General features: G+C 71.9%; 52 protein-coding genes (1 of these 52 cut by a window edge). 21 read left to right on the top strand and 31 right to left on the bottom strand.

All coding sequences use genetic code 11. The annotated features are described in order from the left end of the window. Positions 1-1,038 carry the 5' portion of an adenosylhomocysteinase gene (locus ABT158_RS00260; RefSeq protein ID WP_352349255.1) on the bottom strand. It extends 198 nt beyond the left edge of the window, so 1,038 of the gene's 1,236 nt are visible here — the first part of the coding sequence; its start codon is at positions 1,036-1,038; the stop codon falls past the left edge of the window. 65 nt (positions 1,039-1,103) lie between these two features. Then, entirely contained in the window at positions 1,104-2,537 is a 1,434-nt protein-coding gene (gene ahcY / locus ABT158_RS00255; protein ID WP_502911470.1) for an adenosylhomocysteinase, read from the bottom strand. 96 nt (positions 2,538-2,633) lie between these two features. Here ahcY and ABT158_RS00250 point away from each other — a divergent pair, with 96 nt between their 5' ends. Further along, positions 2,634-2,969, top strand: a complete 336-nt coding sequence (locus ABT158_RS00250; RefSeq protein WP_352349251.1) for a MerR family DNA-binding transcriptional regulator — start codon at positions 2,634-2,636, stop codon at positions 2,967-2,969. Between the two features lie 62 nt (positions 2,970-3,031). Here ABT158_RS00250 and ABT158_RS00245 read toward each other — a convergent pair whose 3' ends face one another. From ABT158_RS00245 to ABT158_RS00225, 5 genes are read right to left on the bottom strand one after another with little or no spacing between them, the layout of a single operon-like run. After that, positions 3,032-3,958: a cation diffusion facilitator family transporter gene (locus tag ABT158_RS00245; protein ID WP_352349249.1), complete on the bottom strand. Its 927-nt coding sequence runs from the start codon at positions 3,956-3,958 to the stop codon at positions 3,032-3,034. A gap of 50 nt (positions 3,959-4,008) precedes the next feature. Next, the gene (locus tag ABT158_RS00240) at positions 4,009-5,115 is read right to left on the bottom strand and encodes an SIS domain-containing protein (protein WP_352349247.1); all 1,107 of its coding nucleotides are present in this window, start codon (positions 5,113-5,115) and stop codon (positions 4,009-4,011) included. Continuing rightward, positions 5,112-5,279, bottom strand: coding sequence for a Trm112 family protein (locus tag ABT158_RS00235; RefSeq protein ID WP_352349245.1), 168 nt, complete (start codon positions 5,277-5,279; stop codon positions 5,112-5,114). Before ABT158_RS00235 ends, ABT158_RS00240 begins: the two co-directional genes overlap by 4 nt. Beyond that, the gene (locus ABT158_RS00230) at positions 5,276-6,625 is read right to left on the bottom strand and encodes a phosphomannomutase/phosphoglucomutase (RefSeq protein ID WP_352349243.1); all 1,350 of its coding nucleotides are present in this window, start codon (positions 6,623-6,625) and stop codon (positions 5,276-5,278) included. Before ABT158_RS00230 ends, ABT158_RS00235 begins: the two co-directional genes overlap by 4 nt. Before the next feature lie 42 nt (positions 6,626-6,667). After that, positions 6,668-7,036 (bottom strand): DUF3499 domain-containing protein, encoded by a 369-nt coding sequence (locus ABT158_RS00225; RefSeq protein ID WP_352349241.1) that lies wholly within the window; start codon positions 7,034-7,036, stop codon positions 6,668-6,670. Between the two features lie 393 nt (positions 7,037-7,429). On the opposite strand from ABT158_RS00225, the gene ABT158_RS00220 reads away from it, so the two are divergent. Beyond that, entirely contained in the window at positions 7,430-7,789 is a 360-nt protein-coding gene (locus tag ABT158_RS00220; RefSeq protein WP_221762053.1) for a metallopeptidase family protein, read from the top strand. Positions 7,790-7,808: 19 nt separating this feature from the next. On the opposite strand, the gene ABT158_RS00215 is transcribed toward ABT158_RS00220, so the two are convergent. The 4 genes from ABT158_RS00215 to ABT158_RS00200 form a co-directional block, all read right to left on the bottom strand. Continuing rightward, positions 7,809-9,116, bottom strand: coding sequence for a DUF5719 family protein (locus tag ABT158_RS00215; RefSeq protein ID WP_352349239.1), 1,308 nt, complete (start codon positions 9,114-9,116; stop codon positions 7,809-7,811). Continuing rightward, entirely contained in the window at positions 9,113-11,920 is a 2,808-nt protein-coding gene (locus ABT158_RS00210) for a glycosyltransferase family 2 protein (protein WP_352349237.1), read from the bottom strand. Before ABT158_RS00210 ends, ABT158_RS00215 begins: the two co-directional genes overlap by 4 nt. A gap of 104 nt (positions 11,921-12,024) precedes the next feature. After that, a complete protein-coding gene (locus ABT158_RS00205) occupies positions 12,025-12,285 on the bottom strand; it encodes a WhiB family transcriptional regulator (RefSeq protein ID WP_020546325.1) in 261 nt (86 codons plus the stop codon). A 321-nt stretch (positions 12,286-12,606) separates the two neighbouring features. Next, positions 12,607-15,150: a hypothetical protein gene (locus ABT158_RS00200; RefSeq protein ID WP_352349234.1), complete on the bottom strand. Its 2,544-nt coding sequence runs from the start codon at positions 15,148-15,150 to the stop codon at positions 12,607-12,609. Positions 15,151-15,332: 182 nt separating this feature from the next. Here ABT158_RS00200 and cofD point away from each other — a divergent pair, with 182 nt between their 5' ends. The 4 genes from cofD to ABT158_RS00180 all read left to right on the top strand — a co-directional run bounded on the left by cofD (position 15,333) and on the right by ABT158_RS00180 (position 18,819). Further along, on the top strand, positions 15,333-16,271 hold the full coding sequence (gene cofD / locus ABT158_RS00195) for a 2-phospho-L-lactate transferase (protein ID WP_352349232.1): 939 nt from the start codon (positions 15,333-15,335) through the stop codon (positions 16,269-16,271). Further along, positions 16,268-17,539: a coenzyme F420-0:L-glutamate ligase gene (locus ABT158_RS00190; RefSeq protein WP_352349230.1), complete on the top strand. Its 1,272-nt coding sequence runs from the start codon at positions 16,268-16,270 to the stop codon at positions 17,537-17,539. Before cofD ends, ABT158_RS00190 begins: the two co-directional genes overlap by 4 nt. A 100-nt stretch (positions 17,540-17,639) precedes the next feature. After that, positions 17,640-18,377, top strand: coding sequence for a lytic polysaccharide monooxygenase (locus tag ABT158_RS00185; RefSeq protein WP_352349228.1), 738 nt, complete (start codon positions 17,640-17,642; stop codon positions 18,375-18,377). A gap of 16 nt (positions 18,378-18,393) precedes the next feature. Beyond that, positions 18,394-18,819 (top strand): DoxX family protein, encoded by a 426-nt coding sequence (locus ABT158_RS00180; protein WP_352349226.1) that lies wholly within the window; start codon positions 18,394-18,396, stop codon positions 18,817-18,819. Between the two features lie 32 nt (positions 18,820-18,851). On the opposite strand, the gene ABT158_RS00175 is transcribed toward ABT158_RS00180, so the two are convergent. The 7 genes from ABT158_RS00175 to ABT158_RS00145 form a co-directional block, all read right to left on the bottom strand. Next, positions 18,852-20,564 carry a substrate-binding and VWA domain-containing protein gene (locus tag ABT158_RS00175; RefSeq protein WP_352349224.1) on the bottom strand — a complete coding sequence of 571 codons (1,713 nt, stop codon included), beginning with the start codon at positions 20,562-20,564 and terminating at the stop codon, positions 18,852-18,854. A gap of 116 nt (positions 20,565-20,680) precedes the next feature. Then, positions 20,681-23,233 (bottom strand): bifunctional FO biosynthesis protein CofGH, encoded by a 2,553-nt coding sequence (locus tag ABT158_RS00170; RefSeq protein ID WP_352349222.1) that lies wholly within the window; start codon positions 23,231-23,233, stop codon positions 20,681-20,683. 51 nt (positions 23,234-23,284) lie between these two features. Continuing rightward, positions 23,285-24,178 (bottom strand): DNA-3-methyladenine glycosylase family protein, encoded by an 894-nt coding sequence (locus ABT158_RS00165; protein ID WP_352350463.1) that lies wholly within the window; start codon positions 24,176-24,178, stop codon positions 23,285-23,287. A 99-nt stretch (positions 24,179-24,277) separates the two neighbouring features. Continuing rightward, the gene (gene manB, locus ABT158_RS00160) at positions 24,278-25,357 is read right to left on the bottom strand and encodes a mannose-1-phosphate guanylyltransferase (protein ID WP_502911458.1); all 1,080 of its coding nucleotides are present in this window, start codon (positions 25,355-25,357) and stop codon (positions 24,278-24,280) included. Positions 25,358-25,389: 32 nt separating this feature from the next. Further along, on the bottom strand, positions 25,390-26,508 hold the full coding sequence (locus ABT158_RS00155) for a glycosyltransferase family 4 protein (protein WP_352349218.1): 1,119 nt from the start codon (positions 26,506-26,508) through the stop codon (positions 25,390-25,392). A 97-nt stretch (positions 26,509-26,605) separates the two neighbouring features. After that, positions 26,606-27,514 (bottom strand): lysylphosphatidylglycerol synthase domain-containing protein, encoded by a 909-nt coding sequence (locus ABT158_RS00150; RefSeq protein WP_352349216.1) that lies wholly within the window; start codon positions 27,512-27,514, stop codon positions 26,606-26,608. Beyond that, a complete protein-coding gene (locus tag ABT158_RS00145) occupies positions 27,511-28,338 on the bottom strand; it encodes a class I SAM-dependent methyltransferase (RefSeq protein ID WP_352349215.1) in 828 nt (275 codons plus the stop codon). Before ABT158_RS00145 ends, ABT158_RS00150 begins: the two co-directional genes overlap by 4 nt. Before the next feature lie 90 nt (positions 28,339-28,428). On the opposite strand from ABT158_RS00145, the gene ABT158_RS00140 reads away from it, so the two are divergent. Further along, positions 28,429-29,388, top strand: coding sequence for a lysylphosphatidylglycerol synthase transmembrane domain-containing protein (locus ABT158_RS00140; protein WP_352349213.1), 960 nt, complete (start codon positions 28,429-28,431; stop codon positions 29,386-29,388). On the opposite strand, the gene ABT158_RS00135 is transcribed toward ABT158_RS00140, so the two are convergent. The 4 genes from ABT158_RS00135 to ABT158_RS00120 are packed head-to-tail and all read right to left on the bottom strand — an operon-like array spanning position 29,289 to position 34,227. Next, a complete protein-coding gene (locus tag ABT158_RS00135; RefSeq protein WP_352349211.1) occupies positions 29,289-30,353 on the bottom strand; it encodes a glycosyltransferase family 4 protein in 1,065 nt (354 codons plus the stop codon). The two genes, ABT158_RS00140 and ABT158_RS00135, sit on opposite strands and share 100 nt — an antisense overlap. A gap of 3 nt (positions 30,354-30,356) precedes the next feature. After that, positions 30,357-31,286, bottom strand: coding sequence for a glycosyltransferase family 2 protein (locus ABT158_RS00130; protein WP_352349209.1), 930 nt, complete (start codon positions 31,284-31,286; stop codon positions 30,357-30,359). Between the two features lie 58 nt (positions 31,287-31,344). Next, on the bottom strand, positions 31,345-32,169 hold the full coding sequence (locus ABT158_RS00125) for a hypothetical protein (protein ID WP_352349207.1): 825 nt from the start codon (positions 32,167-32,169) through the stop codon (positions 31,345-31,347). 33 nt (positions 32,170-32,202) lie between these two features. After that, the gene (locus ABT158_RS00120; protein ID WP_352349205.1) at positions 32,203-34,227 is read right to left on the bottom strand and encodes a glycosyltransferase family 39 protein; all 2,025 of its coding nucleotides are present in this window, start codon (positions 34,225-34,227) and stop codon (positions 32,203-32,205) included. A gap of 2 nt (positions 34,228-34,229) precedes the next feature. Here ABT158_RS00120 and ABT158_RS00115 point away from each other — a divergent pair, with 2 nt between their 5' ends. The 5 genes from ABT158_RS00115 (at position 34,230) to ABT158_RS00095 (ending at position 40,710) form a co-directional block, all read left to right on the top strand. Further along, entirely contained in the window at positions 34,230-35,798 is a 1,569-nt protein-coding gene (locus ABT158_RS00115; protein WP_352349203.1) for a hypothetical protein, read from the top strand. A gap of 143 nt (positions 35,799-35,941) precedes the next feature. Then, the gene (locus ABT158_RS00110; RefSeq protein ID WP_352349201.1) at positions 35,942-37,573 is read left to right on the top strand and encodes an LCP family protein; all 1,632 of its coding nucleotides are present in this window, start codon (positions 35,942-35,944) and stop codon (positions 37,571-37,573) included. 172 nt (positions 37,574-37,745) lie between these two features. Then, a complete protein-coding gene (locus tag ABT158_RS00105; RefSeq protein WP_352349199.1) occupies positions 37,746-38,945 on the top strand; it encodes an acyltransferase family protein in 1,200 nt (399 codons plus the stop codon). 56 nt (positions 38,946-39,001) lie between these two features. Continuing rightward, a complete protein-coding gene (locus ABT158_RS00100; RefSeq protein WP_352349197.1) occupies positions 39,002-39,964 on the top strand; it encodes a glycosyltransferase in 963 nt (320 codons plus the stop codon). A gap of 38 nt (positions 39,965-40,002) precedes the next feature. Then, positions 40,003-40,710 carry an acetoacetate decarboxylase family protein gene (locus ABT158_RS00095; protein ID WP_352349195.1) on the top strand — a complete coding sequence of 236 codons (708 nt, stop codon included), beginning with the start codon at positions 40,003-40,005 and terminating at the stop codon, positions 40,708-40,710. Here the strand turns inward: ABT158_RS00095 and ABT158_RS00090 are convergent. The 6 genes from ABT158_RS00090 to ABT158_RS00065 all read right to left on the bottom strand — a co-directional run bounded on the left by ABT158_RS00090 (position 40,707) and on the right by ABT158_RS00065 (position 46,499). After that, positions 40,707-41,591: a glycosyltransferase family 2 protein gene (locus ABT158_RS00090; RefSeq protein WP_352321577.1), complete on the bottom strand. Its 885-nt coding sequence runs from the start codon at positions 41,589-41,591 to the stop codon at positions 40,707-40,709. The two genes, ABT158_RS00095 and ABT158_RS00090, sit on opposite strands and share 4 nt — an antisense overlap. 186 nt (positions 41,592-41,777) lie before the next feature. Continuing rightward, positions 41,778-42,545 carry a CDP-alcohol phosphatidyltransferase family protein gene (locus tag ABT158_RS00085; protein ID WP_352349193.1) on the bottom strand — a complete coding sequence of 256 codons (768 nt, stop codon included), beginning with the start codon at positions 42,543-42,545 and terminating at the stop codon, positions 41,778-41,780. Next, positions 42,523-43,563 carry an iron-containing alcohol dehydrogenase family protein gene (locus tag ABT158_RS00080; RefSeq protein ID WP_352350461.1) on the bottom strand — a complete coding sequence of 347 codons (1,041 nt, stop codon included), beginning with the start codon at positions 43,561-43,563 and terminating at the stop codon, positions 42,523-42,525. The genes ABT158_RS00085 and ABT158_RS00080 overlap by 23 nt, the downstream gene beginning before the upstream one ends. Before the next feature lie 29 nt (positions 43,564-43,592). Beyond that, positions 43,593-44,327 (bottom strand): phosphocholine cytidylyltransferase family protein, encoded by a 735-nt coding sequence (locus tag ABT158_RS00075; protein ID WP_352349191.1) that lies wholly within the window; start codon positions 44,325-44,327, stop codon positions 43,593-43,595. A 77-nt stretch (positions 44,328-44,404) separates the two neighbouring features. Further along, positions 44,405-45,028: a DUF5941 domain-containing protein gene (locus ABT158_RS00070; protein WP_352349189.1), complete on the bottom strand. Its 624-nt coding sequence runs from the start codon at positions 45,026-45,028 to the stop codon at positions 44,405-44,407. A 55-nt stretch (positions 45,029-45,083) separates the two neighbouring features. Continuing rightward, positions 45,084-46,499, bottom strand: coding sequence for a CDP-alcohol phosphatidyltransferase family protein (locus tag ABT158_RS00065; protein WP_352349187.1), 1,416 nt, complete (start codon positions 46,497-46,499; stop codon positions 45,084-45,086). A 91-nt stretch (positions 46,500-46,590) separates the two neighbouring features. On the opposite strand from ABT158_RS00065, the gene ABT158_RS00060 reads away from it, so the two are divergent. Then, the gene (locus ABT158_RS00060; protein ID WP_352349185.1) at positions 46,591-47,325 is read left to right on the top strand and encodes an IspD/TarI family cytidylyltransferase; all 735 of its coding nucleotides are present in this window, start codon (positions 46,591-46,593) and stop codon (positions 47,323-47,325) included. A 69-nt stretch (positions 47,326-47,394) separates the two neighbouring features. Next, positions 47,395-49,128, top strand: coding sequence for a CDP-glycerol glycerophosphotransferase family protein (locus ABT158_RS00055; RefSeq protein WP_352349183.1), 1,734 nt, complete (start codon positions 47,395-47,397; stop codon positions 49,126-49,128). Here ABT158_RS00055 and ABT158_RS00050 read toward each other — a convergent pair whose 3' ends face one another. Further along, positions 49,129-50,145 (bottom strand): glycosyltransferase family 2 protein, encoded by a 1,017-nt coding sequence (locus ABT158_RS00050; protein ID WP_352349181.1) that lies wholly within the window; start codon positions 50,143-50,145, stop codon positions 49,129-49,131. Between the two features lie 82 nt (positions 50,146-50,227). Here ABT158_RS00050 and ABT158_RS00045 point away from each other — a divergent pair, with 82 nt between their 5' ends. The 4 genes from ABT158_RS00045 to ABT158_RS00030 all read left to right on the top strand — a co-directional run bounded on the left by ABT158_RS00045 (position 50,228) and on the right by ABT158_RS00030 (position 54,047). Beyond that, the gene (locus ABT158_RS00045) at positions 50,228-51,670 is read left to right on the top strand and encodes an LCP family protein (RefSeq protein ID WP_352349179.1); all 1,443 of its coding nucleotides are present in this window, start codon (positions 50,228-50,230) and stop codon (positions 51,668-51,670) included. Between the two features lie 34 nt (positions 51,671-51,704). After that, positions 51,705-52,052 carry an STAS domain-containing protein gene (locus ABT158_RS00040; protein WP_352349177.1) on the top strand — a complete coding sequence of 116 codons (348 nt, stop codon included), beginning with the start codon at positions 51,705-51,707 and terminating at the stop codon, positions 52,050-52,052. A 254-nt stretch (positions 52,053-52,306) separates the two neighbouring features. After that, entirely contained in the window at positions 52,307-53,146 is an 840-nt protein-coding gene (locus ABT158_RS00035) for an LLM class flavin-dependent oxidoreductase (protein ID WP_352349175.1), read from the top strand. Between the two features lie 208 nt (positions 53,147-53,354). Beyond that, entirely contained in the window at positions 53,355-54,047 is a 693-nt protein-coding gene (locus ABT158_RS00030; protein ID WP_352349173.1) for a DUF4097 family beta strand repeat-containing protein, read from the top strand. 64 nt (positions 54,048-54,111) lie between these two features. On the opposite strand, the gene ABT158_RS00025 is transcribed toward ABT158_RS00030, so the two are convergent. After that, complete coding sequence (locus tag ABT158_RS00025; RefSeq protein WP_352349171.1) at positions 54,112-54,759, bottom strand: hypothetical protein; 648 nt, start codon at positions 54,757-54,759, stop codon at positions 54,112-54,114. Positions 54,760-55,247: 488 nt separating this feature from the next. On the opposite strand from ABT158_RS00025, the gene ABT158_RS00020 reads away from it, so the two are divergent. The 3 genes from ABT158_RS00020 to ABT158_RS00010 all read left to right on the top strand — a co-directional run bounded on the left by ABT158_RS00020 (position 55,248) and on the right by ABT158_RS00010 (position 56,797). After that, on the top strand, positions 55,248-55,484 hold the full coding sequence (locus ABT158_RS00020) for a hypothetical protein (RefSeq protein WP_352349169.1): 237 nt from the start codon (positions 55,248-55,250) through the stop codon (positions 55,482-55,484). Positions 55,485-55,774: 290 nt separating this feature from the next. Then, positions 55,775-56,233, top strand: a complete 459-nt coding sequence (locus ABT158_RS00015; RefSeq protein ID WP_352349167.1) for a hypothetical protein — start codon at positions 55,775-55,777, stop codon at positions 56,231-56,233. 72 nt (positions 56,234-56,305) lie between these two features. After that, entirely contained in the window at positions 56,306-56,797 is a 492-nt protein-coding gene (locus ABT158_RS00010; RefSeq protein WP_352349166.1) for a GNAT family N-acetyltransferase, read from the top strand. Between the two features lie 87 nt (positions 56,798-56,884). Here ABT158_RS00010 and ABT158_RS00005 read toward each other — a convergent pair whose 3' ends face one another. Beyond that, positions 56,885-57,088 carry a hypothetical protein gene (locus ABT158_RS00005; RefSeq protein WP_352349165.1) on the bottom strand — a complete coding sequence of 68 codons (204 nt, stop codon included), beginning with the start codon at positions 57,086-57,088 and terminating at the stop codon, positions 56,885-56,887. Between the last annotated feature and the right edge of the window lie 264 nt (positions 57,089-57,352).

Genomic DNA, 57,352 nt, shown 5'->3' with positions numbered 1-57,352 from the left:
GTCCATGACGGCCGCCGGATGGCCCTCGGCGGCGGTCAGGTTGACCAGACGGCCCTCGGCCAGCAGCAGCAGGCGATTGCCGTCGGGCATGACGTACTCGTCGGTGTTCGGGCGCACCCCCCGGTGCACCTCGCGGGCCATCTCGTCGAGGGCCCGCACGTCGATCTCGACGTCGAAGTGGCCGGCGTTGGCCAGGATCGCGCCGTCCTTCATCACGGACAGGTGCTCGGCCCTGATGACGTCCCGGTTGCCCGTCACGGTGACGAACAGGTCGCCGATCATCGCCGCCTGGGCCATGGGACGCACCTCGTAGCCCTGCAGGGTGGCGTCGAGGGCCTTGACGGCGTCGATCTCGGTGACGACGACCCGCGCGCCGAGCCCCTTGGCCCGCTCGGCCACGCCGCGCCCGCAGAACCCGAACCCGGCCACCACGACCGTACGACCCGCGAGCATGGTGTTGGTGGCGCGCATGATCCCGTCGAGGGTGGACTGCCCGGTGCCGTACCGGTTGTCGAACATGCGCTTCGTACGGGTGTCGTTGACGGCCACGACCGGGAAGCGCAACGCCTGCTCGGCCGCCATCTGCCGGAGCCGGATGATGCCGGTCGTGGTCTCCTCGCACCCGCCGCTCACGCCTTCGAGCAGGTCGGTGCGCTCGGTGTGCAGGATGTTCACCAGGTCGCAGCCGTCGTCGAGCACGAGGTCGGGGCCGAGGTCGAGGGCCTGGTGGATGTGCAGGTAGTAGGTGGCGCGATCGACCCCGGCCCGCGCGTGCACGGCGATCCCGTACGCGCGCAGGGCCTCGGCCACGTCGTCCTGGGTGGACAGCGGGTTGGAGGCGGCCAGCGCGATCTCGGCGCCGCCCGCCTTCAACGCGCCCATGAGCACGGCCGTCTCGGCGGTGACGTGCAGGCAGGCCGCGATCTTGAGCCCGTCGAGCGGGCGTTCGAGCGCGAACCGCTCGCCGATGGCGGTCAGCACCGGCATCGAGCGCGCGGCCCAGGAGATCTGCCGCTCGCCGCTTTCCCAGAGATCCATGCCCAGCCCCTCGCGAAAAAGGGCGGCTCCGGGAGGGACCCCCCCTCCCGGAGCCGCCCAGACGATCAGTAGCGGTAGTGGTCGGACTTGTACGGGCCCTCGACGTGCACGCCGATGTAGGCCGCCTGCTCCTTGGTCAGCTCGGTGAGCTTGACGCCGAGCGCGTCGAGGTGGAGGCGGGCGACCTTCTCGTCGAGGTGCTTGGGCAGCGTGTAGACGCCGATCGGGTACTCGGCCGTCTTGGTGAACAGCTCGATCTGCGCGATCACCTGGTTGGTGAAGGAGTTGGACATGACGAAGCTGGGGTGGCCGGTGGCGCAGCCCAGGTTCATCAGGCGGCCCTCGGCCAGCACGATGATGGAGTGGCCGTCGGCGAAGACCCACTCGTCGACCTGCGGCTTGATGTTGTTCTTCACGATACCGGGCAGCTTGGCCAGGCCGGCCATGTCGATCTCGTTGTCGAAGTGGCCGATGTTGGAGACGATCGCCTGGTGCTTCATCTGCGCCATGTGCTCAGCGGTGATGATGTTGAAGTTGCCGGTGGTGGTCACGAAGATGTCGGCGATGCCGACGACGTCCTCCAGCGTGGTGACCTGGAAGCCGTCCATGGCCGCCTGGAGGGCGCAGATCGGGTCGATCTCGGTGACGATGACCCGGGCGCCCTGGCCGCGCAGCGCGTCGGCGCAGCCCTTGCCGACGTCGCCGTAGCCGCAGACCACGGCCACCTTGCCGCCGATGAGCACGTCGGTGGCGCGGTTGAGGCCGTCGATGACGGAGTGGCGGCAGCCGTACTTGTTGTCGAACTTGGACTTGGTGACCGAGTCGTTGACGTTGATCGCCGGGAAGAGCAGCTGGCCGTTCTTGTGCATCTCGTAGAGACGGTGCACGCCGGTGGTGGTCTCCTCGGTCACGCCCTTGATGCTCTCGGCGATGCGCGTCCAGCGCTTGTCCTCGCCGACCGTGCGGGTGAGCAGGTCGATGATGACGTGCCACTCCTCCGGGTCGTCGGCGCCGGCGGGCGGCACGGCCCCGGCCTTCTCGTACTCGGCGCCCTTGTGCACGAGGAGCGTGGCGTCGCCGCCGTCGTCGAGGATCATGTTGGGGGCGTCACCGCCGGGCCAGGTGAGGGCCTGCTCGGTGCACCACCAGTACTCCTCCAGCGTCTCGCCCTTCCAGGCGAACACGGGGACGCCCTTCGGGTCTTCGACGGTGCCCTCGGGGCCGACGACGACCGCGGCGGCGGCGTGGTCCTGGGTGGAGAAGATGTTGCAGCTGACCCAGCGGACCTCGGCGCCGAGCGCGACCAGCGTCTCGATGAGCACGGCCGTCTGGATCGTCATGTGCAGCGAGCCCATGATCTTCGCGCCGCGGAGGGGCTGGGAGGCCGCGTATTCCTTACGCATCGCCATGAGGCCGGGCATCTCGTGCTCGGCGAGCCGGATTTCCTTACGGCCGAAGTCGGCAAGTGAAAGGTCGGCGACCTTGAAGTCCATCGGGATTCCCCTCGCGTCACGATTGCTGTCGCGGACGAGTTTAGGCGGCGCTCGGGCGGCCTCGCATCTCCGAGACAGCGAAACTGACGTAAGAATGTAAGGATGCGCATCACGGAAGCGGCCAAGCGGCTCGGCATGTCCCCACGAATGCTCCGATACCGGGAGGCGCTGGGCCTGCTGCCGCCGGTCCGTGAGCGGGGGGCGCACCGCAGATTCGGGCCCGAGGAGCTGGCCGCCGTGGCGCAGGGGGTGGAGCTGGAGAAACGGTTCGACGTCTCGCCCGCCGAGCTGGCCTTCGCGTTGCGCGTGCTGAGCGAGCCGCAGGTGGCCGCGGCCGTGCGCGACCTGGGCGTGCGCATCGGCCGCATCCAGGTGCCGCGCCGGGCCCTGGACTTCGAGAAGGAGAAGGCCCTGAGGCTCCTGCGCCCCCGGGGCTGAGCGTCACACGCCCCGCGGGGCGTCAGCCGGCCGCCGTGCGCGGCCGGCTTCCGGGACGACCGTCAGCTCGTCGTCGTGCGCAGCCGGTCGAGGTCGGGCTCCAGGTAGATCACCCGCGCGATCGGCACGGCGTCGCGGATGCGCCGCTCGGCCTCGTCGATGCCGCGGGCCACCTCGCCGGCCGTGTCGTCGTGCTCGACCGCGATCTTGGCGGCCACCAGCAGCTCCTCGGGGCCGAGGTGCAGCGTGCGCATGTGGATGATCCTGGCCACCTCGGGCGAACCCTCCAGCGCGGCCCGGATCTGCTCCTCGACCTCGGGCGAGGCGCCCTCGCCGAGCAGCAGCGACTTGGTCTCGACGGCCAGCACGACCGCGATGATCGCCAGCAGCACGCCGATCATGAGGGTGCCGATGCCGTCCCAGACGCCGTCGCCGGTGACGACGGCCATCGTCACGCCGAACAGCGCGAAGATCAGACCGAGCAGCGCGCCCAGGTCCTCCAGCAGGATGACGGGCAGCTCGGGCGACTTCGACCGGCGGATGAAGGCGAACCACGACTGCTTGCCGCGCAGCGGGTTGGACTCCTTGATCGCCGTACGGAAGGAGAAGCCCTCGGCGATGATCGCGAAGATCAGCACCGCGAACGCCCAGATGGGCTTGTCGACTTCGGCCGGTTCGGAGATCTTGTGCCAGCCCTCGTAGAGGGAGAAGACCGCGCCGATCGTGAACAGCACGACGGCGACCACGAACGCGTAGAAGTAACGCTCGCGCCCGTAACCGAAGGGGTGGGTCTTGTCGCTGGCCCGCTGGGCCCGTTTCCCGCCGATCAGCAGCAGGAGCTGGTTGCCCGAGTCGGCGACCGAGTGGATGCCCTCGGCCAGCATCGAGGACGACCCGGTGAAGAACGCCGCCACGAACTTCGACACCGCGATCGCCAGGTTGGCGCTCAGCGCCGCAATGATTGCCTTCGTGCCACCACTCGCGCTCACCGGACGTCTCCGCTCATAAAGATGACCTAAAAAGACCCTGACATGGGATCCTATTGGGAAATCCTGGCCCGAAGCTCAGTGATCGTGGCCACAGGCGTCGGATCGACGGCGTAACCGAGGGCCAGGTAGGTGGCGGCGTAGTCGGCCAGGCCGACGAGCGCGGCCAGCCGTTCGAGCGGATGCACGCCCTCCGCGGTCAGCTCGGTGACCGGCACGTCACGGTCGTGCGCGAGCCGCAGCGACGCCTCGCGCTGCCGCGTGACCTGCGGATGTTCCTCGACGTCGCGCAGCATGACGAGCCTGAGCGTCGGCCCGGCCTCGTCGGCGAAGATGTCCCGCTCGGCCAGCGGCCCCTCCAGGGCCGCCACCTGGTTGTGGCCGGCCTCCGGCAGCTGGCCGAAGACCGCGGGGTACTTGCCGGTCTCGTTGAGCTGGCAGGCCAGCCGGTACGCCGCCGCGCAGGCCACCGGCGAGGAACCCCAGATCATCGGAATGCTCTCGGCCAGGTCCATGGCGAGGGACTTGCCCGGGTTGACGAAGGACTCGCTGGAGGGACGGCTGCGGTTGGCGATGTCCTCCAGGATCGCGGCCACCCGCTCGAACACCTCGGGCCCGGCCGTGACCAGGCCGAGCGCGGACGCGGCCACGATCACCGGAACCGTCAGCAGCCACAGCCCTGACCTCGGCTGCCCCTCGACCCGCACCGGGACGTGGATCGCCGACGCCTGCACGGCCACGGCCTCCAGCGGCGAGCCCGGCGGGCACACGGCCAGCAGCCCGCAGCCCCGCCGGACGGCCTGGACGGCGACGGAGACCGTCTCGTCGTCGTCGCCGGTGGCGGAGACGGCGATGACCAGGTCGGTCGCGCCGACCCAGCCCGGCAGCTGGTAGGACCGCAACGTCACGATCGGCACCGGCACGCCGTTGCCGCACACCGCCGCGAGGATGTCTCCGGTCAGGCCCGCCGTGCCCATGCCCGCGACCACGACGGCCCGCGGGCGGCCCTGGGCGGACAGCCGGTCGACACCGGCCTCGACCGCGGCACGGTGGCCCGTGCGCACCTGGGCGGCCGAGGCCGCGACCGCGAGCAGCATGCCACCCGGATCGGCCGCGGTGAGGTGTTGCTGGTCATCGAGCCGCCCGGGCTCCCAGGTCACGGCTTCCTTGCCTCATCGACCAGCAGGACGGGGATGTCGTCGCGCACGGGGTAGATCAGACCGCAATCCGTGCAGACCAGCTCCTCGGTCTCGGCCTCGGCGCGCAGGTGCGCCTTGCAGGCCGGGCAGGCCAGGATCTCCAGCAGCCAGTCGTCGATCTTCACAGTGACACCCTTCCCACGATGGCGAGGACCTCGTCCTTGATCGCCTTCATCTTGCTCTCGTCGGCCGCCTCGGCGTTCAGCCTGAGGAGCGGCTCGGTGTTGGACGCGCGCAGGTTGAACCACCAGTCGGGGCCGGTGATCGTCAGGCCGTCGAGCTCGTCGACCTCGCCGCGGCCCGCGAAGGCCGCGCGGACGAGCGCCAGCGCCTCATCCTGGTCGGCGACCGCGCTGTTGAGCTCGCCGGATGCGTGGTAGCGCGAGTAGGCCGCCACCACCTGGGACAACGGGCGCTCCTGCTCGCCGAGCGCGGCCAGCACGTGCATCGCGGCGAGCAGGCCCGAGTCGGCGAACCAGAAGTCGCGGAAGTAGTAGTGGGCGGAGTGCTCGCCGCCGAAGATCGCGCCGGTGCGGGCCATCTCCGCCTTGATGAAGGAGTGGCCGACGCGCGTGCGCACGGGCGTGCCGCCGTGCTCGCGGACGATCTCCGGCACGCCGAGCGAGGTGATCACGTTGTGGATGATCGTGCCGCCGGGGTCTTTGGCCAGCTCGCGGGTGGCGACCAGGGCGGTGACGGCCGACGGCGAGACGGACGCGCCCCGCTCGTCGACCACCCAGCAGCGGTCGGCGTCGCCGTCGAAGGCGAGGCCCAGGTCGGCGCCGCTCTCGACGACGGCCCGCTGCACGTCGAGGAGGTTCTGCGGCTCCAGCGGGTTGGCCTCGTGGTTGGGGAAGCTGCCGTCGAGCTCGAAGTAGAGCGGGACGAGCTCCAGCGGCAGGCCCTCGAACACGGCCGGGACGGTGTGGCCGGCCATGCCGTTGCCGGCGTCGGCGACGACCTTGAGCGGCCGGATCGCCGACAGGTCGACCAGCCCGCGCAGGTGGGCGGCGTAGCCGGACAGCAGGTCCTTCTCGATCAGCGACCCGGTCGGGGTGGCGGGGGCGCCCAGCAGCTCGGCCGCGCGGTCGCGGATCTCGGCCAGCCCGGTCTCGCCGCCGATCGGCACCGCGCCGCCGCGGCACATCTTCATCCCGTTGTAGCGGGCCGGGTTGTGGCTGGCGGTGAACATCACGCCGGGCAGGCCCAGGCTGCCGCTGGCGTAGTAGAGCAGGTCGGTGGAGCCGAGCCCGGCGAAGACGACGTCGGCGCCGCGCGATCGGGCGCCCCTGACGAACGCCTCGGCCAGCGGCACGGAGGACTCTCGCATGTCATGGGCGACCACGACGGACGCGGCTCCGGTCACCTCGACGAACGCCGCACCCACGGCCTCGGCGATCGGCTCGTCGAGCTCGTCGGGAACCACCCCGCGAACGTCGTACGCTTTGAAGATCTTGGCGAGGTCGCCCACTCTCCAGCTCCGCCCCTAGGTCGTTTGTCGTGTGAAACGAGCCTACCGGTCGCGGTGCTGCTGGGCCGACCGAAGAACGCGCAGGTGGCCCCTGCGCCCGACCTCGACCCCTTGGCCGACCGGCTCGCCGCTGCCGGACGGGGCGGGCCTGGCGGCTTCCCTGACCGCGTTGGCCAGCGCCTCCAGGTCGTCTGAGCTGGGGGAGTTGCCGTCGGTGGGGAGCCGGACGACCTCCCAGCCGCGGGGAGCGGTCAGCCGCTCGGCGTGTTCGGCGCACAGGTCGTAACAGTGTGGCTCGGCGTACGTCGCCAGAGGGCCGAGAACTGCGGTCGAGTCGGCGTATACGTACGTGAGCGTGAAGACGGCAGGCTGGCTGCAAGCGGTGCGGGAACAGCGGCGGACGGGGCTCACGGAGGGACCGTATCTGGTAAGAGTGCGAGGCGCCACTATCTGAGCGCTCTTAACGAGCGTGTCGCCACAATTCGGACACCTGTCGCAGGCTTTCCACCCACATGCGCCGTTGCGCGCGCCTGAGGGACAACCTTGCCCCCTCGCCGCCGACGCCACACCGGTCGTGCCGTACTTTCGGGATTCCTTGATCGACGACCGAGGAGAGTGACCAGCCGGGCGCGAGGGCGAACCCCGACAACCCACGCCCCCTGACGGCGGCGACGCGGGCGGGGGTTCCGGGGGTTCGCGGGCACGTGCCCTTACACTTGGGCGGTGACTCCAAAGCGCGGTCCCAGACGGCGCGATCGCCACGGTCGTGGCCTGCGCGGCCCCCTCGCCCCCTCCCACGTCCCCATGGCCCGTTCCCGCAGCGAGCGCTTCGACGACCTCGTCCTCGACGCCGTCGACCGGCTGCGGCCGCGGTGGGACAAACAGCTGTCCGCCGTGGAGTTCGCGGTCGAGGAGGTGCCGCCGCTCAACGAGCTGGGCGACGGCCCGAGCATGGGCACCGAGCCGATCCCGTTCGGCCGGGCCGACGCGGCCAGCGGCCAGTCGCCGGCCGCGGTGGTGATCTACCGCCGTCCGCTGGAGGCGCGCGCCCGCGACCGCGACACCCTGGGCGCGATGGTGCACGACACGGTGGTCGAGCAGGTCGCCACGCTGCTCGGCCTCGCCCCCGAGACCGTCGACCCGGGCTACGACGACCGCCGCTGAATCGTGGGTGACCCGCGGTTCAGCCGGGCAGCACCACGCGGGGGCTGTCGGTCAGCGCGGGCAGCACGGTCCACACGCGCGCGGGCGCGAGCGGCTGGGCGGTCACGAGCAGGCCGTCCTTCTCCCGCTCCTCGATGACCCGGCCGCCGTAGACCCGGCCCGACACGGGCGTGACGACCACCGCGAACTCGCCCTTGCCGCGCAGCCGCACCTCCTTGGTCCGCCCGGCCGGCACCGCCACCTCGTACGGCCTGCCCGCCGCGCCCTTCGCCGGCACCTCCTGCACCCTGACCTCGCCCGGCCCGTCCGGCGCGGTGAACAGCAGCCGCGTGCCCGGACCGTTGCCCGCGACCGCGCTGCCCAGGTCGAGCGGGGGCGTGCCCGCGGTGAACGCCACGTCCAGCCGCTGCCCGGTGCCGGTGGCGACCAGCCCGGCCACGATCGGCGCGGGCGCGGTGAGCACGAGCGCGGCCGCCTCGCCGCCGATCCCGGTGGTCACGTCCAGCGCGACCACGCTGCCGGCCGGCACGTCGATGCTCTCGCGGCCCCTCATCGCGTACGCGGCGTCCTCGCTGACCGCCTTGACCTGCACGGACACGTCGTTCTCGCCGGGGGCGGCGACCAGCAGCTCGCGTCGCCCGCCGCCGCCGGGGATGCCGGGCACCACCACGCGGGTGGCCGGGGGCGCGGCGAGCGGCAGCCAGTCCACGCCGCCGCCGCGCATCGACGCCCTGGCCGCGACCGCGAGCCGGCCGAAGACGGTGGTCACGCCGACGGCCATGACGTCGGCCGAGGGCGCGAGCGTCTTGAGATCGATCTCTTTGTGCTCGCCGGGCGCGATCTCCAGGCCGCGGCCCGCGTCGCCGGAGACCGGGCCCTCGGCCGCGTACACCTCGACGTCGGCCTGGGCCGGGGCCTTGTCGGCGTTGGTGAGGTGCAGGATCACGTCGGCCGCCGCGGGGCCGGGGCCGGCCAGCCAGGCCGACTGCGCCGGCTCGGTGCAGCGCACCCCGGACAGCCCGCGGGCCGCGCCCGAGGTCACCCGGGTGGTGTATCCGGCTTCGAGCGCTCCCGGGCCGTTCGTCACGTACGGCTCGGCGTTCTTCATGACCTCGTGGGACAGGCGTCCGGGCAGGTAGACGTTCATCCGCGCGCCTTCGGCGCCGGGGCAGACGGCGGTCACCGACTCGACGGCGACCTTCCGCGGCCCCTCGGCCCTGACCGGGACGGAGGCCGGACGGGTGACGAGGGCGACGCCGTACAGGGCGGACAGGGCCACCACGACCAGCACCAGCAGGCCGAACCGGTTCTCCACGAACGCCTTCATCGCACCCCCGCGGGCACCGGGACGGCCGCCTCGACGCCCTCGACCGCGCCGCTCCCCCGGCGTCCCGGCGTGGCCAGGACCAGCACGACCAGGGCCAGCACGCCCTGGGTCCACAACCAGGGCGCGTGCAGGACGTCCGCCGGCTGGGCGGGCACCCGGGTGAACGGCTCGGTCAGCCGCCACAGGCCGCCCGCCTCCGACAGGCTCATGCGTTCCAGCGACGGCTGGGAGTCCAGCGACCTGGCCAGCGGCGGCGGCACCGGCCCGGCCACGGCCAGCATGGCGATCCCGTGCTGGGCCAGCGTCGCGGCGTCGGTTCCGCCACGGCCGCCGACCAGGCCGCGCGCCGCGTCCGCCACCTTGGACCGTCCCTCGGCGGCGACCGGCAGCTCGGCCTCGCCGATCAACGGGGTACGGCCGTGCAGCACGGTGAAGGCGTCCCCCTTGACGACCAGCGTGCGCTCGCCGTGCCGGGTGCTCCACGCGGCCAGCGCGGGCAGCACGTCGGGCGCGTGGCCGGTCAGCGGGCCGCGCACCCCGTACGCCACCCAATACCCGGCGGCCAGGATCGGCGTGCTCACCGCCGCGGCCACCGCCAGGGACGCGCCGATCCTGCGCAGCCCGCCGCCGGCCCGCAGCTCGGCCAGCCGGTGCGCGGTCAGGCCGACGAGCACCAGCAGCCCGGTCCCCGCGAACGCCAGCGGCACGCCGGGCCAGGCCCGCGCCCCCTCGACGCTGATCCGGCCGACCAGGACGGCCGCCAGCACGCCGTACAACGTGACGCCCCAGCCGATCGCGACGATCAGCCGCTGGCGGCGCATGAGCAGCGCGGCCAGCGCCGTCACCATCAGCCCGGCCGTCACCCAGAACGGCGGCAGCCCCGGCCCTCCCGGGCTGAGCGCGAGCAGCGACTCCGGCGCGAGCCCCGCCGCCACCAGGGCGGGATCGTGCAGGCCCGCCTCCAGGAGGATCCGGCCCGGGTCCGTCACCAGCCCGGCCAGCCACGGGAGCAGCAGCGCGACGGGCACCGCGAGCGCGATCACCATGGAGGTCACCACGCCGCGCCGCACCCCGCCGTACGCGACGGCGGCCAGCACGCCGAGCACCGCGAAGAGCGGGTACACCAGCGGGACGAACGCCGTCCCCACGGCCAGCAGCAGCCCGAGCGCCCAGGCCGCGCGCCGCGCGCGGCGCCGCTGCGCGGACAGCAGCGTGGTGCCGAGCGCGGCGTACACCGGGACCAGCACGAACACCACCGCCGTGCCGAGCCGTCCGGACGCGATCGCGCCGGTCGCGACGGGCAGCAGCGCGTACGTGCCCGCCGCCCACGCCCGCGCGGGCACCGCCGGGATGACGTGCCGGGTCGCCAGGTACGCCGACGCCCCGGCCAGCGGCACCGAGCCGAGCAGCAGCACGGACACCGCCAGCCACGTCTTGCCGAGCGCGAGCGTCGAGGCCAGCGCCAGCAGCGCCACGTACGGCGGCGCCCAGTCGGTGGAGCCGAGCCCGATGTCGTGGAAGCCCTCGGTGTAGAACCGCCACAGGTCCCCCGCGCCGCCCGTGACCGGGACCAGCGCGCCGCCGCCCAGCCGGTCGCCGCCGAGCAGCGACCGTTCGGCGGCTAGCGAGATCACGGCCAGGGCGATCATGAGGACGACGCCGGGCCGCCGGAGGAAGCCCTTGACCGCGCCGGTGTCGGCGGGCGCGCTGTCCTCGTCGTCCTCGGGGGCGGAGTGGTGGTGGCGGCCGGCGGAGTCGACGGGGCCCGCGCCGGCGAGGAAGCTCTGCACCATGTCGGTCAGCCGCCGGTAGGCCGCCCCCGGCGGCGTCAGCAACCGCTTAATACGAATAAATCCCTTTTTACGGCCTTCGCGGCGGGCCCTGCGCGCCTTCAGCAGCCGGACCGGGTGCGCCAGGATCGACCCCAGCGCCACCATCTCGTCCAGCGCGTTCGCCGGCTGCTTGCCCACCAGGAACAGCAGCGTGCGCAGGGCCGACCCGGCCAGGTTCCGCAGCAGCGCCCACACCATCACGCGGAACGGCAGGTTCGCCATGACGACGAACATCGCGTTGCGCCGGTCGAGCCTGCGCGGATGGTCGCCGCTGACCGTGATCCGCCGCCGCCTGCGGGCCGCCGCCTCGGCGTGCCAGGCCACCGCCGAGGTGACGGCCAGCACCCGGTGACCGGCGTTGCGCACCCGCCAGCACAGGTCGAGGTCGTCGCGGAAGAGCGGGAACAGCGGGTCGAGGCCGCCGAGCCGCTCCCAGACGTCGCGGCGGACCAGCATGCCCGCCGTGGAGACCGAGAGCACCTCCCGGGTGCCGTCGTGCTGCCCCTGGTCGAACTCGCGCGGCTCCAGCCCGGTGTCCCTGCGCCCGGTGAGGCCGACGGTCACGCCCAGTTCGAGCAGGCGCCGGCGGTCGAGCCAGTCGCGCAGCTTCGGGCCGAGCACCGCCGCCTTGGGATCCTGCTCGGCCGCCATGAGCAGGGCCTCCAGCGCCCGCCGGTCGGGGGCGCAGTCGTCGTGCAGCAGCCAGAGCCACTCGTCCTGGCCGCACGGCGGCAGCCGGTCCAGCACCTCCGCCACCGCGTCGCCGAAGGAGGCCGAGCGCGGGAGCGTGAGCACGTTGGACGCGCCGAGCGCCTGTACGAGCAGGTCGGCCGAGCCGTCCCTGCTGCCGTTGTCGACCCCGGCGACGCGCTCCGGCCTGCGGCTCTGACCAGCCAGCGCGCGCAAGGTGTCCCCCAGCCAGCGGCCGCCGTCATGGGCGACGACGATCGCGGTGACGAGGGGGCGTGACATGAGCGGGCGACTCCAGCGTTGATCAGGCGCGCCCACCCTACAGGTGACATCACACGCGAAAAAGGGCCACGCGGGCTACCGCGTGACCCTTTCGCTCATATCCCCTAAACGGCCTGGCGCTTGATCCGTCTGCGCTCCCGCTCCGACAACCCACCCCAGATGCCGAAGCGCTCATCGTGTTCGAGCGCGTACTCCAAGCACTCGGCACGGACCTCGCACGATCGACAAACCTTCTTGGCTTCTCGGGTGGAGCCGCCTTTTTCCGGGAAGAACGCCTCCGGATCGGTCTGCGCGCACAACGCACGCTCCTGCCATCCGAGTTCTTCAGCGTCAAGCTGATCCTGTGCGATGACCGGATCGGTCACTGCACACCTCCCTGCCGCCCGCCCGCAATGGAGCCCCCCATGGACGCCTTCCTCCTACCCACCCACGGGAAGGCGTAACAACATGGTTGTAATTACACGCGCGTGCCGTACGTGACGTCAAGCGGCATGACGGTATCCGGGGAAAGACCGACTCTCGCCCCGGTGTGCTCGGCATGTGGTGTTCGCACCAGGCCGAGGCCCCCTGCACAGCAAGGCTTCGACCCGGTTCGTTCAACGCTGTCAGCGGTCGGAACCGTACCAGGGCGGGGTAGACGCCCGCCCTTTGGGCCACCTTCTCTCTAGCCGTCGTTTGCCGGTCCGTTACCTGCGTGGCTCGTTGGGCGTGTATATGGCCGTTGGGTCGATTGGGTCGTCACCCGGGCGGTTCTGGGCGCCCAGGGCGTCCCCCAACTGCGAGGGGTCGAGCCGCATCGTCGACTCGCCCTGCGCCTCACTCCAACCGGCGGGGGCCTGGTGGGTGGGGCGGTAGGTCTGGGGCTGCTCGTACTGGCCCTGCTGGGGTTCGTACGGGTTCTGCTGCTGGTACGGCTGGGCCTGCTGCGGGTGGCCGAACGGGTCGTCGTACGGCCTGGCCGGCTGGCCGGCGTAGTCGGGCACCCGCAGGTCGGGCTGGGTACCGGAGGCGGCCGTCGAGCTCTGGTAGGTCTCGGCCTGCTGGTAGGCGTCCAGGAGCTGCTGGGAGCGCGGGTCCACGGGCGGGTCCGGCTCCTGGAAGGCGGGGGTGGCGAACTCGTGGCCGGAGTAGCCGGTGAACGGCTGGCCGCCCTGCTGGTCGAAGGCGTTCTGCCGGTCCTGGTACGGCTGCTGCTGCTCCGCCTGCGGATACGGGACGCTCGGGCTGGTCTCGCCGCTCGGGTACGCCTGGTCGGCGAAGGCGTTCGGGGAGCTGTTGCTCGGGGCGTACGGGTTCTCGGGGGTGGGGTAGCCGGACTGGCCGTACGCGCTGGGCTGGCTGTCGGCCGGGACGTACGGCGCGGGGGTGTACTCGCCGGCCGGCGGCTGGTAGCCGGAGTCGGGCAGCGTCTCGGACGGGGTGTAGGCGGGCGGGGCATAGCCCTGGTCCTGGCCGAAGCCCTGCGGCTGCGCGAACGGCTGACCGGCCGACGCCTGGGAGTGGCCGAAGGGCTGCTCGGCGGACGCGGCGGGAAGCGCGGCCCTGGCCGGCTGGTAGGGCTGCGGCTGGTACGACTCGGACTGCTGCCCATGGGAGGGCTGGCCGAAGGGGGTTTGCTCGGGCTGCTGCCCGTGCGGGGACTGCCCGAAGGGGGTCTGCTCAGGCTGGCCGTGCGAAGGCTGACCGAAGGAGGCCTGGTCGGGCTGCTGGCCGAACGGCGACTGGTCGGGCTGCTGGCCCTGGGCGGGCTGGCCGAACGGGGGCTGGTCGGGCTGGCCGTAGGCGGGCTGCTGGCCGTGCCCCTGGCCCTGGACCTGGCCGTAGGCGGGCTGGGCCTCGGGGGGCTGGGGGGCGTAAGGGGACTGCGCCTCGGCCGCGTGCGGGACGGGGGTCTCCTGCTGGTGGCCGTAGCCGGGGGCGTCGGACTGGCCGAAGCCGGGCGCGGACGGCGCGGGCCGGCCGTAGCCGGCGGGGTCGGGCTGGCCGAAGGCGGGGGCGGGCTGGCCGTAGCCGGGGGTGGACGGCTCGGGCTGGCCGTAGCCACCGGTGGAGGGGTCGGGGTGGCCGCCGTAGCTCGGGGGCTGCTGGCCGTAGCCGGGCTGCGCGCCGGGGCTCGGCGCCTGTCCGCCGCCGTAACCCGGCTGCTGCCCGAAGGCGGCCTGCTGGTCCTGCTGGCCGTAAGGCGCCTGCTGGTCCTGCTGGCCGAAGGAAGCCTGGGAGTCCTGCTGGCCGTACGAAGCCTGCGGGTCCTGCTGGCCGAAGGCGACGGTGGCGTGCTGGCCGGACGGGGGCTGGGGCGCGTACCCGGCGGAGGCGGGCTGGGGCTCGTAGCCGGAGGACGGCGGCTGGGGCGCGTAGGCCGGGGACTGCTGGCCGGAGGGCGGCTGGGGCGTGTAGCCGGGGGACTGCTGGCCCGACGGCGGCTGGGGCGTGTAGCCCGAGCCTGCGGGGACCTGGCCCGACGGCGGCTGGGGGGCGTAGCCGGAGGAGGCGGGCTGGCTGTCGGGAGCCGGGGGCTGGGCGTCCTGGCCAGGGGGGAGCTGGGCGAGCGCGGGCTGCTGGCCGTAGGGGGTCGGCGCGGCGTGCGGCTGCGCGTACGCGGGCTGGGGCGCGGGCTGGGGTGCGGGGTCGGGCCGGCCCTGGGAGGGCTGGTCGGGCTGGCCGTAGGCGGGCTGGTCCGGCTGGCCGAACTGCTGGGGGCGGCCGTACTGGGGCTGGTCCTGCTGGCCGAACTGCTGGGGCTGGCCGTAGTGGGTGGTGGGGCGGCCGTACCCGTCGAGGGTGGGGATGGGGGCCCGGCCGGGCATGACCTCGGGGAGCAGGTAGACCAGTCCGACGGCGGTCAGCGCGAGCAGGGGCACGCCCGTGAGCACGTGCTCCACCACGCCGCGGAAGCCGCCACCGGCGAACAGCCCGACGATCAGGGCCAGCGCGCCGAACACGGCGGCGAGCAGCAGGCCGGCGGCCGAGCCGTAGGCGATGAGCCGGGCCTTGGCCGAGCGCTCGCCCGTCCTGGTGACGAGCAGCACGGCGCCCACGAGCAGCGCGGTCACGACCGGGCTGATCAGGCCCGTCAGGTTCGCGGCGGCGCGGGTGGCGAACCCGCCGCCGAGCGGGCTGCCCGAGCCGATCAGGATGTGGCCGATCGTCAGGACGACGTCCACCAGCCCGGTGACGAGCATGATCCAGGCAGCCGGCTCCCGTAGTCGGGCGGCATTTACTTTGCTCATGAGTAACCCCCATCGGACCCTTTGGCCCGAAGGGAGTTTGCCACATTGCCGACTTTCGCGGCGGATGTCCCAAGAACCTCTTCCACCCCATTTACCCCTATACCTGGAACTTCATTGCTCCGAAGTGGGGCAGAACCACTCCCCCCACGGGGATGTCGGACGCCGATGGAAGACTGGGGCGCATGCACATCGTGTCACTCGCCGGCGGCATCGGCGGCGCCCGTTTCCTGCGCGGTCTGCGCGCCACCGCACCCGACGCCTCGATCACCGTCATCGGCAACACGGGCGACGACATCACCCTGTTCGGCCTGCGGGTCTGCCCCGACCTCGACACCGTCATGTACACCCTGGGCGGCGGCATCGACGAGGAGCAGGGCTGGGGCCGGGCCGAGGAGTCCCACGTCGTCAAGGAGGAACTGGCCGCCTACGGGGTCGAGCCGCAGTGGTTCGGGCTCGGCGACCGCGACTTCGCCACCCACATCGTCCGCTCGCAGATGCTGGAGGCGGGCTATCCGCTCTCGCAGATCACCGAGGCCCTGTGCGTGCGCTGGCAGCCGGGCGTACGGCTGCTGCCGATGACCGACGACCGGTGCGAGACGCACGTGGTGATCTCCGACGAGCGCGGCAAGCGGGCCGTGCACTTCCAGGAGTGGTGGGTGCGCCTGCGCGCCTCGGTCCCGGCCGAGTCGTTCGCGCTTGTGGGGGTCGAGAGCGCCAAGCCCGCGCCGGGCGTGCTCGAGGCGATCGAGCAGGCCGACGTGGTCATCCTGCCGCCGTCCAACCCGGTGGTGAGCATCGGCACGATCCTGCAGGTTCCGGGCATCCGCGAGGCGGTCGGGGCCAAGACCGTGGTCGGCGTCTCCCCCATCATCGGCGGCGCGCCCGTGCGCGGCATGGCCGACGCCTGCCTGACGGCCATCGGGGTCGAGACCTCGGCCCAGGCCGTCCTCGACCTTTACGGCGCCGGCCTGGTCGACGGCTGGCTGGTGGCCGAGGAGGACTCCGGGGTGGCGCTCGACGGCGTGCGCGTGGTGTCCCGCCCGATCCTCATGCACGACGCCGAGGCGGCCGCCGACATCGCCCGCACGGCGCTCGACCTGGCGCTGGAGCTGGCCCGATGAGCTCACGACGGGTCGAGGTGATCGCCGTCACCGGCATCGGCGAGGTCCGGCCGGGCGACGACGTGGCCGCCCTGCTCAAGGACGCCGACCTGCGCGACGGCGACATCGTGGTGGTCACCTCCAAGATCGTCAGCAAGGCCGAGGGGCGCGTCCGCCAGGCGCCCGACCGCGCGAGCGCGATCGAGGAGGAGACCGAGCGGGTCGTCGCCAGGCGCGGCGACACGGTGATCGTCCAGACCCGACACGGTTTCGTCATGGCCGCGGCCGGGGTCGACGCCTCCAACACCGAGCCGGGCACCGTCCTGCTGCTGCCCGAGGACCCCGACGCCTCGGCGGCGCGGATCAGGGCCGGGCTGGGCGCGCGGGTGGGGGTGATCGTCTCCGACACGTTCGGGCGTCCGTGGCGCAACGGGCTGACCGACGTGGCGATCGGCGCCGCCGGGGTGCGCCCGCTCGACGACTTCCGCGGCTCCTCCGACCCCTACGGCAACGAGCTCGGCGCCACCGTCACCGCGCTGGCCGACGAGATCGCGAGCGCGGCCGAGCTGGTCAAGGGCAAGCTCGACGGCGTTCCCGCGGCGATCGTGCGCGGTCTGGCCCATCTGGTGACCGACGACGACGGTCCGGGGGTCAGGCCGCTGGTCCGCCCGGCCGACGAGGACATGTTCCGCTTCGGCGCCCGCGACGTCGTGTTCGCCCGCCGTACCATCAGGGAGTTCGCCGACCGGCCGGTCGACGGCGAGGCGGTGCGCAGGGCGGTGGCCGCGGGCATCGCGGCGCCGGCGCCGCACCACACGACCCCGTGGCGGTTCGTGCTGGTCGAGTCGGCGCAGGCCCGCACCGAGCTGCTCGACGCCATGCGGGAGGCGTGGATCGACGACCTGCGCGGCGACGGGTTCACCGAGCAGTCGATCGCCAAGCGGGTCAAACGCGGCGACGTCCTGCGCAACGCCCCCTATCTGGTCGTGCCGTGCCTGGTGATGGAGGGCTCGCACACCTACCGCGACGACCGCCGCAACGCCTCCGAGCGGGAGATGTTCGTCGTGGCGACGGGCGCCGGCGTGCAGAACTTTCTGATCCAGCTCGCGGTCGAGGGGCTGGGCTCGGCGTGGGTGTCCTCCACGATGTTCTGCCGGCCGGTGGTCAGGCGGGTGCTCGACCTGCCGGAGTCCTGGGACCCGATGGGCTGCGTGGCGATCGGGCACGCCGCCGCGCCGCCGCGCGACCGCGCCCCCCGTGACCCGCGCGATTTCATCGTGACGCGCTGAGCCTCTGACGAGAGTCTGGAAATCTGGTAAGCCAACCGTTTACCGTTAGGAAACTTTCCTTTACATTTGGACCATCCCCCCATGTAAAGGAGCCACTTCAATGCGAAGGACTCTCACGTTAGTCGCCGTGGCGGTGATCACCATCGCCACGGCGGTGTTCAACACCTCTCCCGCGTTCGCCCACGGTTATGTGAACTCGCCGCCCAGCAGGCAGGCGTTCTGCGCCCAGGGCAAGGTGCCCGACTGCGGCCAGATCGTCTACGAGCCGCAGAGTGTGGAGGGCCCGAAGGGCCTGCGGAGCTGCAACGCCAATCTCGGGCAGTTCGCTCAGCTCAGCGACGAGAGCAAGCCGTGGCCGGCCACCTCCGTGGGCAACTCGGTGACCTTCACCTGGACGTTCACCGCCAGGCACGCCACGCTCAACTACGAGTACTACATCGGCGGCACCCGGGTCGCGGTCTTCAACGGCAACGGCCAGCAGCCGCCCTCGACGATCTCCCACACCGTCAACCTCTCCGGCTACTCCGGCCGCCAGAAGGTGCTGGCGATCTGGAACATCTCCGACACCTCCAACGCCTTCTACTCCTGCATCGACCTGCAGATCGGCGGCGGCGGGCAGCCGACCCCCACCCCCACCCCGACCGTGACCCCCACCCCCACCCCGACCCCGACCCCGACGCCGACCACGACGGCCTCGGGCACCTGGAAGGCCGGCACGGCCTACACCACGGGCAGCACGGTCACCTACAACGGCGTCTCCTACCGGTGCCTGCAGCCCCACACGGCCATCGCGGGCTGGGAGCCGCCGAACGTCCCGGCGCTCTGGCAGCGGATCTGAGGGTCTGGACAGGCCGATGACCAAGCTTCGTGACGCCGCGCTGTCGCTGTTCCGCATCGTGGTGGGGCTGCTGTTCGCCTGCCACGGGGCCGCCACTCTGTTCGGCGTACTCGGCGGCCCGTACGGCGGAACGACCCCGTCCGTAGGCCAATGGCCCGACTGGTGGGCGGGGGTGATCGAGCTCGGCGCGGGCGGCCTCGTCCTCATCGGGCTCGCCACCCGCGTCGCCGCCCTGCTCTGCTCGGGCACGATGGCCTACGCCTACTTCACCGTCCACCTGCCCAAGGGCCTGTTCCCGTTGCAGAACGGGGGCGAGACCGCGGCCATGTTCTCGTGGTCGTTCCTGATGCTGGCGCTGCTCGGCAGCGGCGCGTGGTCGCTGGACAAGCTCGTGTCCCGCCTCCACCACCGCGGCGAGAACGCCACCGTGCACCAGATGTAGGCCGGAGGGGGTGCCGGGCGACCGGCATCCCCTCAGGCGGCCGGCTTGCAGGTGGGATGGCAGAGCCTGCGGGCCAGCGCGCCGAGGAAGACGTCGATGATCTCCCCGGGCTCCTGCGCCTCGTGCAGCGAGCCGTTCGTGGCCGCCGCGATCTGCGACAGGCTGCCGCGGTCCACGTCCTTGCCGAACGCGATGATGACGATCTGGACGGGCTTGTCCGGGTCCCATTCCTTCCGCAGGGCGTCGAGAAGCCGCGGGAGCTTGACGCCCTTGCCGTCGTCCTTGCCGGCGGTGATCACCAGCAGCGTGTTGTTCATGTCGTCGCGGTAGTCGCCGCTCATCCTGCGGAACCCGGCCAGTATCGCGTCGTAGAGCGAGCTGTCCAGGTCGGGGTGGGGGGCGATCGTGCTGGTCAGCTCGTCGAGGACGCTGCGCCGCAGCACCTGGCCCGACTCCGGCTCGCTGATCGGGCCGAGGCTGACCCGCTGCCGGTAGCTGCGGAGGTTGCCCACCTTGTCGGCGAACTCCCACATGCCCATGTGCGTGGAGTTCGGGAAGAGCTGCAGCCCGATCTTGGCCGCGGCCAGCGCGATGCGCACCTTCGTGCTGCCGTTCAGCGGCTCGGCCATGTGCTTGGAGGTGTCGGCCAGCACGAGGATGTTGGTCGGCGGCGCCAGCCTGCTCCAGGCGCGCAGCGCCTCGTCGATGTCCTGCTGCGACACCGACGGCCTGGTCTTCGGCGCCTCCGGCGGGAGCTGCGGCCCCGGCGGGAGCGGCCCCAGCCGGCCGTCGCCCGACCTGAACCCGGCCCGCCGGACGATCTCCTGGGCCTGGCCGCCCTTCAGCCAGTCGGCGAAGGCGGTGGACGCCTCCGCGACGCCGGGATCGGCCGCCGTGACGACGTAGGGATAATCGAGGTCGATCGTGCCCTCGCGCGGGTGCAGCGCGACGACCGGGTCGGGCGAGGGCACCCGGTTGTGGTTCCACACCGACTGCTCGGGGACGATGACCACCGGCCGCTGCCAGAACCCGCGGTCGTCCACGGCGTCGAGCATGCTGCGGTAGTCGGGCGCCGACCCGGCCTGCGCCCAGCGCACGAACGCCGTCAGCGCCTTGTCGGCGGCCGGCCCGGTGCCCACGACGTCCCTGGCCGCGGCCACGGTCGCGATCCCCGCGCCCACCAGCGACGGGTCGGGCACCCGTACCACGTCGGGCTCGCCCGAGCTGGGCGTCAGCCGCCCGCGCACGGTCGGCGGGAAGACCATCCGCCAGTTCATCTCGGTCCCGCCGACCGAGAAGCGCCGGGCCAGCGACGAGCGCGTGGCGAACACCAGCGGCGAGGTGGCCACCACGGTCTCCCCCGCGGGCAGCGAGCTCGCGCCCTGGCTGCGGGCCAGCCTGATCCAGGCCGAGGAGTCGGCGATCCAGCCGTCGGGACGTTCGCGCAGCACGCCGGCCCGGTCACCGATCAGCGTGCGCAGCACGGTGGCCGACGGCTGCTCGGTCACCTGGACCAGCACGCAGCGCCCGCCGACCGACGCCTTGGTCTCGTTGAAGCGCCCGGCGGCCTCCATGACCGCCGGCGCCACGTCCACGGCGGCGGCCACGCTGACCAGAACAGGATCTCGTGACACGCACAGGGCGGGACCGCCGCCGAGCACCACGTACAGGCTGCCGGCGGCGACGGCCACGGCGGCGAGGCCGGCCAGCATGCCCCGTTGGAGCGCCTTCCTGCGTCGCTGCACGGGAGGCAGCGCGGCACGGTGTCGACCCAACCGCACGATGAACCTCTCTCCAGTGGAGTGATGATTCTTCCAGTGCCTCCCATACCGGGCGCAACCCTTGTTAGAACTTGTTACAACTATGCCATCGGCAAGATTCTTCTCACGCTCTGGCACACCCCGTCGCTCGCCTGCGCGGCGGCCAGCCGTTCGGCCGTGGGGGTGCCGTACTCGGTGGTGCGCTGGCGTACCGGCCTGCCGGTGACCTCGACCATCTCGCGCAGTTCGCTGATCGTCTTGTACGAGCCGTTCTCCGAGCCCGCCATCCGGCTGATCGTCTCCTCCATGAGGGTGCCGCCGAGGTCGTTCACGCCGCCCCGGAGCACCTGGCGGCACAGGTCGTCCTGGAGCTTGACCCACGAGCACTGGATGTTGGAAATCGCGCCGTGCAGCAGGATCCTGGCCAGGGCGTGCACCGCGCGGTTCTCCTGGGCGGTGGGGCCGGGCCGGGCGATGCCGGCCAGGTAGATCGGGGCGCTGGTGTGCACGAACGGCAGCAGCACGAACTCCGAGAACCCGCCGGTCTGCTCCTGCAGCCGCCTGATCAGCTTGATGTGCCTGACCCAGTGCAGGTGGTGGTCCACGTGGCCGTACATCATCGTGGACGTCGTCGGGATGCCGACCTCGTGGGCCGTGGTGATGACCTCGATCCACTCCTTGGCCGGCAGCTTGCCCTTGGTCAGCACCCAGCGCACGTCGTCGTCGAGGATCTCGGCCGCCGTGCCGGGCAGCGAGTCCACCCCGGCTTCCTTGGCGGCCTCCAGCCAGTCGCGAATGGACAGGTTCGTCCGGGAGGCTCCGTTGATGACCTCCATCGGGGAGAACGCGTGCACGTGCATGCCGGGCGTCCTGGCCTTGACCGCCCTGGCGATGTCGAAGTAGGCGGTTCCCGGCAGGTCGGGATGGATGCCGCCCTGCATGCACACCTCGGTCGCGCCCGCCGCCCACGCCTCCTCGGCCCGGTCGGCCACCTGGTCCAGGCTCAGCGTGTACGCGTCGGCGTCGGTCCTGCGCTGGGCGAAGGCGCAGAAGCGGCAGCCGGTGTAGCAGACGTTGGTGAAGTTGATGTTCCGGTTGACGACGTAGGTGACCTCGTCGCCGACGGCCTGCGCGCGCAGCGCGTCGGCGATGGCCGCCAGCTCGTCCAGCGCCTCGCCCTCCGCGCCCAGCAGCGCGACGGCCTCGGCGTCGGTCAGCCCGGCGGGATCGGCCTCGGCCCGCCGGAGCGCCTGGCGCACGTCGCTCGGCGTCGAGGCGGCGATCGGGCCGAGGCGTTCGCGCAGGGCCGTCCAGTCGCCGTAGACGTGGTCGAAGTCGTCGCGCCGGTCGTTCGCCCGGCCCGTGGTGTCCACCTCGACGTGCAGGTCCACCCGGCCGGCGGCGGTGAACCCGCCGTCCGGCTCCTGCCAGGGACGGCCCTGCGGCACGGCGTCCTCGCGGGCGAGCCCGGTGTCGGGGTCGGCCAGGGCCTCGACGTGCGCGAACAGCCGCGGGTCCAGCCAGGGCTCGCCGGCCCGCACGTACTCGGGGTAGATCGTCAAGCGTTCCCGCAGGTCGAAGCCGGATTCGGCGGTACGCGCCGCCAGGTCGTCGATCTGCGGCCAGGGGCGTTCGGGGTTCACGTGGTCGGGGGTCAGGGGCGAGACGCCGCCCCAGTCGTCGATGCCGGCGCGGATCATGAGCGCGTACTCGGAGTCGACCAGGTTGGGCGGGGCCTGGAGGCGGACGCGGGGGCCGAGGACCAGGCGCGCGACGGCGATCGTGGCCGCGAGCTCGTGCAGGTCGGCGTCCGGCAGGCCGCGCATGGCCGTGTCCGGCTTGGCGCGGAAGTTCTGGACGATGACCTCCTGGATGCCGCCGTACTCGCGGGCGACCTTCCGGACGGCGAAGATCGACTCGGCCCGGTCCTCGACGGTCTCGCCGATGCCGATGAGGATCCCGGTCGTGAACGGCACGTTGCTGCGGCCGGCGTCCTCCAGCACGCGCAGCCGCACCGCCGGGTCCTTGTCGGGGGAGCCGTAGTGCGGCTGCCCCTTCTCCTCGAACAGCCGCCGCGAGGTGGTCTCCAGCATCATGCCCATCGACGGCGCGACCGGCTTGAGCCGCTGCAGGTCACGCCAGCTCAGCACACCGGGGTTGAGGTGCGGCAGCAGCCCGGTCTCCTCCAGCACCAGGATGGCCATGGCTCGCACGTAGGACAACGTGTCGTCATAGCCGTGCGCGTCCAGCCACTCGCGGGCCTGGTGCCAGCGATCCTCCGGCCGGTCCCCCAGCGTGAACAGCGCCTCCTTGCAGCCCATCGCCGCGCCCTGCCGGGCGATCTCCAGCACCTCGTCCGGGCTCAGGAAGGCCGACTCCAGCTTGTGCGGCGCGGTCGCGAACGTGCAGTAGCCGCAACGGTCCCGGCACAACCTGGTCAGCGGGATGAACACCTTCCTGCTGTAGGTGATCACCCCTTCCCGTCCGGCGGCCTTCAGCCCGGCGTCGCGCACGCGGGAGGCGTGGTCGAGCAGCGCGTCGAGCTGTTCGCCGCGCGCGTGCAGCAGCACGACGGCCTCGGTGAGGTCGAGCGCCTTGCCGTCACGGGCACGGGCGAGGGCACGGCGAAGCGCGGAATCACTGACAAGACTCATAGAGGCACAGTACGCACCCCTGAGTTCGTGACGCGCACTCAGGGCGGGATGTCAGAAGGACCGGTAGTCGCGCGCGGCCATCCGCGGCCCCCGCGCGGGCGGGCGCAGACCGCTGAGCCAGACGAGCACCGCCGCCCGGTGCCGATGCCCCCGGTACGGCTCCAGCAGCCGCATCATCCCCTGGTCGTCGGTCTTCTCCCCGGTCAGCGCGTAGCCGACCAGTTTGGCCAGGTGGAAGTCCCCCACGCTCACCGCGTCGGCGTCGCCGAAGACCCGCTGGCGCACCTCGGCCGACGTCCAGACGCCGATGCCGGGCAGGGCCCGCAGCAGCCGGTCGAGCTCGTCCGTGGTGGCCGCGGCCTCCAGCTTGGCGGCGTGCCAGGCGGCGTTGGCGATCGTCCGGGCCCGGACGGCCTCCGCGCCCGCCCGGTGCCAGTGCCAGCTCGGGATCTGCCGCCACACGACCGGCTCGGGCGGCACCCGCATGCCGTCGGGGGCGGGGCCGGGGGCGGGCTCGCCGTAGTGGCGCAGCAGGTAGCGCCAGGCCCGCCACGCCTCCCGGCCGACGACCTTCTGCTCCAGCACCGCGGGCACCAGCGCCTCCATGACCCGCCCGGTACGCCCGATGCGCAGCCCCGCGTGCTTGCGCGCGACGTCCGCCAGCACGTCGTGCCGGACGCGGAAGCCCGAGACGTCGTCGAGCGCGCCGAGCAGGGCGGGCAGGGTCTCCAGCGACCATCCGGCGCCCGGCCCCCACGCCTGGGCCCGCACGGCCGCGGCCGTCACGGTCACCCGCAGCGTGCTCGGGCCGTCGGGGGTGCGGCAGGCGCGCCAGATCGAGCCGTCGGGGGTGCGGCGCCAGGCGGGATCGCCGGTGCCGCGCCGGTGGGGGCCGAGGGCCAGCTCCACGTCGAGCGGCCCGTCGGGCTCCCACCTGCGTTCCATCACCCGTCCAGTCTGCCGCGCGGCGGCGGGTGGTCGCTCACCCGCGCGGCCCCGCGGGACGGGTCACACGTCGCTCATCCGCGCGGCCCGGCGGGCGGGTCACACGTCGCTGGAGTAGCGGACCGCGCGCTCGGGCAGCTCGACGCCCGGCCAGACGCGTACCCCGCCCTGCAGCTCGTTGCCCGGCCCGACCACCGCGCCGTCACCGATCACCGCGTCGCGCACGACCGTGCCGGCGCAGATCCGGGCGCCCTTGCCCACGACCGAGTCGCTCACCGTGGCTCCCGCCTCGATGACGCTGTCGTCGCACAACACCGAGCCCACCACGGACGCGCCCGCCTCGACGACGGCCCGCGCGCCGACGGTGGTGCCGCCCTGGACCTTGGCCTCGGCCGAGATCTTCGCCCCGTCGAGTGCGAGGTGCTCGCCCTGCGGGCCGGGCAGCGCCGGCGAGTCGAGCCGCCCGAGCACCAGGTCGCGCGAGCCCTTCACGAACGCGGCCGGCGTGCCCACGTCGAGCCAGTACGTGCGGTCGGCGTAGCCCAGCACCAGCTCGCCGGAGTCGATCAGCCCGGGGAACGTCTCGCGCTCCACGGAGACGACCTCGCCGCGCGGGATCGAGTCGATCACCGAGCGGGTGAAGACGTAGCAGCCGGCGTTGATGCGGTTGGTGACCGGGTTGGGGGTCTTCTCCAGGAACGCGGTGACCCGTCCGGACTCGTCGGTCGGCACGCAGCCGAACCGCGTCGGGTCGTCCACCTCCGTCAGGTGGAGCGTCACGGCGGCGCCGCGCTCGCAGTGGGTGCGGACCTGGTCGCCGATGTCGTGGCCGGACAGGATGTCGCCGTTGAGGATGAGCACCGGGTCGGAGGGCCCGCAGGTGAGCGCCTCGGCGGCGTTGCGGATGGCCCCGCCGGTGCCGAGCGGCGTCTCCTCGGTCATGTATTCGAGCGAGAGCCCGAGTGCCGACCCGTCACCGAAGGCGGGCTCGAACATCGCCGCCTTGTACGAGGTCGCGAACACGATCCGGCGCACGCCGAAGGACCGGGCACGGGCGAGTTGGTGGGCCAGGAACGGCACTCCGGCGGTCGGCAGCAGCGGCTTGGGCGTGCCCAGTGTCAGCGGACGCAGGCGTGTGCCCTGCCCCCCGACCAGGAGGATCGCCTCGAGGTCTGGCAAAGAGCTCTCCATCACTCCGTGAGAGTAGCGAACTATTCGATTGCGCGTTGATAAGAGTTGAGATGCGCCTCCGCCGAGGCCTCCCAGGTGAATTCGCGTGCCCGCGCCCGCCCGGCCTCCTGCAACTGCCGCCTCCGGTCGGCGGAGGCGAGCAGCTCGCCCAGGGCGTCGGCGATGCTGTCCGCGTCCGGCTCAGTGTAGGCGACGGCGTCGCCGCCCACCTCGGGCAGCGAGGTGCGGTGGCTGGTGAGGACGGCCGCGCCGCAGGCCATGGCCTCCAGCACCGGCATGCCGAAGCCCTCGCCGCGGGAGGGGAACGCCACGACGAGCGCGCCGCCCAGGAACCCCGGCAGATCGGGCGCGCGCAGGTATCCCGGCCTGATCACCCGGACGGTGGCCTCGACCTCGCGGCAGGCGGCGTCGACGTCGTCCTCGTGCACGCCGCCGCCGAGCACCAGCGCGGGCGGCGTCTCCAGCCGCTTGACGGCGGCGGCGAAGCCGCGGATCAGGTTGGGCACGTTCTTGCGGGGGTCGAGGTTGCCGAGGAAGGCCACGTACGGCTGGCCGTGCAGCCCGCACCTGATGGCCGCCCGGCGCACCTCGTCCTCGCTCGGCGGGTGGAACTGGGCGAGGTCGACGCCGTGGTAGGCGACGTCGATACGGGTGGGGTCGGCCGACAACACGCGGACCAGCTCGTCCCTGGTCGCCTTCGACGGCACGATGACGCGCCGGGCGTGCCGGACGGCGGTGCGCGTGGCCGAGCGGAAGAACGCGGCCCTGGCCGGGCTGTGCTGCTCGGGCTCGGTGAACCAGGTCACGTCGTGCACCGTCACGACGGTCGGCAGGCCGGAGCGCAGCGGCATGGAGTAGTAGGGGGCGTGGATGACCTCGGCCCCCGTCTGGCGGGCGAGCAGCGGCACGCCGGTCTGCTCCCAGGCGAGCCGGGCGGCCCGGTTGGTGATGGCGACGGGGCCGGGGACGACACGGGCCGAAGGCGCCAGCCGCTGGTACCTTTCCGCGTCCGCACGCTGGCAGACCACGACGAGATCGGTCCCTGCCTGGTGGAGCGCGGCCACGAGCCCGTCCACGTACCGGATCAACGCACCACGGTCGGCGGGGACCGCGGCGGCATCGACGAGCACTCGAGGCATTACGTGGATCTTCTCCCCTCAAGATCGACGTGGGACCTGGCAAGTCCCCCCTCTTTGATTCAGCTTATGACCACCCTCCCCCAAATCGTGGGCCAAATCACACCGAGTCGCGACGTGCGGCAATTCCCGCCATACCTGCGCAGATCAGGTCACCGAGGATGATGACGATCCGGGAGCAGAGGGCCACCGCGATGGCCGCGCCGCTGTCGAGCACGGGGGCGAGCACCGCCACCATCGCCAGCTCGCGCACCCCGGCCCCGGCCGGCACGACGAAGGTCACGATGCCCAGGCACCACGACAGCGCGAAGGCCCCGACGGCGAACAGCAGGCCGCCCTGCGGCGCGACGAAGTAGAAGTGCACGCCGTAGGCCGTCCAGCCGGCCAGCGCCCAGCCGAGCGCGGTGAGCATGCCGCGGCGGGTCAGCGGGCGTTCCAGGGGCTCGCGCTTCAGCCTGCGCAGGCCGAAGCCGATGACGCCGTTGACGACCTTGGGCTCCAGCAGCACCAGCAGCAGCGGGATGAACAGCAGCACCCAGCCGAACCGGTGCCAGCCGAGCGTGACCAGCGTGACGAGCAGACCGCTGGCGATCTGGACGGGCATCATCAGGAAGAACGCCGCGGCGCTGCGCGGACGCGGTACGCCGAGGTCGCGGCCCATCTCCATCTGGGCGAGCACCGGCCAGACCGCGCCGGGGATGTACTTGCCGAGCTGGCCGACGAAGAACACCTTGGCGGCCGGCCGCAGCGGCAGCGGCGAGCCCAGGTCGGCCAGCAGCGTGCGCCAGGTGAGCATGGCCCCGAGCAGCGCGGCGACCACGGCGACGAGCGACCCGGCCAGCGCCGGCCACGACAGCCGGGCGAACCCGGCCACCACGGCGTCCCACTGTCTGGCCACCGCCCACGCGCCGAAGGCGAGCGCGACGGCGAGGAAGCCGAAGCGCAGCAGCCGGCGCGGCAGCGACCGCTTGGGGATCGCGCTCGCGCCGGTCTCGTCCACGAGGCTCACAGCGGCAGGACCCGCTCGGGCGGCTGCGGCAGCGCCGGCCCCGCGGGCCTGCGCGGGGTCTTGGTCGCCACCCACAGGTACGTCGGCACGACGGGCAGCAGCAGCCGCAGCACCTCGCGCGGCGCGCGGGCCAGCACGGCCTTGACCAGCCGGCCCGGCAGGCCGGGGAACAGCTCCGACCCGGCGAACCTGGTCGGCGTGGCCAGCACCGGGAACGTGTAGTCCCAGACGTGGAAGGCGCGCAACATCCGGCGCAGCCCCCGCCGGGTCCTGAACCGCTCGTAGTAGTGGTCGGCCCGGCCGAAGGCGCGCACGTAACGGTCGGCCAGCGCGGGCGGCAGGTACGACAGGAACGGCAGCTTGTAGTGGGGCTCGACGACCCCGAGCCGGTTGCCGAGCCCGAGGTAGAGCACCCCGGTGTCGGACAGCACGCGGTGCATCTCGGCCACCACGGCGTCGGGGTCGACCACGTGCTCGTAGATGTGGTTGAAGACCAGCACGTCGATCGACCCGTCGGGGAAGGGCAGCGCCGTGCCGTCGCCGCAGACGAACGCCACCCGCTCGCCGAACCGGTCGGCGGCCCTGCGCAGCCCCGGCACGTCGATGTCGATGCCCAGCGTGTGCTTGGCCCCGGCCTGGGCCAGCTCGTCGGCGATGAACCCGGCCGAGCAGCCGACGTCGCCCACGGTCAGCCCGCCGAGCGGCCCCTGGAAGTGCTCCAGCACGGCGATGATCTTCGCGGCCTTGCGGCGGCGTTTGTCCTCGTCGAGCATGGCCGACTGGAATTCGGAGTACTCGAGCTGCGCGACCCGTTGCTTGCCCACGTCGCCCAACAGTACCCGCGCCGCGGGCCTCGGCAGGCTGACCTGTCCCACATGCTGGCTCTCCCCCGGGCTCCCGCGTAGCCTGGGCTGATGTTGCGCCGCCTGCTGCGCGTCCTGCTCGCGCTGGTCGCCCTCGCCTTCCTCGGCTACGGCCTGGCGCGCAACTGGCACGACACCACGCAGGCCCTCTCCAGGCTGTCGCCGTGGGCGGTGCTCGGGGCGTTCGGCGCGGTGCTGGCCGGGCAGGTCTGCATGCTGGCGGCCTGGCGGCAGATCATGGCGGGGCTCGGCACGCGGCTGCCGCTGCGGGTGGCCGGACGGATCATGTTCGTGGGCCAGCTCGGCAAGTACATCCCGGGCGCGGTGTGGGCGTACGCGGCCATGATGGACCTCGGGCGCGACCACGGGAGCCCGCCGCGGCGCACGTTCGCCACGATCTCGCTCGGGCTGGTGGTCAACCTGGGCGTCGGCATCTCGATCGCCGCCGCCACGCTGAGCTCGCACGAGGCCGTCCGCCGGGCCTGGTACGTGGTGCTGCTCGTCCCGGTGATCATCGTGTGCCTGCATCCCAAGGTGCTCACCTGGGGGCTCAACCTGGCGCTGCGCATCGCCCGCAAGGAGCCGCTGGAGAGCGTGCTGCCCGGCCGCACGGTCGTCGTCACGGTGGCCTGGACCGCGCTCGGCTGGTTCGTCTACGGCCTGCACACCTGGCTGCTGTCCGGCCGCCCCGACCTCTACCTGGTGGCGACCGGCGCGTACGCGTTCGCCTGGTGCACCGGCATCCTGGCCTTCGTGGTGCCGGCCGGGGTGGGCGTGCGGGAGGGCGCGCTCGTGCTGGTGCTCGGGCCGGTCATCGGCACCGCTCCGGCCATCGCGGTGGCGATCGTGTCGCGGCTGGCGTTCACGCTGGCCGACGCGGTCGCCGCGGGGGCGGCGTTCCTGCTGGGCCGTCAGAGGGCGAGCAGCGCGCCCGCGTACGCGGCCCAGAACGGCTCGGGATCGACCGCCTTGACCCCCGACCGCAACCTCTCCGGCTCGCCCGAGGCGTAGAAGCGCTCGATCGCCGCGCGCAGCGCCCCGGCGTCGCCCGGCTCGACCAGCAGGCCGTCGACGCCGTCGGTTACGTGGTCGGCCAGCGCGCCCACCCGGGTGGCGATCACCGGCACGCCGTGCTCGTGGCCGAGCCAGACGTTCTGGCTGGCGGTGGCGCTGCGGTACGGCAGCACCAGCGCGTCGGCCGCGGCGAACAGCTTCGGCACGTCGGCGGCGGGGACGTACCCGGGCCGCAGCTCCACCCGCTCGGCCAGGCCCAGCTCGTCGATCAGTGCCTTGGTCTCGTCGAGGCCGCCCCAGAACTCGCCCGCCACGGTCAGCGAGATGCCCTCGGGCAGCGCCCGCAGTAGCAGGTCGAGCCCCTTGTACGGGCGTACCATCCCGAAGAACAACAACCGCCGGCGCACCCCGCCGGACTTCTCGGCCGACGTGGACGGCAGGTGCGGCGGCAGCCCCGCCACCCCGACCGGCTTGCCCGGCGCGAGCCCCCTGGCCAGCTCGGCCTGCTGCTCGGAGTGGGCCAGCACGCCGTCGACCCGCCGCAGCAGCGCCCTCATCAGCGGCTGGTCGTACGGCTTGCGCTCGTGCGGCAGGACGTTGTGGCAGAGCGCGACCGTCCGGACCTTACCCCCGGTCCCGGACAGGATCCCCAGGTACGGAGGAACCTGGACGGAGCTCAGCACCGCCAGCACCACCAGGTCGGCCGTGCGCAACCGGCGTCCCGCCGCGTACCACCCGTCGGGCCGCCGCCAGTCGAGCCGCCGCGCGGTCCGCGGGTACGGCGTGCCCTCGGGCTCGGAGATCGTCTGCTGACCGGGGTAGAGGAACGACGGGTACTGGGCCCGCCACGACTCGATCACCACGTCGTGGCCCTGGGCCGCCAGCCGGTGCGCCAGCTCGGTGGTGTGCTGCGCCCCGCCCCCCTTGTACGGATGGGTCGGGCCGACGATCGCGATGCGCACGCGCTATTCCCCCCGCGACCGCACGATCAGGTCGGCCAGCAGCGCCACCGAGCCGATCAGCAGGCCCGACAGGAAGATCATGACGGTGTTGGCCGGGAAGTAGAACGGCTGCCGGATCATGTCCCAGACGCCCTTCACGAGCCCGATCGCCACCAGCCACAGCGCGGGCGGCATGAGCACCTTGAGCGGGTTGAAGTACATGATCATCCGCAGCACCTGCAGGATGTAGCGGTAGGCGTCGGAGACGAAGCTGAACTTCGACGTGCCGGCCCGCTTGGCGTACTCGATGGGCAGGTAGTAGACGTCGTGCTGGTTGGACAGGAACGACAGCGTGATCGTCGTGACGCAGGAGAACCCGGGTGGCAGCAGCCGCAGGTAGGGGCGGGCCACCGACTTGCGGAAGGCGCGCAGCCCCGAGTTGAGGTCGGGGATCTTCTGCCCGGCGAGCTTCTCGGCCACCTTGCGGATCACCCACTTGGCCGGCACCCGCAGGATCTTGTGCGACCCCTCCTCGGTGGTGCGCGCGCCGACGACCTGGTCGACCGTCTGGTCCTTCTCCAGGATCTGGACCAGCTCGGGGATGCGCTCGTTGGGGTAGGTCATGTCGGCGTCGGTCCAGACGACGATCTCGCCCCTGGCCTCCTGCGTGCCGATGCGGCGCACGGTGCCCGAGCCGCCGTTGCGGTGGAAGGCGCGGATGCGCAGGTGGGGGTAGTCGGGCGCGGCCTCTTCGAGCCGGGCCAGGGTCTGGTCGGTCGAGCAGTCGTCGACGGCGACCAGCTCGTAGGTGTAGCCGCTGGAGTCCATCGCCCGCGTGATGCGCTCGACCTCGTCGATGACGTGGTCCTGCTCGTTGTAGCAGGGCAGGACGATCGTGACGTACGGCGCTTCTTCCACGGCAGGTCCACTCTTGGGGGTCTCAAGCGTGCTCACGGGGGTCGAGGGTACTCTGCCCCGCTGGAAGCCGAGTCCACATCGACGGGCTTTACGCTCACTTGATCAGCTGTGACCATCCTACGCCGGGCATCCTGAGCATCTCCTGACCCACCGCCCTGGCCCTGGCGGGGTCGTCGAACCGCACGTACAGCATCTCCGAGACGGCGTCGATCGTGAGCGGCACGTCGCTCTGGTAGAGCCGGGAAAGCCGCAGGCCGAACGGCTTGTCCTGGAGGAACACCTCGGCCACGCCTTCCAGCTCGCGCAGCCGGGCCACGACGGCGTCGCGCTGCGCCTCGGTCGCCGCGGCCTGGCAGGCGGGGTACTGCTGCCGCCGGGCGCACATCACGACGCTCAGATCGGCCTTGCCCTGCCAGAAGCTGGGCAACCGGGGCATGAGCAGGATGCCCGGCTCCCCGGCCAGCCCTCGCCGGACGGCGTCGTAGTCAGCCGGGCCGCGCAGCCCGGCCTCGATCTGCGGGATCCAGCTCGCCTCGCGAGGCTTCGCCAGCCCCTCATCGATGATCACTCGCTGGGCCCAGCGCCGCTCGACCTCGTCGGCGGGCACCAGCGTGGGCGCGACCGCCTCCGGGATCCGCCGGACCAGCGCCAGCACCCGCTCGGCGGTGCCCTCCGGGCAGCCCTGGGTGCCCTCGGTGCACAGCGTGACGGTGAAGCCGTCCACGACGGGCAGCGCGCCGACGGGAGGAGGCGAGGGCAGGAGCGAACGCCGGTGCAGGTACCAGCCGCCCCCGCCGAGCGCCGCCACCAGCAGGACGGCCACCATGACCGTCGCCGCCGTCCTCTGGTGGGCTCTGATCCAGGGCCGTAACCACGGCTCCCGGTCGTCGCCGAACGTCAGCTCGTCGGTCTCAGACATGCCCAGAACTATCGCGATCCGCACGGACCGGGGTCAACCCACCGCCATCCACACATTCACCCGCAAACTCCACGTCCCGTTGGGCGGGTCCACGAGCGAGCGCTCGTCCTGGCGCGTGACCAGGCCCATGATCTGGCGCGGCGTCCCGTAGGGGGCCACCTGGGCGGGGTCGGCGGCCAGCACGACCGGCACCCGGCCGGCCGCCCTGACCCGCTCGACGGCGGCCCGGATCTCCGGCTCCGCCGCCAGGTCAGCCCCTGGAGGCCGCGTCACCTGCGCCGCCGGACGTCCGCACATCCCCCGGACGAGCTGGGTGAACCGGTCGCCGGTCACCCGCTCGACGAACAGCACCGACGCCCCGGCCGGGAGCGCCGCGCACATCGACCGGACCGCCGCCGCCTCCCCCCGCTCGACCGGCGTGAACGCGGTGCCGATCGAGGTCACCACCGGCGGCGCGAGCACCAGCAGCACCCCCGCGACCGTCGCCCACCGCCGGACCCGCTCCCGCGGCCACGACCGCTCACGCAGCCAGCCCAGGCCCCACACCGCCAGCACGATCAGCCCCGGGATCACGACCGGGACCAGCCGCCGGGAGGCCCATGGCTGGTCGGGGGTGATCTCGGGCCGCAGCAGCGTGGTGACCGTCGTCCAGCCGATCATCGCCAGCGGCAGCAGCCAGACGAACGGCCTGCCGTCACGCAGCAGCCTGCGCAGCAGCACGGCCGCCGCGACCGTGGCCAGCACGACGGCCGGTATGCCGATGTACCAGGTCACCCAGTGGAGCGAGAGCTCGAAGTAGAGCCGGTCCGCCTGGACGGGCAGGCCGTTGGCCTGCTGGATCTGGGCGATGAACTCGGCCGTGCGGGCGTCGTCGAGGTTCGTGGCCTTCCTGGTCACGGTCTGGAACCAGGGGCGGGCGTACAGACCGGCCATCACCAGCACGACCAGCGCGGCCCCCGCCGTCGGCAACCAGCGCGGCGGCCGGAACCTGGCCAGCCTGGGCGCGACGGCCACGCCGACCGGCGTGAGCACGAGCACGACCGCGCAGATGAGCAGCAGCGGCCGCACGGACCCGGACAGATACTCCAGATACGGACGGGCCAGCACGTACGCCGCCAGCAGCCCGAGCCCCGCCCCCGCCACCAGCCCCGCCAGCAGCGGCACCCCCACCGCGCCCTGCGGCCTGCCGGAGCGCCGCATCGCGACCAGCAGCCCCGCGTACGCCAGCACCGGCAGCACGTCGCGCAGCCCGTCGACCCTGACCAGCACGGCCAGCCCCAGGACCAGCCCGGCCGGCAGCCCCTGCCGCCAGCCGGGCCGCTCGGCCTCGATCGCGTCCTGGGCCAGCGCCAGCCCGCCGAACAGCAGGATCAGCGACGGGATCTCGCTGAAGGTCGTGCGCGAGGTGTAGAGGATCGGCAGGCTCACCGCGAACGCCGCCGCCGCGAGCACCGCCCACCGCCCGCCCGCCAGCCGCGCCGCCACCCCGGCCACCGTCAGCACGGCCAGCGCCCCCAGCACGGCCGGCACCGCGAACGGCGCCCCCAGCCAGTCGCCGATCGCGAACACCAGCGGCGGCCCCGGCATGAACTGCGGCACCACCCCGCCGTCCACCGCATACGTGCCGACGCTGTCGAAGTACAGGGAGGGGTGGTGGCCGCCGAACGCCGCCGCCTGGTCCGGGATCGGCAGCGAGCCGTGCCCGGCGATCCAGGCGGCGTACTGGGCGTAGGTCGCCGGGTCGCGCCGGACCAGCAGCTGCTCGGCATGCATGACGACGTTGAACACGCCCGACCCGGCGGCCACCGCCACGACCCCGGCCACCTGCCAGGGAGTGGCCTGGACGCCCTGGCCCGCGCCCCGCCTCCCGCGCAGGACGTCACGCGTGCCCGCCCAGCACAGCAGCGCCGCCGCGGGCACGCCGAGCAGCACCGCGGGCAGCGGCGCGAACCGGCCGGCCAGCAGCAGCGGCAGGCCCGCGAGCAGCCAGCCCGCCAGGGCGAGCGCGGGCGACACCGACAACGCGGCCAGTACGCGGCCCGATCGATCACGTTCCATCGGTGAGCGAGCGTATCCAACGCCGCGGTCACGGCGTCCACGGAAACGCGGGTAGCGTACGCGAGGTGCAGGAGGAGCGGGATGACCAGCGGGTGAGACCGGAGCCGCGCGCGGGAACCCCCGCCCGCGTCCGGGAGCCCAGATGGTTCGCGCGCGTCCGGGAGGCCGGATGGTGGCGGCGGCACGGCTGGTTCGCCGGCGTGCTGGCGGTCGGCGCGGCGCTGCGCGCGCTCGCCATGCTCGGCTACCGCCCGGCCCTGTGGTTCCCCGACTCCTACACCTACATCGTCACCGTCTTCCGGCCGCGCCCCGACCTGGTGCGCCCGGCGGGCTACTCGATGTTCATGAAGCTCCTGGAGCCCTTCCACGGCTTCTGGGCGGTCACCGCCGCGCAACACCTGCTCGGCCTGGCCACCGGCGTGCTCGTCTACGTGGCCGCGCGCCGGGCCCCGCGCTGGGCGCGCACGCTCGCGGCCGTGCCCGTGCTGCTCGACGCGTACCAGATCGAGCTGGAGCACCTGCTGGTCTCCGACACGCTGTTCCTGTTCCTGGTCGTGGCCGCCGTGACGCTGAGCCTGACCGAGAAGCGCGCCACCGCCGCCGCCATCGGCCTGCTGCTGGCCGCCGCCACCCTGACCAGGACCGTCGGCCTGCCGCTCATCGTCATCCTGGCCGCGTGGCTCGTGCTGCGCAGGCGCGTGGGCCTGGCCGGGGTGCTGCTGGCCGCCGCGCTGGTCCCGGTCGTCGCCTACGGCGGCTGGTTCTACGCCGCCCACCACCGCGTCGGCCTGGTGGGCGCGAACGGCGTCTTCCTCTACGCCCGCACGATGTCCTTCGCCGACTGCGCCAGGATGAACCCGCCGGCCGACCTGCGGGTGTTGTGCGACCCCCGTCCGCCGGAGCTGCGCCCGCCGTCGCAGGAGTACATCTGGAGCAAGGACTCCCCGCTGGTGAAGCTGCCGGGGATCACGTTCTCGAAGGCGAACGACGACCTGGCCTCCAGGTTCGCGACCCTCGCCGTCACCAGCCAGCCGCTCGACTACGCGGGCTCGGTGCTGGCCGAGCTGGCCCGCACCTTCACGTGGGGACGGCCGGTCTACCCCGACGCCGAGGTCTACGCCTACTACGAGTTCCCGGTGACCCCGCCCGGCCCACCTGGCCGCTATCCCGCGCAGGTCGGCGCCGACTATGCCAAGCTCTATGAGCAGGGTGCGATCGGTACGGAGATCGTCGAGCCCTACGCCGGATGGCTGCGGGGCTATCAGAGCGTGGTGCGCCTGCCCGGCCCGGTGCTGCTGGCGCTCCTGCTCGCGCCGCCCGTCGCGGCCGCCGTGCGCCGGGCGCGGGGCCTGCGGCACGCCGGTCCGCCGGCGTGGGCGGCGCCCTGGGCGGCAGCCGTTGTGTTGCTCGTCACACCGCCCGCCGTGGCCGAGTTCGACTACCGGTACGTGCTCCCGGCCGTGCCTCTGGCCTGCCTCGCGGCGGCTCTGAGCATCCGGCCTGACCTGCGGGGACGGTCAGAAAGCGGGAAAGACTTTGGCAATGATATTCCACGAAATGTCCGGCTCTGAGTATGCTGTGCCGCGGAAACATCACGCCCGGGTCACGGTCGTTTCCGGCGGTCATGGCACCGGGCACGCCGTACGTGACCTAATCTCGTGGCGCGGAGCGACCAAGCCGGCGCGTTGGCGCAAGGAACGAGGCTAGGGGGCGTATGAGTGACTACAGGAGCGCGTCCGTCCAGGACGCCAGGGTCGCCCCCAGCGCTCCGGGCAGCCGGATGGCGCGAAGGGCAGCGGGCTCCCCGCCTCCCCCGCCCGACGACCGGCCCACGCGCGGCCACCGCGGCGACGGCGGCGGCGGCGGTCAGGGCAAGATGCGGGTGCTGGCCTGGGTCAGCATCGCCGCCACCACGGTCATGGTGGCCGGCGCGCTGACCGGTTACACCGTCTACCGCGACGCCTTCGGCAACATCACCCAGAAGAGCGTCAAAGAGGACATCATCAACCCGCGTCCGCGCGACACGGGCGCGCTCAACGTGCTGCTCGTCGGCTCCGACACCCGCGCGGGCAAGGGCAACGCCAAATACGGCCAGCAGCTCGCCAGGACGGCCGACGCCGGCGGCAAGCGCACCGACACGATCATCGTCATGCACATCTCCCCCAACCGGGACAAGGCGCGCCTGATCAGCTTCCCGCGCGACTCGATGGTGCAGATCCCGAAGTGCAAGAACGAGACCACCAAGGCCGAGATGCCGCCCCGCCGGGACATGATCAACTCGGCGTACAACTCCGGCGGCATCGCGTGCACGATCTCCACGATCGAGACGCTCACCCAGATCCGCATCAACCACTTCGTCGAGGTCGACTTCAGCGGCTTCAAGAACATCGTCGACGCCCTCGGCGGCATCGAGATCTGCCTCAAGTCCGGCGTCAACGACAGGGCGTCCCATCTCGTCCTGCCTCCGGGCAAGAGCCTGCTCAACGGCGAGAAGGCGCTCGGTTACGTACGTCTGCGCCACTACGGCGACGGCAGCGACATCCAGCGCATCAAGCGCCAGCAGATCTTCCTGAGCAAGGTCATCGCCAAGGCCACGAGCAGCGAGCTGCTCACCGACATCGGCAAGCTGACCGGCTTCATCAAGGCGGCGGCGGGCTCGGTCACCATGGACCCCGAGCTGGCCAACGACACCCAGCAGCTCATCGACATCGCCACCAGCGCCAAGGAGCTGACCGCGGGCGGCGTGCAGCTCACCACGATCCCGTGGCTGCCCGACCCCCAGGACCCCAACCGGGTGATCTGGAAGGAGCCCGACGCCTCCGCGCTGTGGGCCTCGATCATCAGCGACACCGAGCTCCCCGACCCGGCCCCGAGCGCCAGCGCGAGCACCAAGCCCAAGGTCACGCCGAAGCCCGAGCAGGTGAAGGTCCAGGTGCTCAACGGCACCACCACGCCGGGCAAGGCCCGCCTGGTGGCCGACGAGCTGGCCAAGCAGGGCTTCAACGTCGTCGGCGTGGGCAACTACCAGGCCGCCGACGGCGCGAGCCTGCCCGCCAGCGAGATCCACTACGCCAAGGGCGCCGCCACCGGCGCCGACTACGCGGCCGTGCTGTCCGGCGCGGTGCTGCCCAAGCCGGCTCCCTCGGCGGGCAAGGTCACCGCGACCAACCCGCAGCCCTACACCTCCGGCACGACCGGCACGGCCGCCGGCGCGGGCGGCAAGGGCGCCCCGGTGATCCAGCTCGTGGTCGGCTCCGACTTCAAGTCGGTGAAGGTCACCAAGCTTCCTGACAGCGTGAACAACAGCACCATCACGGCCGCCGACCAGAAGAACGTGTGCACCTGAGGCTCCAAGTTCCCTGTGGAACCGGACTTCTGGTGAGACAGGGACCACTAGATCGGGATAATGTTTGCGGGTCGGCGACGCAGCGCGACACGGCCGCTGTTAAGGCGGTTGTAAGTGTGAAATGTCAGAGTTGCGTCGTGCACCCCGGCCCCTAGCGAAGCTGAGCTCCCCAGTGTCTGACACAAAGTTCTCTCCACCGGTCACGACCCCGCGGAGCCCTGACGGCCCCGTCGAGGAAGGCGGGCCGGCGAACACTGGAGCTCGCTGGCCCCTGCCTCAGGAGTCCGTCTGGGGCAACCAGACCGACCCCCACGGCCTCGCGACGGCCGAGCGCCCCGAGGAACGGCAGGAGCCCGCCGAGGAGCCCGAGCCGCCCAAGCGCCGGCGCGACCCCTACCTCGACAACGTCAAGTTCATCCTGATCGCGCTCGTGCCGCTGGGCCACTCGCTGGTGCCCACGCTCTCGACCCATTCCTCCAGAGCGCTCTACATCTACATCTACATGTTCCACATGCCGCTGTTCGTGATGATCAGCGGCTACCTGTCCAGGAACTTCTGGAACTCCAACGCGAAGACGAACAAGCTCGTCGACACGTTCGTCGTGCCGTACGTGATCGTGGAGATCGGCTACGCCGCCGTCCGCTACGGGCTCGGCCAGAAGTGGAGCCTCACGATCATCGATCCGGCGTGGCTCAACTGGTACCTGCTGGCGCTGCTGTTCTGGCGGTTGTCCACACCGGTGTGGAAGCGGATGAAGCACCCGGTCCCGGTGGCCATCGTGATCTACATGTTCGCCGGCTTCTCGCAGATCACCGGCGACTTCAGCATGGACCGCTTCTTCGGCCTGCTGCCGTTCTTCGTCATCGGCCTGGTGATGCAGCCCGAGCACTTCGAGATGCTCAACAAGCTGTGGATCAAGATCGCGTCGGGGGTCACGCTGCTCTGCGCGGCGGCCGTGGCCATCGTCATCGCGCCCAAGGCGCCGCTCGACCCGTTCTACTTCAAGCACAGCTTCCAGGACATGGACCTGTCCTGGTGGATGGGCCTGCTGCTCAAGGCCGGGCTGCTGGTCTGCGCCCTGGCGATGTCCTTCGCGGTGCTGGCGCTGGTGCCGCGCGGCGAGACCTGGTACTCCGACCTCGGCACCCGCACGCTCTACTGCTACCTGCTCCACGGCATCCCCGTCCTGATCGCCAAAGACCAGGGCTGGCTGGCGCTGCCGTGGCTGCACGGGCCGCTCGGCGTGCTGGCCATCGCGTGCAGCTCGTTCGCGCTGGCGATCGTGTTGTGCCTGCCGGAGACGCGCACGGTCTTCAAGTGGGTGCTCGAACCCCGCCTGACCTGGCTCTATCGCCGCCCCTCTGGAAGTTAAGCGGCCCTTCCACCTGAGTTAACGCCTTTGACCTGGTAGGCGCGGAGCATCGACACATGCGCGCATGTGTCGCCACCACCGTCCATCATCCCGAGGACGCCCGGATCATGCACCGGCAGATCTGGGCGCTGCTCGACGCGGGCCACGAGGTGACCTACGTCGCGCCGTTCACCTACTACAACGTCACCCCGGCCGTAGGGCTCACCGCCGTGGACGTCGCCCGGCAGGCCCCGTACGGGAAGGCCCGCGCGGCGCTCAGGCGCGGCGTGCGGGACGCCGACCTGCTGATCGTCCATGATCACCGGCTGCTGCGCGCGCTGCCCCACCGGCGCCCTCCGGTCGTCTGGGACGTCCGCGAGGACGTCTCGCCCAGGCGACGAGCCCGCGCGGAACGACGGCACCACGTGATCACCTCCGCGGAGGTGCCCGAAGCGACCCTGGTGTCGCCCAGCCCGCCCCCTCCCGGCGACACCAGGGTCGTGCACATCGGCCGCCTGTCGGCCGAGCGCGGCGTGGCCGAGCTGATCGCCCTGGCCGAGCGCCTGGCGCCGCACGGCATCCGGATGGACCTCATCGGCGCCGCCGACCGCGACGTGCGCCCGCTGCTGCGCGACGCCCAGCGCGTCGGCCTGCTCGACTGGTTCGGGTACGTGCCCAACCGGCACGCCCTGCGCATGTCCGAGGGCGCGCTGGCCGGGCTGTCCCTGGCCGCCGACACCGTGCCCGAGCCGCCCACGAAGATCCTCGACTACATGGGTCGCGGCCTGCCGGTGATCGCCACCCCGCAGGCCGCCCCGCTGGTGCGGGCCGTCGGCTGCGGCCTGGTGGTGCCCCGGGACGTGGACGCGCTGCTGGACGCCGTCCTGGACCTCAAGGAGGACCCCGTGCGGCGGGCCGACCTGGGAGCGGTCGGGCACGCCGAGGCCCGGCTGCGCCACCACTGGCCCGACCGGGCGGCGGACTTCGTCAAGCTGGCCGAGTCGTGGGCGGCCCTGCCGGAACACGCGCTGGCGGTGTAGGAATGGCCAGCGGGCGCCCGGGTTGATGTACTGGTCCCATGGCATCGCATCTGATCCAGGGCCGGACGGTGGGCATGCCTGTGCGAGTGGAGGACGCGGAGGTCTGCAGCGCCTTCTACGCGGTGCGGGCCGACGCGGCGCGGGCGGTGATCGCCTATTCCGGCCTCGACGTGGCCGAGGTGTTCCCCGGCAAGGCCGTGTGCGTGCTGGTGTTCGTCGACTATCGCAAGGGCGACCTCGACACCTACCACGAGTTCGGGATGGCCTTCCTGATCCGGCGGCCGGGGGCGGCGGGCTCGGTCGGGCTCGGTGACCTGCGCGGCGCGGGCGTCTTCGTCCACTGGCTGCCCGTCGACCAGCGGTTCACGCTGGAGGCCGGGCGGACGATCTGGGGCTTCCCCAAGGAGCTGGCCGACATCGAGCTGCGGCTCGGGTCGCCGTACAAGCGGTGTGTGCTGCGCAAGGACGGCAGGCTCGTGCTCGACCTGCTGATCAGGCCCGGCGTGCCGGCGCCGGCCGCCATGGCGCCGCTCGACGCCTTCACCCATCTGGAGGGCGTCACGCGGCGCATCCCCTGGTCCGTACGGGCCGGGGGCACCCGCGTGCGGCCGGGCGGCGCGCTGATCCGCCTGGGCAACCACCCCATCGCCAAGGAGCTCAGCGAGCTGGGGTTGCCCAAGCGGGCGCTGTTCGCCTCGACCGTCTCCCATGCCTCGATGACCTTCGGCGAGGCGGAGACGGTCTAGACGATCGGCGGACGGCCGAGCTTGACCATGCGCCAGGCGGTGCGCCAGGCCATGGGACGACGCTCGCCCGCGGGCGTGCGCAGCCCTTCGAAGAAGCCGGAGAACCACGCCTTGATCGCGACCCCCGAACGGCGCTCGCGGATCAGGGTGAGCACCACCCAGTTGGTCAGGTAGAGGAACGCCAGCGGCCACGGCAGGTTGCGCCGCGCCAGCCAGACCCGGTTACGGGCGTTGAGCTGGTAGAACTGCGCGTGCCTGGTCGGCGGGACCTGCGGGTGGTACATGACGGTCTCGGCGTCGTACTCGATCCGGTAGCCCTCGCCCAGCAGGCGCCAGGCCAGGTCGGTCTCCTCGTGCGCGTAGAAGAACCGCTCCGGCAGGCCGCCGACCTGGAGGAAGGCCGAACGCCGCACGGCCGAGGCGCCGCCGAGGAACGTGGTGACCGGCGAGGAGCGCTGCGGGTCGCCGGCGCGCAGCCGGGGCACGTGCCGCCGCTGGCCGACGCCGCCCTCGGGGTCCATCACCCGGAAGGAGATCACCGCGAGGTCGGGCTCGGTGGCGAACCGGTCGCGCACGTGGGCGACGACCTTCTGGTTGGCGTACCAGCCGTCGTCGTCGAGGAACAGCACGACGTCGCCGGAGCACTCCTCGACGCCGCGGTTACGGCCGGCGGGAATGCCGGTGTTGTGGTCGAGCCGGATCGTCTTCACGACCGCGGCCGAGCCCTCGGGTGGCGTGGCCGACACCTGGGGCACGTCGGCGCCGTTGCCCACGATCACCACTTCGACGTCGCCGTCGACCTGGTTGAGCGCGGACTCGACGGCCCGGTTCAGCTCCGCGACCCGGTTGCCCATGGTGAGGATGACGCACGAGATCTTCAACGGGTCATCGTCCTGACGCGTTGAGGACACGAGCGGAGCATTCTTTCATGATCACCGAGTCTGCTGGTCTGCATCTTGTTGACAATGGTGGAGCTAAGCGTATCGGAACCGATGGTGAACCCCCACCGAACGGCGGACGTCCGATCAATACGACGGACGGGAAGCTCCTCCGGTTCCGACATGAGATCACCCAAGCCGCCTCGACGCCATAATGCTGATCAGGTGGAGCACGGTCTGCAGCGCGGCGGCGATCGCGCAGGCCACGATGAGCACGCGGGAGGCCCCGAGCGTGCCGGTCGCCAGGTCGATCACCGCGGCCGCCACCGCGAGCAGTGACAGCTCGATCGGCTGCATGATCCGATGGAACTTGGTCGCCGCCAGGATCCTCCTGCCCAGACCGAGCAGCCCCGAACGGAACTGCACCGCCGACGCCTCGGAGGACGCGCCCAGCCCGCCCTTGGCCCGCGCCACCTCCACCAGGTCGGTCTCGGCCTTGATGAGGATGGCGCCGAGCGCGGCGGCGAAGCCGAGCACGGTGTACCAGTCGGGCAGGACGGCCGAGGCCCGCCAGCCGAGCCCGGCCAGCACGGCGGCCTCGGTGAAGTAGGCCCCGACCCGGTCGAGGTAGACCCCGGCCAGCGACGTCTTGCCCGTCCAGCGGGCCAGCTCGCCGTCGGAGCAGTCGAGCAGCAGGTAGACCTGGACGAGCAGGGCGGCCAGCACGGCCGCCCACAACCCCGGCAGGGCCAGCACGACGCCCGCCGCGACCCCGGCGACCGTCATCACCCAGGTGAGCTGGTTGGGCGTGACCGACGTCTTGCTCGTCAGCCACGTGACGTAGATGGACAGCCGGCGCATGTAGAGCACGCCTGCCCAGTGCTCGCCGTTCCTGCGGTCGAGATGGCCCTCGGGCTGGGCGACCCGCCGCAGCTCAGCTACCGAAGGCCCGGACATAGTCCCCCACCCGATCGCGGATCTCGGAGTCCTGCATGCGCAGGTGCTCCAGGATCGTGTAACGGCCGGGACGGGTCGACGGCGCCAGCGCGACCACGTCGGCGAACTGCTCGCCGGTCAGCCCGATGTCGGCGGGCACGACCGGGAGCTCGTGCCGGCGCAGGCAGTCGACCACCTGGGCCACCCTGGCGGCGTCCTCCCGCAGGAAGAAGCAGAAGGCGGCACCTATGCCGGCGAGCTCGCCGTGGTTGGAGGTGCCGGGGAAAAGCTGATCCACGGCATGAAGGATCTCATGATCTCCACCGCTCGCGGGCCGCGACGACCCGGCGACGACCATCGACATGCCGGACAGGATGAGCGACTCGGCCAGGACGGTCAGGAACGCGTCGGACTCGATGCCGTCGCTCCGGCCGACCAGCGCCTCGGCGGCGGTGCGGGACATCGAGCAGGCCAGGCCGTCGATGGGCTCGCCGCGCTCGACGCTGCCGAGCTGCCAGTCCTCGATCGCCGACAGGTTGCTGACGACGTCGCCGATGCCGGCCCTGACCAGCGACTTCGGCGCGTTGTGCACGAAGTCGAGGTCGACCAGGATGGCCAGCGGCATCGGCACGCCGAAGGTGCCCTTGCCCCCTTCGTAGGTGAGGGAGGCGGTGGGCGAGCAGATGCCGTCGTGGGAGAGGTTGGTGGCCACGGCCACCATGGGGATGCCCGCGAGGGAGGCGGCGTACTTCGTGGCGTCGATCGTCTTGCCGCCGCCGACCCCGACGACGACCTCGTAGGCGCCCTTGCGCAGGTCGGCGCCGAGTGAGACGGCCGCCTCGACCGACCCGTCGCTCACCCTGAACACCTCGGCCTGATCAAGGGTGGGGGCGATCAGGCGCTCGATGTGGTCGCCCTGGCCGGGCCCGACGGCCACGGCCACCCGGCCGGAGGTGGCCACGCGGCTGTCGGCCAGCAGGGCGCCGAGCTCGGCGACGGCGCCGCGCCTGACCTCCATGGTCAGGGGCGCCGGCAGCATCCTCGCTAGAAGCGGCATGCGCGCTCCTTCTAGTAGCGAACGGCTATGGTGCGAGCCTTGGCCAGGTCGTCGTGGTTGTCCACCTCGACCCAGTCGACCTCGCCGATGGGCGCGACGTGGATCGCCTCGCCGCGCTCGACCATCTCCTGGTAACCGTCCTCGTAGTAGAGCTGGGGGTCGCGCTCGAACGTCGTCTTGAGCGCGTCGGCCAGCCGCTCGGCCGCGCCGGGCCTGATGAGCGTGGCGCCGATGTACTCGCCGTACGCCTCGGCCGGGTCCATCAGCTTGGTGATGCGGCGCAGCGAGCCCTCCGGGGAGAGGGTCACCTTCATCTCCTCGTCGGCCAGCTTCTTGACGTTGTCGACCGCGAGCAGGACGTCGCTCGTCCCGGGGGCGGCCAGCAGCGTCTTCTCCACCGAGACGGGGTGGACGGTGTCGCCGTTGACCAGCAGCACGCCCTGGGCGAAGTAGTCGCGGGCGCACCACAGGGAGTAGGCGTTGTTCCACTCCTCGGCCTTGTCGTTGTGCACGAGGGTGAGCTTGACGCCGTGGCGCCTCTCCAGCTCCTCCTTGCGGTCGTGCACGGCCTGCGCCGCGTAACCGACGACGACCACGACCTCCCGCAGGTCCACCTCGGCGAGGTTGCGCAGCGAGATGTCCATGATCGTGGTTTCGCCGTCAACCGGCACGAGCGCCTTGGGCAGCGTGTCGGTGTACGGCCGCAGGCGTCGTCCGGCCCCGGCGGCCAGAACCATTCCCAGCAACGTGCACTCCTCGGTCGAGCATGACTACGTGTGCCCAAAGGTTAGTTGCCTTTGGCCCCTTCGCGGGTAATCCGGCGTTAGTCTTGCGTTCCCATCTCGCTCGCCTCGACGCCCGATCGGGGCGCGGCCAGCCAGCACGTGACACTCTCCCAGCCGAACAGCGCCCACAGGTAGAGGGTCAGCAGCACGTAGCCCGCGGTCATCCAGCCGGCCAGGGCGGCCAGCGAGACCACCATCATCCGGCCGTCCCAGCCGAGGCCGAGCGTCGAGAGCCAGGCCGGCGGGTAGACGCGCTGGCGCAGCCGGTAGACCAGGTCGTAGTGGTGGAAGGCGAGCGCGCCGAGCAGCAGGAAGGTCAGCACCGGCGGCAGCCCGTGGGCGAAGCCGCAGGCGGCGACGAAGCTGTACTCGATGAGCCGCAGGATCGGCGGCACCAGCCAGTCGAAGCGGCCGTCGTGCGGGTGGGTGCTGCCCGGCCCGGCCAGCAGCAGCGTCACGGCGGGCGCGAACACCGCGAGCCCGTCGGACCCGGCCACGCCGATCAGCAGCAGCACGCCGGTGACGAACGTGCCGGCGATCACCGGCGGCAGCGGCGGGAGCTGCCCGGCCACGAGCAGGCCCATCGCGCGCGAGAGCGGCCCGTCGTCGCGGTAGGCGACGACCTTGCTCTCTGGCACGGGGGTCATGTGCACGGAGATCACGCTGCCCACCTCCCGATCCGGCGAACCGCCGCCGCCTCGCCCGTGCCGGCGGCCCTCACCGGGCCGACCTCGCCAGGCGCCCGGCGAGCTGGTAGAGGGCGGCGACCCCGCCCCAGCACAGCAGGGACACGAACGTCACCCTGGCGTCCCACACGGCGGCGGTGACGGCGATCAGCACCGTCCGCTCGCCGATGGGCAGCACGACGATCTTCCTGAGCCAGCGGGCGAGCGAGTCGCTCTCCAGCCGCTGGGCGAGCCCGAGCATCCCGTGGGCGTGCCGCGCGTCGGCCGGCTCCAGCAGCGACCGGGCGGGCCTGGCCCACAGCGCGCCGACGCGGCCGGCGTCGGCCAGCGCCCCGGCGTAGGAGTAGTCGATGGAGTGGCGGACGACCTGCGTGATCATCGCGGCGGCGGCCAGGTACCAGATCGTGGTCCCGCCGTGGCCGAAGGCGAGCCCGACGTAGACCAGGTACTCCTTCAGCCGGTCGGCCATGCCGTCGGCCCAGGCGCCGAGCGGGGAGAACGTGCGGGTGTAACGGGCGAGCTGCCCGTCGAGGCAGTCGAGCGCGAACGACATCACGAACAGCGCGCCCCCCGCCGCCCGCCCCGACTGGGTGCCGGCCGAGAACCAGACGGCGGCCAGCGCGGCCAGGCCGATCGAGACGCCGGTGACGGCGTTGGGGGTGAGCTTGAGGCGGACGGCCGGCCTGATCAGGTGGCGCGACCAGGTCGAGACGAAGAACGTGGCGAAGAAGCCGTCGTCCGCCTTGACCGAGGTGTCGAGCCGGACCCTGGCCTCGTCGACCTCGGCGAGCCTGGTCAGGGCGCTGTCGGCGGCGTGCTGGCCGGTCACGCGGTCGGCGTGCAGCGGGCCGATCGCGGCGGCGCGCACCCGTACGCCGGCCCTGACCAGGCCCACCAGCAGCAGGTCGACCGCCTCGACGGGGGTGACCGGGCCGAGCTTGCCCAGGTCGGCCAGCTCGGCCAGCTCCTCGGCGAGGTCGGCCAGGGACGCCAGGTCGGCCTCACCGGTCTGGAGCACGCCCCTGAAGGTGGCGTTGGCCTCCGGGACGGTGTGGAACGAGCTGCCGGCGGCGACCACCCGGCCGGACTCGACGCGTACGGGCGGCCGCATCGGGGCGGCGGCCTCGTCGTGGGAGACCAGCGCCCCGGTGTCGCGCGCGGGATGTTCGAGCAGCAGCGCGAGCGCCTCGGTGTGGGCGACGAGGTCGGCGGGGAGCACCACGACCGTGCCCGAGGAGACCCGGGCGATCTTGGCCACCCCGCGCAGGTCGGCCCCGAGCCCACCGCCGGGGGTCACCACCTGGACGTCACGGACGGGAAGCGCGGCGAACTGGTCGCTCAGCCGGTCGAGGAGCGTGCCGTCGGCGCAGGAGAGCCGGCACGCCGGGGTCGTGGCGAGCAGCACCACCGAGGTGGTCGTGCCCTCGCGGGTGAGTGAGTCGGGCAAAGCGCAGGTCTCCTCCCGGTAGGGAGTGCGTGGACACAGCGTAGCGACAGGGGCGCGCGATATCACGGAACAGGACCGTTACGCTGCCGACATGGATGCAGCGCGGCGGTCGGTCGGAGTGCTCCTCGCGGGAGGCGTGGGACAGCGGGTCGGACATGAGATACCCAAACAGCTCATCGAAGTAGCCGGGCGGACGATCCTGGAGCACTCCATCGCGGTGTTCGAGCAGGCGCCGGAGATCGACGAGATCGTGGTGCTGATGACGCCCGGCTTCACCGACCGGGTGAAGGAGATCGTGGCGAACGGCGGCCACCGCAAGGTCACCCAGATCGTGGAGGGCGGCCGGAGCCGTACGGAGAGCACGTGGCGGGCGTTGCGGGCGCTGGGCACGCAGGAGTGCGACGTGCTGCTGCACGACGCCGTACGGCCCCTTCTGGAGCCGCGGATCATCACCGAGTGCGTGGCGGCGCTGCGCACCCACCGGGCCGTCAACGTGGCGATCCCGAGCTCCGACACGGTCCTGGTGGCCGTGCCGGGCCCGGACGGCGAGGTGATCGGCGAGGTCCTCGACCGCTCGCGGCTGCGCCGCAGCCAGACGCCGCAGTGCTTCCGGCTCTCGGTGATCCGCGAGGCGTACGAGCGGGCCATGGCCGACCCGGGCTTCGCCGAGCGCCCGGCCACCGACGACTGCGGCGTGGTGCTGCGCTACCTGCCCGAGGTGCCCATCCACCTGGTCCCCGGCAGCGAGCGCAACATCAAGGTCACCCATCCGGACGACCTGCGGATCGCCGAGCAGCTCTTCGCAATCAGGGGGTCCATCTCCTGACGTGTCCGGGCATGTCGTAGACGTTCGCGTGGAAGGCCCTTGACCTGCGGGTTGTTACCGTGCGGTCGCATGAGAAGACTGCTGGCGATCGGCGCGCTGCTCGGCTGCTACCCCGTCCTGCTGGCCTCGGCGCTGTGGCCGGCGCCGCTGCTGTTCGGGCTGGTCGCCGTGGTCTCCTACGCCGTCGAGTTCGCCGCGGCACGCCTGGCCGGCGGGCTGACCGAGCTGCTCAGCCGGATGCACCTGGGGACCACGCTGCGGTTCGCGGCCCGGGAGACGGCCGCGCTGCTGCTGGTGGCGCGGGTGTCGGGGGCCGCCTCGCCGTGGTTCGTGGCGCTGGCCGCCGGGCTGTTCGCGCTGCACGGCGCGCGGGCCGCGCACTCGGGGCTGGCCATCCGCCTGCGGCAGACGCTCAGCAGCATGCCGGTGACCACCCGCAACCTCGACGTGTCCGCGCTGCGCATCCCCAAGATGCCGCCCCCGTTCCTGGGCGCCCACCGCGGCCTGCGCTTCCTCGGGCTCGACGCCCTGCCGGTGCTCGGCGCGACCTTCGGCGCGGCGGCCGGGGCGGCCGGCGCGGGCGTGGCGCTGCTGTTCGGCGTGGCGGGCGTGCTGGCGCTGCTGCCGTACGTGCGCCGCACCCGGCCGCTCGGCGACCGGGCGAGGGTGCTGGAGGTCGTGGGCGAGCAGGTCAGGGCCTACGACCCGGAGGTCATCCTGTACTTCTCCGGCGCGACGGCCGCCGCCTACCAGGCCAGGATGTGGCTGCCCACCCTCGAACGCATCAACCGGCGGGCCATCGTCGTGCTGCGCGAGCGCGGCATGGCCAGGCACCTGGAGTCGACCACGCTGCCGATGGTCTGCATCCCGTCCTCGGCCGACCTGATGAGCTTCCGCGCCCTGTTCAGCGCCAAGCTGTGCCTGTACGTCTCCAACGTCGGCCGCAACGTCCACATGCTGCGCATCCCGACGCTGCGCAGCGTGTTCCTCAACCACGGCGACAGCGACAAGGAAGCGTCGTTCAACCCGTTCTCCCGGGTGTACGACGAGGTGTGGGTGGCCGGGCCGGCCGGTCGCGACCGCTACCGGCGCGCCCGCGTGGGCGTCCGGGACGAGAGCATCCACGAGGTCGGCCGGCCGCAGCTCGAAGGCATCTCGACCGAGGGCCCGAGGCTGCCGTACCGGACCGTCCTGTACGCCCCCACCTGGGAGGGCTGGAACGACGACCTGTTCCACACGTCGCTGATCACCATGGGCCCGCGTATCGTGCGCGCCCTGCTGGACCACGACCCGCAGCTGCGGATCATCTACAAGCCGCACCCGCTGACCGGCCACCGCGACAAGAGCGCCGCGCGGGCGCACCGCAGGATCGTGTCGATGATCGAGGCGGCCGAGCTGGCCAGGTCGAAGGCCAGGCATCCGTCGAGCCCCGGCGCGGCGCCGGAGATCAGGCATCTGATCGTCACCGGCGAGAGCCCGCACCTGTACGACTGCTTCAACGAGTGCGACCTGCTGATCAGCGACATCTCCAGCGTCGTGGCCGACTTCCTGGCCAGCGAGAAGCCGTACGCCGTGACGAACGTCGCGGGGCTGCCCGAGCGCGCCTTCCACGAGCGCTACCCGAGCACCGAGGCGGGGGTGCTCCTCGGCGAGGACCTCGCGGCCCTCGCCGGTTTCCTGGACGGTGAGGACACCCTGGCCCGAGCCAGGATCAAGCTCAGGAGCTACCTGCTCGGGCCGGAGTACCCGGACGCGCTGACCCGCTTCGACGCGGCCGTCGAGCGGGTCTTCGCGGGCTCGTGATCAGCGTGGCGGCCTGGACAACCTCCGCGGGCTGGTGAGGAAGCCCCATCCCCACGAGACGTGCATGGCGGCGTAGACGAGGGGCAGCCGCAGCTTGACCGCGCCCGGCAGCCCGCTGCCGGTGACCGCCGAGCCGGCCACGATGGCCAGCGCGTAGCCCCCGGGGACGACGAGCGTCAGCGGGAAGAACGGCGACAGCACCAGCCCCAGCGCCATGGCCAGCACCGCGGCGGGCGGCGCCAGGTAACGCAGGTTGATCGTGCCCTCGTGGGTGCGCGCGACCACGCGCCGCCACCGGCCGTAGTGGAAGTACTGCTTGGCCAGCGCCTTGACGTTGGGCCGCGGACGGTAGGTGACCCGCATGCGCGGCTGGAACCAGACCAGCCCGCCGGTCTGGCGGATGCGGTGGTTCATCTCCCAGTCTTGAGCCCGCTGGAAGTGCTCGTCGTAGCCGCCGACCCGGTCGAGCGCCGAGCGGCGGAACACGCCGAGGTAGACGGTGTCGGCCGGGCCCGCGGTGCCGCCCACGTGGAAGGCCGCGGCGCCGACGCCGATCTTGGAGGTCATGGCGCAGGCCACGGCCTGCTCGAACGGTGTGACGCCCTCGGCCGCCATGACGCCGCCCACGTTGTCGGCGCCGGTCTCGGCCAGCGTCTCGACGGCGACGCGCAGGTAGTCGGAGGGCAGCATGGCGTGCCCGTCGACCCTGGCGATGATGCCGTTGCGGGCGGCGGCGATGGCGGCGTTGAGCGCGTTGGGCGTGCGACCGGTCGGGTTGGGCACCACGGTCACCCGGCGGTCGGCCGCCGCGATGGCGTCGGCGACCTCCTGGGTGCGGTCTTGGGACGGACCCACGGCGAGGACGACCTCGATCTCACCGGGGTAGCTCTGGGCGAGGACCTGGTCGACGGCCTCGCGAAGGTGCCGCTCCTCGTTGAGGACCGGCATGACGACGGAGATGGGGGGCCAGCCGCGCGTCTCCGCGGGCGCGTGCGGCGAGTCGGGGAACTGCTTCATGGCGGGGCTCACGCTACTGTACGACCAGGGGAGAAGGGCAATCGAAAGCCCCGGTGTCCCCGGCGGATCCGAGGAGGAGGGCATGCGCGAAGCGGGCGAGGAGGACGGCGGCGTGCTGGTGGGCGGCGACGCCTACGGCGGCGTCAGGCTCACTCCTGCCACCCGTCCACGCAGGCCCGTGCGGAGCGCCAAGGCCCGCCGCCGCAACGTGATCGTCGCCGGCCTGCTGTCCACGGGCATCCTGGTCACCACCGGCGTGGTGTGGGCGACCCCGCGCCAGATCGGCACGGTCGACGCGGGCGTGACCGCCCCCAAGTCCCAGGGGGCCGAGAACATCCTGCTGGTCGGCGTCGACAAGCGCGACGACCTGACCCGGCAGCAGCAGAACCAGCTCAAGCTGGGCCGCGAGTCCGGCCAGCGCACCGACACGATGATGGTCATCCACCTGTCGGAGGACCACCAGCGCGTCACCGTGGTGAGCCTGCCGCGCGACACCTGGACGACGATCCCCGGCAAGGGCGACCACAAGATCAACTCGGCCTACCAGTTCGGCGGGCCGAAGCTCACCATGCAGACCGTCAAGGCCGCCACCGGGCTGGAGATCAACCGCTACATCGAGGTGAACATCCTCGGGTTCATCGACGTGGTCGACTCGCTCGGCGGCGTCACCGTCTGCACGCCCATCCCGATCAACGACCCCAAGACGGGCCTCAACCTGATCGCCGGCACCCACCAGCTCCAGGGCGCCCAGGCGCTCGGCTACGCCCGCACCCGCGCCACCGCCCGCTCCGACCTCGACCGCATCGACCGGCAGCAGCAGGTCATCTCCGCGCTGCTCAACCGGGCACTGAGCGCCGACACGCTGGCCAACCCGGCCAAGCTCGCCGCGTTCGTCAACTCCACGCTGAGCACGGTGAAGGTCGACCCCGACGACGGGCTGATCGGGCTGGCCACCCAGCTGCGCGACGTGTCGCTGGAGGACGTCCGCTTCGCCGACGTGCCGCTCGCGAACGTCGACTTCAAGGCCCCGACCGGCGAGTCGGCGGTGTTGTGGGACCGTCCGGCGGCCCGCGACATGTTCCGCCGCATCGACGCCGACCAGGACCTCGCCAAGCCCGTCCCCACCAAGACGGCCACGCCGTCGCCGGCCAAGACCGTGGTCCCGCCGGAGAGCGTCACGGTCAAGGTCATGAACGGCACGCTCATCACGGGGCTGGGGGCGCGTACCAAGTCGGCGCTGGTGGCCTCCGGGTTCAAGGTGCCCGGCGAGCCGGGCAACACCGGCAAGAAGGACCACAAGCAGACCCTCGTGCGTTACGCCGCGGGCCAGGAGGCGGCCGCGCGCCTGGTGGCGTCCGTCATCCCGGGCGCGAAGCTGGAGCAGGCCGACGTCGAGGGCGTCGAGGTGATCGCCGGCAGCGACCAGCCGAAGATCAAGAAGCTCAAGCAGCCCGACACCCCGGCGAGCAAGCCGAGCTCCACGCCGACGACCAAGACCGCCATGGAGAACATATGCAAGAAATAGGCATAACCAGGTAAAGCCAGGGCACGAGATTGCCATGGTGGTCAAGTCTTGGCGGGAGGACCCCTGCACCGTCCTGCACGTCGTCGGCGATCTCGACGTGGCGGGCGCTCCTCGGCTTCGCGCCGAGCTCGATCAGGCGCTGGCGGCGGCTGATCCGCTCAATCTGGTGATGGACCTGACCGAGGTGCCCTTCTGCGACTCGGTGGGGCTCGGCGTCCTGGTGGCGACGCTCAGCCACGTCCAGGACATGCGAGGACGCATGATCCTCGTCCTCGGGCCCGGCATGATCCGTCACCTGCTCACGATCACCAACCTCGACCGGCACTTCGAGACCAGCGCCTCGCTCGGCGAGGCCCGCGCCGCCCTCGACCCGGCCGCCTGACCACGTCCGGACCGCCGGACCCGGGCCGGCTGACGTACCGACCGGCCCGCGACCTGCGCCCCGACGAGATGCTCGCGCCGCTCGGAGCACCTTGGTCGCGGCTACGTCGACGGCCTGCTCGCGCACGGCACCCACACGCCGGCCGAGGTGGGCGTCCGGCAGACCGACGTGGGCGACACGCCTGCCGCGAACGCCTTCCCGCGTGCCGGATACTCGGAGATCAGCCGGTTGTTCCGCTGCTACTGGAGGGCTTCGTGAGACTTGGCGTGATGTTCGACCGGGATCTGCCGCCCGAGGAGCTGATCCCGTTCGCCCGGGCGCTCGACGAGACCGCCGTCGACGACCTGTGGGTGGTGGAGGACCTGGGCTGGACCGGCGGCGTCTCCGCGGCGGCCACCGCGCTGGCCGTCACGTCCCGGCTGCGCGTCGGCATCGGCATCACCCCCGCGCCGCTGCGCAACCCGATGCTGCTGGCGATGGAGATCGGCAACCTGGCCCGGATGCATCCCGGCCGGCTGGCCGCGGGCATCGGGCACGGCGTGCAGGAATGGATGCGTCAGGTCGGCGCGGCCGTGCCGTCGCCGCTCGCCCTCCTGGAGGAGACGATCACGGCCGTACGCGCCCTGCTGCGCGGCGAGACGGTCACCCTGCACGGCAAGGCGGTGCACCTCGACGGCGTGTCGCTGGTGCATCCGCCGGCCGTGCCGCCGCCCGTCCTGGCGGGCGTGAAGGGGCCGCGCTCGCTGGCGCTGTCGGGACGCGTCGCGCAGGGCACGATCGTGCCGGAGGGCGTCGGCCCGGCGCAGCTGCCCGGCATCGTCGAGCGGATCGCCGGGGGCGACGACCACGAGCTGGGCGTGTTCACCTTCCTGCACATCGGCGCGGAGGCGGACCGGCTCGCCCATCCGGTGGTCCGGGACCAGGCGGCCTACCTGGGCGTGTCGCCGCACGACGTCGTCATGGCGGCCGGGACCGCCGAGCAGGCGGCGGAGCAGGTCAGGAGCATGTGGGCGGCGGGCGCGGGGACGGTGGTCGTCCGGCCGCTGGGGCGCGATCCCCTGCCGCACGTGCACGCCCTGCTGTCGGCGCTGTAGCCCCACCGGCGTCGGGGACGTCGTTCGCCCTGGCATCGGGGCTGTGGTTCCCCCGGCGCCCTGGCGTCGGGGCCGTGATTCCCCCGGCGCCCTGGCGTCGGGGCCGTGATTCCTATGGCCGAATGGCGGAGGGCCATCGGTCGAACGGCCGATGGGCCTGCGCCGCCGCTTCGCCACGATCGTTTCCATGAGGCTTTTGCTGGTAATCGTGGCAATTCTGGCGGTCACCGGGTGCAGCGTGCGCTTCGACAGCGATGAGGTGCCCGCCGTCCGGACGTTCCCGTTCACGGGGGCCGAACTGAAGATCTCGTCGTCGCTGGGCGGGGTGCGGGTGCTGCCCGCCACCAGCCCGGCCGTCGAGGTGCGGCGCTGGACGCGGGGCAAGGCGTCCACCAGCCCCTCCTGGTCGCTGCGTGACGGCGTGCTGCGGCTCAGCGCCGACTGCACGCTCATCGTCGGCGACTGCGGCGCGCGCTACCACGTGCTGGTCCCGGCCGGGGTGCGGTTGACGATCGACTCCCCCGACGGCGTCATCCTGAACGGCCTCACCCAGGACGTCGACGTCTCCAGCGGCGACCGCATCGAGGTCAAGGGCACCTCGGGCAAGCTGCGCCTGCTGACCGACTCCGGCACGATCGAGGGCGAGGGGCTGCGGTCGTCCAGCGTGCACGGACGCACCCTGGACGGTTCTATCTCCCTGGCCTTCGCCGCGCCGCCCGCGGACCTTGACGTGAAGTCGCGCGAGGGCGGCGTGACCGTCCGGGTGCCGAAGGACTCCTACCAGGTGAAGGTCGAGAGCCAGGACGGCTCCGAGCACTCCGACATCAAGAGCACGAAGTCCAGCTCCAGGACCATCCTCGCCCGCAGCACGTACGGGAACGTCCGCGTCCTGACCCGCTGACCACCCTCCGGCCGCACTGGTGTTTTTGGAGGCGTCAGCCGACCTCTAGGGGCTTTTGGAGGCGTCAGCCGACCTCCGCCTCCTGCCGTGCCTCCACCGTCCGCACGGACGTCTCCGCCTGTCGCACGGCCTTCCAGAAGTACGTCGAGCTGGGCTTGCCCGCCTCGGCGTACTTCTCGGCCAGCGCCCTGGCCATCACCACCAGCCGGCGCCCGCGGAGCTGGAACCCCCCCGCCTCCGGCACCGCGCCGAGCGCCCGGTGGTTCCAGTACGTGGCCAGCCGCCGCCAGTGCTCGGCCTCCTTCCCACCCGCGCCACACGCCTCGCAGGCCAGCAGGACAGCCAGCTCATGGGCGGCCCTGGCATCACCCCGCTCCGCCGACCGCAGCCGGAACATGCCCAGACGTCCCCAATGCAGCGGAACCCGCAGCTCCGTGAGCGAGGGCCGCCAGGACGACTGCTCGCCGGGGGCAGGCTCCAGGACGTCCCCGCCGGTCCGGGCGGCGGCCGGCGACCCGTTCCGGCGTCGCGCGGCCTCCCCCGCCTCGGCCTTGGCGGCCTGCCAAAGGGCGCTGAACTCGGCGGTCAGCTCCGCCACGGACTCGATGGGCATGCCGGACTTCACCGCGATCACCTGACACACCTCGACGATGGTCCGCATCAGCAGGAAATCCGGCACTTTCTGTGACCTGCCGTTCAGCAGGTCGGACACGGTCGACTTCGGCAACGGCCGGCGCCATCTGTTTCGTTCGGGCTCTTCGGCCAAAAGGGCGAGCGCGACTTTTTCCATCCGTTTCAGCGACGGGTTTCCGCATTCGATTTCACGCAATCTGTTCAGACGTGTCACGAGCACAGCAAGGTGATCTTCGCCTTGACCGACATCCTTCATGAGCCGCCCCGGTTCGGACACCGTTGTCTGGTTTAAGAGTGGAAGTGGCATTTCGAGAAGACGGGCAGGGGCCACCCTCTCGTTGCGTTGAGATAAGCAGCCATAGTGCCATAAGTCGGTCTTGTCGGGGTGCCAGGCGCATCACACACATCCGCCCCTTCAGCCCTTCTCGGCCGAATCCATCCGATGTCGTCCGAATACGTCCGAGGCAAGCGCGATCACGGCCGGAACGATCAATTACGCGGACGCGCCCCCGAGTCCCGCTGGTACTCCTACGTCAACGAACAAGCCCGTACGGCAAGGGGACATGAATGAGCAAGACAACCCTCATCTGGTCGGCGGTCAGCGGCGCCCTGCTCGCGCTGCTCGTCGGTGTCGTCGCCGGCCTGCTCGCCACCGGGAACGGCAGCACGGTCGCGGGCGCCATCATGGTGGGCGCGACGGCCTCCGGCGGCTTCGCGGCGCTCTGGATCACCGGCACCTCGGCCGTGCACACCTGGCTGAACTCCCAAAAGCCCGAGACACCCTCGCAGGACACCAGCAGCTGACCCCACCCCCGGCACGTCCCGCACCCGCACACCCCCGCACCCCGGCACGTCCCGCAACCCCTCCGGACCTGCACCCGCACCCGCACCCGCACGGACGGCGGGCGGACCTAGGACCGGTCGGAAACCCCGCACCAGTCCCACACTCCCCCTTGACCGCGCCCTTCCCGGACCGCACCTCCCCTGAGCCCGTTCCGCACCTGCCCGTTCCGGCCCTGCCCGCGGGCGGCGGCGGGTTACGCTGGCGACCGTCCTGCACCCATTTGTCGCGAAGGCAGCACCCGGAGGCGCCCATGACGATGCCCAGGAAGGGCTCGCGGCTCATCACGGTCGACGGCACCGTCTTCCGCTGGCGGATCAGCCACAGACCCGCCTTCGACGACGGCAGTTCCGCGGCCCCGCTCACCTTCGTCGTCGAACGCGACGAGACCCCCGGCCGCGTCCTGCTCGTGTCGCTCCCCTGCGCCCGGCCGGACAACTGGCAGGGAGCCCGGACGATCGCGGTCCGCCCGCCACTCGTCGCCGCATGCGTCCGCCGCGCACTCGAACAGGGCTGGACGCCCGCGCGACCGGGCCCCCGCTTCACCCTCGCCGTCACCGAGGACGAACTGACCGAACTCCTGGGCGCCCCGCCCGCCTACCTGGTCCCCTTCCTCTGGGGCATGATGCCGGAAGGCGGCACCATCAGGGACCTCCCCCGCGCCAGGCAGATCTGGAGCCGCGAAAGCGCCGGCACCGACCGCACGCCGTAACCCGGCCGCCTCCGGGACGAATCCCGTTACCCGCCACCACCGTCGGCGGGCAAGGTCGGAACATGGTCGAACTTGCACATCCTGGAGCCTGACGACTGGCCGCTCTGGCGCGAACTGCGGCTGGCCGCGCTCGCCGACGCCGGACCCGCCTTCGGTTCCACACTGGCCGACTGGCAGGGCGACGGCGACCGCGAGGAACGCTGGCGAGCCCGCCTGGCGATGCGCGGCTCGCACAACGTCGTCGCCTTCCTCGACGGACGCCCGGCCGGGATGGCCGGCGGCGTCCCGACCGAGACGGCGGACAGCGTCGAGCTGGTGTCCATGTGGGTGAGCCCATCCGCCCGCGGCCGGGGAATCGGGGACCACCTGATCCACGAGATCGAAAGATGGGCCACGTGGCTAGGGGCCGGAACCCTGCGTCTTTCCGTCAAACCCGGCAACGCCCCGGCCATCGCGCTTTACAGGCGTCACGATTTCCGGGACTCCGAAGAACTCTCCGCCCTGGACCCACGCGGATCCCGGGTGATGACGAAACTCCTCCCCGCCCTTCAAAAGCCTCGATGACGAGCTATGCGCGGCAACCTCCGCACCAATTCTCCGGGGTCTTCGAAATCCCATTGCCCGCCGTCCGGGACGCCACCGAGCGCCGGATCAAAGGGAAACCGCTGAAAACGCCGCGGAATCTGAACCGGCGATTCTCTCGTAGGCTTCGTGCGCGACGGAGGCCAGCAGCTCGAATTCCGGCCCCAGCTCATCAAGACGACGCAGCATGTCCCGCGAGCGAGCCTTCTTCGAGTTGGAAGACGCCCTCTTGAGATCCAGGTAACGCAACACCTGAGGCAGTTCGACCAGCACGTCGAGACAGTCGGCGACCCTCTCGAACGATTTTCGTCTCGGCCGTCCGGCCGGACCGCTCGATCAGTTCCCAGAAGCCGTCGATGTCCATGGCCCGCCATGCTGACATCGCAGGCGAACCAGCGTAAGACCGCCCGAGCCCCCGAAACCGGGCACCAGGCCCACCCTTCTAGGGCCTGTTTCAGAAGTTGGGTGAGGAGTCTCGGGTGAGGGCTGCGTGTGCTCGAGATGCCTGAGCGGTCCAGATGGTGACGTCGGAAGCGA

The sequence above is a fragment of the Nonomuraea sp. NPDC001636 genome, assembly GCF_040298265.1.
In the GTDB taxonomy this organism is placed as follows: domain Bacteria; phylum Actinomycetota; class Actinomycetes; order Streptosporangiales; family Streptosporangiaceae; genus Nonomuraea.
This window is presented reverse-complemented; position numbering and strand designations above follow the sequence as displayed.

Coding starts and splice junctions, on each gene's coding strand:
- ABT158_RS00155 (WP_352349218.1), bottom strand. CDS start 26,508: ATGCCTCGAGTGCTCGTCGATGCCGCCGCGGTCCCCGCCGACCGTGGT.
- ABT158_RS00055 (WP_352349183.1), top strand. CDS start 47,395: ATGAGAAGACTGCTGGCGATCGGCGCGCTGCTCGGCTGCTACCCCGTC.
- ABT158_RS00180 (WP_352349226.1), top strand. CDS start 18,394: ATGACCAAGCTTCGTGACGCCGCGCTGTCGCTGTTCCGCATCGTGGTG.
- ABT158_RS00250 (WP_352349251.1), top strand. CDS start 2,634: ATGCGCATCACGGAAGCGGCCAAGCGGCTCGGCATGTCCCCACGAATG.
- cofD (WP_352349232.1), top strand. CDS start 15,333: ATGCACATCGTGTCACTCGCCGGCGGCATCGGCGGCGCCCGTTTCCTG.
- ABT158_RS00140 (WP_352349213.1), top strand. CDS start 28,429: ATGTTGCGCCGCCTGCTGCGCGTCCTGCTCGCGCTGGTCGCCCTCGCC.
- ABT158_RS00085 (WP_352349193.1), bottom strand. CDS start 42,545: ATGTCCGGGCCTTCGGTAGCTGAGCTGCGGCGGGTCGCCCAGCCCGAG.
- ABT158_RS00045 (WP_352349179.1), top strand. CDS start 50,228: ATGCGCGAAGCGGGCGAGGAGGACGGCGGCGTGCTGGTGGGCGGCGAC.
- ABT158_RS00185 (WP_352349228.1), top strand. CDS start 17,640: ATGCGAAGGACTCTCACGTTAGTCGCCGTGGCGGTGATCACCATCGCC.
- ABT158_RS00095 (WP_352349195.1), top strand. CDS start 40,003: ATGGCATCGCATCTGATCCAGGGCCGGACGGTGGGCATGCCTGTGCGA.
- ABT158_RS00170 (WP_352349222.1), bottom strand. CDS start 23,233: ATGAGTCTTGTCAGTGATTCCGCGCTTCGCCGTGCCCTCGCCCGTGCC.
- ABT158_RS00220 (WP_221762053.1), top strand. CDS start 7,430: ATGGCCCGTTCCCGCAGCGAGCGCTTCGACGACCTCGTCCTCGACGCC.
- ABT158_RS00080 (WP_352350461.1), bottom strand. CDS start 43,563: ATGCTGCCGGCGCCCCTGACCATGGAGGTCAGGCGCGGCGCCGTCGCC.
- ABT158_RS00125 (WP_352349207.1), bottom strand. CDS start 32,169: ATGTCTGAGACCGACGAGCTGACGTTCGGCGACGACCGGGAGCCGTGG.
- ABT158_RS00110 (WP_352349201.1), top strand. CDS start 35,942: ATGAGTGACTACAGGAGCGCGTCCGTCCAGGACGCCAGGGTCGCCCCC.
- ABT158_RS00165 (WP_352350463.1), bottom strand. CDS start 24,178: ATGGAACGCAGGTGGGAGCCCGACGGGCCGCTCGACGTGGAGCTGGCC.
- ABT158_RS00050 (WP_352349181.1), bottom strand. CDS start 50,145: ATGAAGCAGTTCCCCGACTCGCCGCACGCGCCCGCGGAGACGCGCGGC.
- ABT158_RS00120 (WP_352349205.1), bottom strand. CDS start 34,227: ATGGAACGTGATCGATCGGGCCGCGTACTGGCCGCGTTGTCGGTGTCG.
- ABT158_RS00040 (WP_352349177.1), top strand. CDS start 51,705: ATGGTGGTCAAGTCTTGGCGGGAGGACCCCTGCACCGTCCTGCACGTC.
- ABT158_RS00060 (WP_352349185.1), top strand. CDS start 46,591: ATGGATGCAGCGCGGCGGTCGGTCGGAGTGCTCCTCGCGGGAGGCGTG.
- ABT158_RS00210 (WP_352349237.1), bottom strand. CDS start 11,920: ATGTCACGCCCCCTCGTCACCGCGATCGTCGTCGCCCATGACGGCGGC.
- ABT158_RS00200 (WP_352349234.1), bottom strand. CDS start 15,150: ATGAGCAAAGTAAATGCCGCCCGACTACGGGAGCCGGCTGCCTGGATC.
- ABT158_RS00100 (WP_352349197.1), top strand. CDS start 39,002: ATGCGCGCATGTGTCGCCACCACCGTCCATCATCCCGAGGACGCCCGG.
- ABT158_RS00215 (WP_352349239.1), bottom strand. CDS start 9,116: ATGAAGGCGTTCGTGGAGAACCGGTTCGGCCTGCTGGTGCTGGTCGTG.
- ABT158_RS00020 (WP_352349169.1), top strand. CDS start 55,248: ATGAGCAAGACAACCCTCATCTGGTCGGCGGTCAGCGGCGCCCTGCTC.
- ABT158_RS00015 (WP_352349167.1), top strand. CDS start 55,775: ATGACGATGCCCAGGAAGGGCTCGCGGCTCATCACGGTCGACGGCACC.
- ABT158_RS00190 (WP_352349230.1), top strand. CDS start 16,268: ATGAGCTCACGACGGGTCGAGGTGATCGCCGTCACCGGCATCGGCGAG.